Genomic DNA, 56094 nt, shown 5'->3' with positions numbered 1-56094 from the left:
GGGGTCGGTTAAGTAAGGCGAGATGCGCCGGGGGAAACGTCCCCACCGCAGGCCGGAGCCTTTCGCCTGAGGCAATGTAACAGGACATTGCGGGATGTGTGGGGCGCTTAAGGTTTGCCTCCGATTTTCGTCAGGCGCGGTTGATGAGCAGTCCCATACCCATCGCCAGATAATTCCTCGTATACGCAGATGAACAAGCAGCTGCACCGGCGGAGCCAGAGGCGGATCCACGTGCAGATCCACCGGCAGCGCGACCCCGTCGTGCGCTGGAGTCCCAGCGCCACCCTGGTGCCCACCCGCGCCTGCTTCAACACCTGTGACTACTGCAGTTTCCGCCGCGCTCCCGGCACCGCGCCACTGCTCACCACCAGCGAAGCCCGTGAGCAGCTCGCCCGCCGGCCCCAGGCCAGCGAAGTGCTGTTGCTCTCCGGTGAAACGGCACCCGGTTCCCCGCAGCGGGCCGCCTGGTTCGCGCGGCTGCTGGAGCTGAGCCAGGTGGCGCTCGCCATGGGACGCCTGCCCCACACCAATGCGGGCCCGCTGTCGCTGCGGGAAATGGCCGCCCTGGGACGGCTGAACCCCTCGCTTGGACTGATGCTCGAAGGGCTGGGCCCCGCCTACGACCGCCTGCACCGGGCCGCCCCCAGCAAGCGGCTTGAGCGGCGCCTCGGCCAGCTCGTGCAGGCCGGCCGCCTGGGCATCCCCTTCACCACCGGCTTGTTGCTGGGCGTGGGCGAAACCCCGGCGGATCGCCGCCGTGCGTTGGAGCTGCTGGCAACGTTGCAGCGCCGCTGGGGCCATCTCCAGGAGGTGATTCTTCAGCCCTGGCGCCCCGATGGTGCGCAGGCCCGGCCGCTGGATGCGGCGGAGCAGGCCGCCATGCTCGACACGATCCGGCTGGCGCGGCAGCTGCTGCCGCCCGAGGTCAACCTGCAATTGCCCGCCAACCTCTGGCCGCTCGATGGCCTGGCGGAAGCGATCGCCGCCGGCATCAACGACCTTGGCGGCATCGATGTTCACGATGTGATCAATCCCGCCTACCCCCAACCGAGCCCGGCCCAGCTGTCTTCCCGGCTGGCGGCCGCCGGCTGGCAGCTGCGCCCGCGGCTGTGCGTGCAGCCCGCCTGGATCGCCTGGTTGCCGCCCGCCCTGCGCCGCCGGGCCACTGACCTTGAAGTGAGATTGTTAGCGTCCGAATTCGCCTGAACGGGCTGGACGTGCTGCACGCCACCACCATCGAAACTGCACCGGGCCGGCCAGCTGATCAAACTGCTGGCCCCGAGGGCGAGCGGGTGCTGCTGATCCGTCTGCCCTGCAATCCGATCTTTCCGATCGGCCCGGTGTATCTGGCCGATCATCTGCACAAGCGCTTCCCGCAGCTGCCCCAGCGCCTGCTCGATCTGGCGGCCCTGCCGGTGCTGGATGTGGAGCGCGTGCTGCTGGCCACCATCGACGCCTTCCGACCCACGTTGCTGGTGTTCTCCTGGCGCGATATTCAGATCTATGCGCCCGTGGATGGCCGGGGCGGCAACCCCCTGCAGAACTCCTTCGAGGTGTTCTATGCGCGCGATCCGCTCAAACGCCTGCGCGGCGCCATCGGGGGGCTGCGTCTGATGGGGGCATTCTATGGAGAGCTGTGGCGCAATCTGCGCCTGGTTCGCAAGGGCCTGGCCCGCTCCCGTCGTTATCACTCCAGCGCCCGCGTCGTGCTCGGTGGTGGTGCAGTGAGCGTGTTCTACGAGCAGCTGGGCCGCCGCCTGCCCAAGGGCACAGTGGTGTCGGTGGGCGAAGGGGAGCCACTGCTTGAAAAGATGATTCAAGGAGCCTCCCTGCAGGGTGAACGCTGTTTTGTGGTGGGCGAAGAGCCACGGCCGGGCCTGATTCACGAGCAGCCCGCCGGCCTGATCAAAACAGCCTGCGATTACACCTATATCGCCTCGATCTGGCCCCAGCTGGATTGGTATCTGGATGCGGGTGATTTCTACGTGGGGGTGCAGACCAAGCGAGGCTGCCCGCACAATTGCTGCTACTGTGTGTACACGGTGGTGGAAGGCAAGCAGGTGCGGGTAAACCCGGTGGCCGAGGTGGTGGCAGAGATGCGCCAGCTCTACGACCGGGGCGTGCGTGGCTTCTGGTTCACCGATGCCCAGTTCATTCCTGCGCGCCGCTATATCGAGGATGCCAAGGAGTTGCTGCGGGCGATCCAGGCAGAGGGGCTCAGCGATATTCACTGGGCGGCCTACATCCGCGCTGACAACCTGGATGCCGAATTGGCCGAGTTAATGGTGGCCACGGGCATGAGTTACTTCGAGATCGGTATCACTTCCGGTAGTCAGGAGCTGGTGCGCAAGATGCGCATGGGCTACAACCTCCGCACCGTATTGGAGAATTGCCGCCTCTTGGTGCGTGCCGGCTTCCACGAAACGGTGTCCGTCAATTACTCCTTCAACGTGATTGATGAACGGCCTGAAACCATCCGCCAGACCGTGGCCTATCACCGGGAGCTGGAGCGCATCTTCGGCGTACGGCAGGTGGAGCCGGCGATTTTCTTCATTGGCCTGCAGCCCCACACGCACCTGGAGCAATACGCCTTCGACCAGAACATCCTGCAGCCCGGTTACAACCCGATGAGCATGATGCCCTGGACGGCCAGAAAGCTGCTCTGGAATCCCGAGCCCCTCGGCAGCACCTTCGGCCGCCTCTGCCTGGAGGCCTTCGAGACGAATCCCGGCGATTTCGGCCGCACGGTGATGGATCTGCTGGAGCGCGATTACGGCACGGCCCCGCTGGAGGAGTCGCTGCATGCGCCGGTGGAAGGGCGCCGGGCCTTTGCCACCGCCGTGCTCTGAGAGTTCACGGGCAGTCGATCGTGTTTCGCTGCGGGGCCGACCATACCGGCCGGCAGAGGAGCAGCACAAGGGCCAGCCCCAGCCAGCCGATCACGCCACCGATCGGATTGGGCACCTCTCCCCCGGGTCCCACCAGCCAGGCCGGCGCGTCCGGCGCCAGTTGCAGCAGCCCGGTCTGCAGCACGAACCAGCCGCCTACCAGGCCGCCATGTAGGCCGATCGCTCCCCAGAGCACGCCGCTGTCGCTGCGCCGTTGCAGGGCCAGGGCCAGTCCCAGCAGAATCAGCCCGCCCAGCAGGCCGATGGCCCCCGGGTTGCCGGCCCGGTACCAGGGATGTACCAAGGCGAACAGCGACGCCTGCAGCAGCAGGGCCCGGCGGCGGCTCAGCTGCAGGCCCAGCTCACCCCACAGCCAGCCGCGGAAGAGCAGCTCCTCGGCAAAGCCCACCCCCAGCAGCAGGGCCAGGGCGTTGAGCAGTTCGCTTGCCTTCAGATCCAGCTGCCACGCCGCCTGTCCGGTGGCCAGCAGCACGGCGGCCACCAGTGCCAAGAGCAGGGCGGCCTTGGCTAGGCCGCCCAGGAACGTCCGTATTGCCACCAACGGCGTCGCCACCACCCCGAGCCGCCGCCAGGGATGGGTGGCGCCCCAGCTGCGGCGCAGGCGCCAGGGCAGGCTGAACAGCAGCAACAGAAGAGCCACCACCAGCCCGGCCAGGTCGAGCTGATCGGGCCGCAGGCCCGGTGCCAGCCATTGCAGCGGCCGCGCCGTCAGCCAGCCCAGGCCATACAGAACCGGGACATAGAGCAGGGTGCCGAGGCCATGGGGCCGGCGGCTCTGCTGTTCCGATGTGGGCAGCGGGGCGGGAGCCAGGGGCTCCACTCACGCCTCCGGTTCGATCGTGCTGCTGAGGCCCTTGCCCTTGAGGGTTTCGCTGTAGAACTCCGCCGGCTCCAGATCGCAGACGATCACCAGCCCCATGCCGGTGTTGTGGGCCTCCAGCATCACGGCGATGGCGTCCTGCTCGCTCAGGGAGGGCACCACCTGCCGCAGGGTGGACACCACATACTCCATCGAGTTGACCGGGTCATTGTGCAGAAGGACCCGGTAGCGCGGCGAGGGCTTGCGCACCCGCTGCACCTCCTTGTCGATCACTGCCGCACCGCCGGGTGAACGGCCGGGGGTTTCAACCGCTTGGGGAAGAGTCATCGCCAATCGAGGAACAACGGCAAGGGGAAGGAGGTGCCGAGCGGCGGGCACCCGTGGAAAGAGAACCTGAATTTAGGCAACCCCAGCGGACGCAGGCACCAGGGAGGCGCGTGCGATGCGGGCCATCGCCTCCTCCACGTTGATCCGGCTGTTGAAGGCGGAGAGGCGGAAGTAGCCCTCGCCGGCGGCGCCGAAACCGCTGCCCGGGGTGCCAACCACGTTGGCCTCCTCCAGCAGACGGTCGAAGAAGGCCCACGAATCGAGGCCGGCGGGGGTCTTGAGCCACACGTAGGGGGCCTGCTCGCCGCCGTACACCTGCAGACCGGCCGCCGCCAGCTCGCGGCGGATGATCGCCGCGTTCTCCATGTAAAAAGACACCAGTGCCTTCACTTCGGCTTGCCCTGCTGCGGAATACACCGCCTCGGCGCCCCGCTGCACGATGTAGCTGACGCCGTTGAACTTGGTGCTCTGCCGCCGGTTCCACAGCCCCCACAGCTCCACCGCTTCTCCTGCGGCGGTGGTGCCCATCAAGCCGCGGGGCACCACCGTGAGCGCGCAGCGGGTGCCGGTGAAGCCGGCGTTCTTGGAGAAGGAGCGGAACTCGATCGCGCAGTCGCGGGCGCCCTCGATCTCGTAGATGGAGTGGGGCAGGTCAGGGTCCTGGATGAAGGCCTCGTAGGCGGCATCGAACAGGATCAGGGCGCCGGTGGCGCGGGCATGGTCGACCCACTGCTGCAGCTGGGCCCTCGTGGCCACAGCGCCGGTGGGATTGTTGGGGAAGCAGAGGTAGATCAGGTCCACCGGCTGCTCGGGCAGCGGGGCGATGAAGCCGTTGTCGGCCGTGATCGGCAGGTAAGTGAGGCCGCCGTACCGGCCACTGGCATCGGCCTCCCCGGTGCGGCCCGCCATCACATTGCTGTCCACATACACCGGGTAGACGGGGTCGGTGACGGCGATGCGGTTGTCGGGGCCGAGGATGTCGAGAATGTTGCTGCTGTCGCATTTGGAGCCATCGGAGATGAAGATCTCCTCGGCGTCGATCGCGCAGCCGCGGGCCTGGAAATCGTGGCGGGCGATCGCTTCACGCAGCCACAGGTAGCCCTGCTCCGGGCCGTAGCCATGGAAGCCTTCCGCCGTGCCCATGGCGTCGATGGCGGCCTTCATCGCTCCGCGGCAGGCCGCGGGCAGCGGTTCGGTCACATCGCCGATGCCGAGCCGGATCAAGGGGGCGTCGGGGTGGGCCGCTGCGAAGGCCTTCACGCGCCTGGCGATCTCCGGAAAGAGATACCCGGCCTTGAGTTTGAGGTAGTTGCCGTTGACCTGAACCACTGCTGCCGCCGCCGATGTCGCTGGCAGGCATCCTGCTACGGCGCCGCACGCTTCGCCGGCCTGCCCTGTGCCGCACGCTGCGCCTGCCTTGTGGCCCCCCGGCCGGCTTGGTGGATCGGGTCTCCTTGACGGCTGCCTACGATCCTTCTGCGGCCTGTCTGATCGTTCAGCCATGACCATGGCGACTTCGAGCGGCTCCGCCGGTGCCGGGCCATCCCCAGCGATCGCCGCTGCCCCGCCGCTGCCCCAGGGGCGCGTCGCTTTCGATCAGCTGGTGGACAGCACCATTGCCCGCCCCGCCCGTTACCTGGGCAACGAACGGGGCGTGCTGCCCCGCAACTGGGAGGAGGCGAAGGCGCGCTGGTGCCTCACCTATCCCGATCTCTACGAGGTGGGCGCCAGCAACCTGGGCCACATCATCCTTTATTCGATTCTCAACGCGATCCCCGGCCAGCTCTGCGATCGCGCCTACCTGCCCGCCCCCGACCTGGCCGAGCGCCTGCGCCAGCAGGGCCAACCCCTGTTCGCGGTGGAAAGCCGCCGCGCCCTGGCAGCCTTCGACATCCTCGGCTTCAGCCTCAGCTACGAGCTGGGCGCCACCAACATCCTCGAGATGCTGGATCTGGCGGGATTGCCGCTGCGGGCCGCCGAGCGGGGCGACCTGCCGCTCGACGATCCCGCAGCCCCTCCGCTGATCTTCGCCGGCGGCCCCACCGCCACCAGCAACCCCGAACCGTTCGCCGCCTTCTTCGATTTCTTTGCCCTCGGCGACGGCGAGGAACTGCTGGCGGAGATTGGTCTGGTGGTGGCCGAGGCCAAGGCCGCCGGGCTGAGCCGCTCAGCGCTGCTGGCTGATCTGGCCCATGTGCCGGGCGTCTACGTGCCGGCGCTCTATGCCCCGGGCCCCGATGGCGTCACCCTTCAGCGCCTGCGGCCAGAACTGCCGGCGCGCGTGTTGCGGCGGGTGGCCACCCCCATGCCCCACTACGCCATGGGCCTGGTCCCCCACATCGAAACCGTCCATGACCGGCTCACGATCGAGATCCGCCGCGGCTGCACCCGGGGCTGCCGTTTCTGCCAGCCCGGCATGCTCACCCGCCCGGCCCGCGATGTGGAGCCAGAGGCGGTGATCGAGGCGGTGGAGGAGGGCATGGCCCGCACCGGCTACAGCGATTTCTCCCTGCTGTCGCTCAGCTGCTCCGATTACCTCGCCCTGCCGGCGGTGGGGGTGGAGCTGCGCAACCGCCTCTCCGAGCACAACGTGAGCCTCACGCTGCCCAGCCAGCGGGTGGATCGCTTCGACCAGAACATCGCCCACATCCTGGGCGGCACCCGCAAGGCGGGCCTCACCTTCGCCCCGGAAGCCGGCACCCAGCGCCTGCGCGACATCGTCAACAAGGGGCTGACCGACGCGGAACTGCTGCGCGGCATCCGCACCGCCATGGAGAACGGCTACCGCAAGGTGAAGCTCTATTTCATGATCGGCCTGCCCGGTGAAACCGACGCCGATGTGGTCGGCATCGCCGACACCTGCCGCGCGTTGCAGCAGCAATGCCGCGACCTGGGGCGGCTGGAGCTGAACCTCACCATCAGCAACTTCACGCCCAAGCCCCACACGCCGTTCCAGTGGCACAGCGTGTCCACGGCGGAGTTCCGGCGACGCCAGGAGTTGCTGCGCCGGGAGCTGCGCACGCTCAAGGGCATCAAGAGCAATGTCACCGATCCGCGCCTGTCGGCGATGGAAGATTTCATCGGCCGGGGCGACCGGCGCCTGGCGCCGGTGCTGGAGGCGGCCTGGCGGGCCGGAGCGGGCATGGATGCCTGGTTCGAAACGATCGACCGCACCCATGCCGCCTGGACCGGTGCCATTGAGGCCGAGGGGCTCGGCGGCCGCTACCGGGCGCTGGAGATGGGCGACTGGGCCGCCACCGGGGCCTTGAGCAACGCCGATCTGGAGGCCTTCTGCGCCCAGCCGCTGCCGTGGGATCACCTGGATTCCGGCGTCGACAAGCGCTGGCTGGCCGAAGACCTGCAACGGGCCCTTGCCGCGGTGGTGGTGCCGGACTGCTCCTTTGAGGGCTGCAGCAGCTGCGGTGTCTGCGGGCCGGAGTTCGGCCACAACGTGGTGGTGACGCCCCCGCCGATTCCCCCGGCGCAGCCGCCACGCAGCCCAGCCAGTGAACGGACCCAGCGGTTGCGCTTCAGCTTCAGCAAGCGGGGTTCGCTGGCGCTGCTCAGCCATCTCGATCTGGCCCGCCTGCTGGAGCGGGCCCTGCGCCGCAGCCAGCTGCCGGTGAGTTTCAGCGGCGGCTTTCACCCCCTGCCCCGGCTGCAGTTCGCCCTGGCGTTGCCACTGGGGGTGGAAGCGGAGGGCGAATGGCTGGATCTGGAGTTCGCCCAGGCCTGCCCGCCGGAGGAGGTGCGCGCGCGGCTGCAGGCCCAGCTTCCCCACGGCTTCTCTCTGCACTCGGTGCAGGAGGTGCCCCTGGCGGGCCCGGCCCTCTCCCAGCAGTTGGCAGAAGCCCACTGGAGCCTGCAGCTGATCCCGGAGGCCGCTGCCGCCACAGGGCCCGTGAACGCTCCTTCCCACGCCGATTGGCACCGGGCGATCGAGCAGCTGCTGCAGGCCACCTCGCTTCCCTGGCATGACAGCGACAAGAAGGGTCGCCCCCGCGAGCGGGACTGCCGCCCCTGCCTGATCGCGCTGGAGCTGGTGGCACCGCCGCTGTGCGCCGACGGACCCTTGCCAGCCGCCGCCACAGGCGCCGCCCAAGGCGCCACCTCAATGACGCTCCGCCTGCAGGCCCGCATCGATGCCCAGGGCCGCAGCATCCGCCCCGATCAGGTGCGCCAGTGGCTGGTGGAGGGGCTCGGCCAGCCGCTGCGTCTGGGCCACTGCCGGCGAGAGCGCCTGATTCTGGCGCCACCGGCCTGAAGTCTCACGCTTGTGGAGGTATCCAAAGGTCCGCTCCAGCGGACCAAGGTGGAAAGTCCGGTGCTGCCATCCAGCCCCAGGGGCCCTGTTGGGTCGCGTGCTAATTTCACCTCAGACGGCAGATCCGTCTGTGGTTTTCGATCCACAGCCGCATCGTCTACGGCCCCCGCTCCTGCGGCGTGCTCGCCGTGGTCACACCCAGCAGCAACCGGTCCGTTCCCGTTCCGGCAGCTCGGGCGTCAACGGAGGGTGAACCTCCAGAGCTTGCTCCTCAAAGGCTTTTTCTTCCGTCTCATTCTGCTGATGCAGCAGACGGTCGGCTTCTCAGCACGATCGGCTCATCGCTTCATTGCTTCAGGGGGCAATCCCCATCCCATGGCAGGGCTTCTCCGAGCCACCCTCTATCCTCCATGCCCCAGCAGATCGTCATTGCGGAGCAACTGCGCATCGCCGCAGTGCTCAACGACGAACGCGTCGATCAACTGATTGTTGCCCAGGGTCGCTACCAGATCGGCGACGTCTACGTTGGGCGCGTCGAGAATGTGCTTCCCGGCATTGATGCTGCGTTCGTCAACATCGGAGAGAGCGAGAAAAACGGCTTCATTCATGTCACCGACCTCGGCCCGCTGAGGCTCAGAAAGGGTGCAGCAGGGATCACTGAATTGCTGGAACCGCGCCAGAAGGTGCTCGTTCAGGTGATGAAGGAGCCCACCGGCACCAAAGGCCCGCGTCTCACCGGAAATCTCACTCTGCCGGGCCGCTACCTGGTGCTACAGCCCCACGGGCAGGGGGTCAATATCTCCCGGCGCATCAGTGCCGAGAGCGAGCGCAACCGTCTGCGGGCCCTGGGCGTGCTGATCAAGCCGCCCGGCGCTGGCCTGCTGGTGCGCACTGAAGCCGAAGGGATCAGCGAAGAGCTGCTGATCGACGATCTCGAAGCTCTTCTGCGTCAATGGGAGGGCATTCAGGACGCCGCGGAAACCGCCACTCCACCGGTGCTGCTCAACCGCGACGAAGACTTCGTCCATCGCGTGCTCCGCGACCTCTACAGCCCCGAAGTGCAGCGCGTGGTGGTCGACACCCACGCGGCCGTCGGGCGCGTGAACGCCTTCCTTGGTGCGGATCAGGCCAACCTGCTCGTTGAGCACCATGTCGAAAGCACCGACATCCTTGAGCACCACAAGATCAATGCTGCGATCCGCGATGCACTCAAACCGCGCGTTGATCTTCCCTCCGGCGGGTCGGTGATCATTGAGCCCACCGAAGCGCTCACCGTCATCGACGTGAACTCCGGCTCCTTCACGCGCTCCGCCAATGCCCGTGAAACCGTGCTCTGGACCAATTGCGAAGCGGCGGCGGAAATTGCGCGTCAACTGAAGCTGCGCAACATCGGCGGTGTGGTGATCATCGACTTCATCGACATGGAGTCGCGCCGTGATCAGTTGATGCTGCTGGAGCATTTCACGTCGGCCGTCCGCGACGACGCTGCCCGTCCCCAGATCGCCCAGCTCACCGAGCTCGGCCTGGTGGAACTCACCCGCAAGCGCCAGGGCCAGAACATCTATGAACTGTTCGGCCGCGCCTGCCCCAGCTGCGGCGGCCTCGGCCATGTGGCCGTTCTCCCCGGCAAAGACACCCTCCAGCCGCTCGCCACGGTCAACGGCCTGGTGCGCTCCGCCGCCTCCGCCCGCGCCGAGGCACCCAGCCCCTCCGCCCCCGAGCCCAGTGGTCGGCGTCGTGGTGGCCGCGGCGGCCGCGGCAGCCGCGGCGGCAACGAGCTGATCGAAGTCACCCCCGTGCTCGTCTCGCTCGACGACGAGCCCGCCGCCCCCCGGGTGGTGGAAGCGCCGCTGAGCGCTTCCGAAGGCGTCAGCCGCCGCCATGACCCCGAACTGGTGGCCGTCCCCATGGACGACGATCAGGAATTCGTCTACGGCTGGATGGGCCTCAATCCCACTCTCTTGCTGGAATCACCCCCTGCCGGTGACAACGTGGTCGTTCGGGTCGTGCGCCCCGGCGAATCGGAAGATGCGGTGCTCGACGCCGCTCGCCAGCAACTTTCCGGCTCTGGCTCCAGGCGCCGCCGCCGCGGCGGCCGTGGCAGTGGCGAAGGCGGCGGTGCCGTCCGCACATCCGCGGATTTCCCCAGCGATGCCCCCGCACCCGTCGCAGTTGCCACGGCAGACACCGGTACGGACCGCTGGAGTTCCTCCCGCGATCCTGGCGATGCCGTGATGGTGGAAATCACCCCGCTGCCGATCGAGCACGACCGCTCTCCTGCGGTGCGCAGCACGGTGATTGAAACCACGGTGCTGCAGGTGCCAGTCATCCGTTCCGTTGGGCGTGCCGCTGCTGCCGTGAGCATCACCGACCCCCCTCCTACCGCTGCGGTTGTTCAAACCGAGCCGGAACCCACACCTGAATCCACCGCCGCCGACCCTGCCGACGATCCCGCCGGTGAGCCCCGCCGTCGCCGTCGCCGTTCTTCGGCAGCGGTCTGAGCCCAGCGCCGGCCGATCCCTATGCCCAGCACGATCCCGGCGTCTGCGCCGGGGTTGATGAGGTGGGGCGGGGCAGCCTGTTCGGCCCGGTGTTCGCGGCTGCCGTGATGTTGCCAGCGTTTGCGCTGCCAGCCCTGGCCGCGGCCGGGCTCACCGACAGCAAGGCACTGCGGCCGCTGCAGCGGCGCCGGCTCCTGCCACTGATCGGGGATGCGGCGGCGCAGAGGGCCCTCGGCCAGGCCTCTGCTGAGGAGATTGATCGCCATGGCATCCGCTGCGCCACCGAACTGGCCATGCTGCGCGCCCTGCAGCGGCTTGCAGTACCGCCACGGCTTGTGATTGTCGATGGGGTGCTGCCGCTGCGGCTCTGGAGCGGGCCCCAGATCACCCTGGTACGTGGGGATCGCCATTGCTTGTCGATCGCCGCCGCCAGCGTGGTGGCCAAGCAGGCCCGCGATGGCCTGATCCAACGGCTGGCCTGCCGCTTCCCTGGCTATGGCCTCGAGCGGCATGCCGGCTATGGCACGGCGTTGCATCGCCAGGCCCTGCGCAAGCTCGGGCCTACGCCGCTGCACCGGGCCTGCTTCCTGAGCAAGGTGCTGGCAGGCACCGACTGGTCGCTGCTCCGCTGAGCGCGGGTTCAGCGGTCTTCGCACCACTGACTGAAATCACTCAGCAGGTTCTGACCCACCCGCTTGCGCATGCTCAGCAGGATGCCGCTGAGCAGGGAGCGGCCTGTGGCCTCCAGCACCCGGGGCGGGATCAGCCCCAGCACGGCGGGGCGACTCACGCGCACGCCCAGCAGGGCTTCCCCTTCCAGGCCGCCATCGTTCACCGCCAGCCACGATTGCAGTGTGAACTCGAAGTCGTCCACCGCTTCGAGCCCGTCGAGGCGGCATTCGACGGCCTGCAGCGCCAGCCGCCCCGGCTCCCGCTGGGCCTGTAGTTGCACCACCGGCTGCACCTGCAACTGAAACACCTTGAATCCGCTCACTTCGTACTGGTAGTGGCCAGGACTGAGCGGCGTGAGCTGGCGCGGTTCGAGCAAGGCTCGGATCACCCGCTGTTCGTCATCGAGGTAATCGGCCAGGTGCTCGGCCCGCCCGTGAACCGGCAAGGTGAGCTGCTGGCTGGCGCTGAAGGCCAGAGACATCGCCTGGGGAGGCCGGCGGAGGATGATCCTATCCACCGGTCTGCGCTCCCTTTTCCCCATGCGTCTCGCCTTCCTCGGACCCACCGGCACCTACGGAGAGCAGGCGGCGCGTCAGTTCGCCACCCTGGAAGGCCTCCAGGATCCCGACTTCGTCCCGCAGGGCAGCATTCGTGCGGTGGTGAAGGCCCTGGCCGACGGTGACTGCAGCGCCGCCGTGGTCCCGGTGGAGAATTCGGTGGAAGGCGGTGTCACAGCCTGCCTAGATGTGCTCTGGGAGCATTCCGATCTGCAGATCCGCCGTGCGTTGGTGCTGCCGATTCGCCACGCCCTGCTGGGCAGCGGACCGATCGCCCGGGTGAGCGAGGTGCTCTCCCATCCCCAGGCCCTGGCCCAGTGCGGCCAATGGCTGGCGGAACACCTGAGCGATGCCCTGCAGCTGCCCACCAGCTCCACGGCCGAAGCCGCTCGGCTGGTGGCAGGCAGTCGCTTCCGCGCGGCGATCGCTTCGCGCCAGGCGGCTGCGGAGCACGGGCTGGAGGTGTTGGCCTACCCGATCAACGATGTGATCGGCAATTGCACCCGATTCCTGCTGCTGCAGAAGGAGGGAGCTCCCGCCGAAGGCAGCACCCACTGCAGTCTGGCCTTTTCGCTGCATGCCAACAGCCCGGGGGCGCTGCTGGAGGCGCTCAGCTGCTTCGCGCATCGCCAATTGAACATGAGCCGGATCGAGTCGCGACCTTCCAAGCGCGAAATGGGTGAATACCTGTTCTTCGTGGATCTTGAGCGGCCTGCAGTCGGAGAAGCGCTCCACCAAGCCATCGAGGAGCTCAGGGGCCTATGCCAGCACCTGGCACTGTTTGGCGCCTATCCGCTCACGAATCTGGCTGAGGAGGGGCGCTCGTCTGCTGGTTCGCCACGGCTGGCGGGCTGAGCCTGGTGTCTTTCCCGCGCCGGCAGCGGAAGACGCCGAACGCCATCAGGCCGTGGCGAAAGGCCCAGTCCATCAGCAGCAGGGTGGGGGTTTCGCGCACGCCCTGCAGCACGGCCGCTGGACCCAGGCCCAGCACGGCGCCTGGCCGACGGACGCCTTCCAGGATCGAATCGATCCAGGAGGGCAGGGTGGCGCGCGTCCAGTCGTCGGTATCGGTGTGGGCGCCGCCGGCATGGACGCTCAGCTCCAGGTTGCGCCGAAACGAAGCAATGCTCGCGAATTCCGGGTGGGCCCATTGATCCAGCAGCTGGCGCATCACCCAGCGCTCCACAGGGCTGAGCACTCCGGAGGAGGGATCGCGGCGGTTCCAGTCGGCCACCGCCAGCAGCCCACCGGGAGCCAGCACGCGCAGCAGTTCATCGGCGTAGCGCTGCTTGTCGGGCATGTGCGGCCCCGCTTCCACACTCCAGACCGCATCAAAGGCCCCATCCGGGAGGTCGAGATCAAGGGCATCCATCACGGCAAATCGGCAGCTCAGGCCCGCTGGGGTGAGCTGACGGGCCCGCTCCACCTGTGCCGGGCTGATGCTGATGCCGAGCACCTCGAAGCCGTAGTCACGGGCGAGGATCCTGGCGCTGCCGCCGATGCCGCAGCCCACATCGAGCAGCCTGGAGCCAGAGGGCAACTGATCGAGACCACTCCAGCGCACTAGCTCATGCACGAAGGCCACCTTGGCGGCACGGAAGTCGGCCCGATGCGGTGGGGTCCCGTAATGACCGAGGTGCACATGGTCCCCCCAGAGCCGCTCCAGCAGCCGGTCTTCCGTCCAGCGGTCGTACGCCTCCGCCACGGTGGCGGTGCTCTCGTAGCTGCGGTTGCGCCGCTGCCACACCACAAACGCGCCCGCCAGCGCGGCCACAGCAAGGATTGCTGCCAGCGGCAGCGCGGGGACAGGACGGCCGGCCATCAGGAAGAAGGATCCCTGGGGGATTCACCCAGATCCTTGAAGGTGTCCTTGAGGACCGTGCGGGCTGCGAGCTGGCGCCGGGTCTGGTCGAGCAGGGCGAATTCCTGCCGCAACCGCTCGCCGGTATCGGTGAGCTCCAGCAGGGTCTGCTGATGATCGGCCACGGGGCCGCCGAGATGGGAGCCGATCCAGAACGAGAGTTCCCGCGGCAGATCGGGCAGATCGCTGGGGAGGCTGCTGGGCCGGCCCACGAGCTTGCCAGTGAGATCAACCACATCCCGCAAAGCCTGGGTCACGTCGCTGGCCAGTTCGTGGAGGGTTTCCGGGGATTCGTCGGTTTCGTCTTCGATCCAGCTCACCATGCCCACCCGGAATGGGGCTTCCCGCACCACTTCAAGCACGCGGAAACGCTGCTGTCCCATGGTCACGATGTTGCTGCGATCGTCTTCCTGGGTCTGGCACTGGAGGATTTCCGCGCAGCAGCCCACAGAGGCCATTTTCTTTTCCTGCGGGTCCCAGCGGATCACCCCGAAGCGGCGATCCGTCTGCAAGACCGTTTGCAGAAGCATCCGGTACCGCGGCTCAAAGATGTGGAGCGGCAGCACCTCCTGCGGAAACAACACCACATCCGGCAGGGGGAATAGGGGGAGTTCCCTCACGGCCAGATCAGTCACGGATGGGTGGGTGGAGAAAGGGCTGGAAAAAGCTGGTGAAGGGGGGCGGCGATAGTGGGGCCCTTAAATGGAAGCTTGCCCGGGAGCTTTGCCGGAGATGCTTGCAAAGGAGTGTCTCGCGCAGAGACAGACGCCCAATCCCCAGTGCCATGGCTGGCGGGGGATACGCCAGCCATGGCACTGGCCCAAGCCTTGGAATGCGGGAGTAGCGGATTCTAGAAAAAACAAAGCCCGCCGGGGAAGCGGGCAGGCCTGAGCCGGTGCCGAGCCGCTGGCATGGGGCCAGCCGCAGCTGTTTCATGCCCATGCAGGGGGTGCGGAGCCGCTTAGAGCTTGACTTCGATATCGACGCCACTGGGCAGATCAAGCTTCATCAGCGCGTCGATTGTTTTCGAGGAGGGGCTGTAGATGTCGATGATGCGCCGATGGGTGCGGGTTTCGAAGTGCTCACGGGAGTCTTTGTCCACGTGGGGCGAGCGAAGCACGCAGTAAATCTTGCGTTTGGTGGGCAGCGGGATGGGTCCGATGGCCGTGGCGGCGGTGTGATCAGCGGTTTCGATGATTTTTTCGCAGGAAAGATCCAGCATGCGGCGGTCGAACGCCTTGAGACGGATGCGGATCTTCTGCTGGGCGATGGCGGTGGACATGGGGAAATGCGGGTGAGGCATCCGCCAGCAAGAACGCTGCCGGTGCAGAAAACGATGAATCAGGGCTGAACCCTGAATTGCCGAGGTGCGGCTGGCCAAGGGCCAAAGCGGTCGAGCCGAGGGGGGAGAAGCCTGCTGGCAGACTCTCCCCTCCAAGACCCTAGATCAGGATCATTCCACGATCTTGGACACCACGCCCGCACCGATGGTGCGGCCGCCTTCGCGGATGGCGAAGCGCATGCCCTGCTCAATGGCCACCGGGCAGATCAGCTCGGCGGACATCTTGATGCGGTCACCAGGCATCACCATCTCCACGTTGGTGCCGTCGTCGGCGGTGAAGGCCGTGATCTGGCCGGTCACGTCGGTGGTGCGGATGTAGAACTGCGGGCGATAGCCAGCGAAGAAGGGGGTGTGGCGGCCACCTTCTTCCTTCTTGAGGACATAGACCTCACCTTCGAACTTGGTGTGGGGCTTGATGGAGTTGGGCTTGACCAGCACCATGCCGCGTTCAATGTCTTCCTTCTGGATGCCGCGCAACAGCAGACCGACGTTGTCGCCAGCCATGCCTTCGTCGAGCAGCTTGCGGAACATCTCGACACCGGTGACGGTGGTTTCGCGGGTGTCCTTGATGCCGACGATCTGAACGGTTTCGCCAACTTTCACCTTGCCGCGCTCAATCCGACCGGTGGCCACGGTGCCACGACCGGTGATCGAGAACACGTCTTCGACGGCCATCAGGAAGGGCTTGTCGATTTCGCGCTCGGGCTCGGGGATGGCTTCATCCACGGCTTCCATGAGGTCGAGAATCTTGTCAACCCACTCGTTGTCGCCGCGGTTGCCTTTGCCGCCGCCTTGGATGAATTCGAGTGCCTTCAGGGCGGAGCCGGCCACGATCGGGATGTCGTCACCGGGGAAGTCGTAGCTGCTGAGCAGCTCACGCATTTCCAGCTCGACGAGCTCGAGGATTTCCTCGTCGTCGACCATGTCCTTTTTGTTCAGGAACACCACCAGAGCGGGCACGCCCACCTGCTTGGCCAGCAGGATGTGCTCCTTGGTCTGGGCCATGGGGCCATCAGTGGCGGCCACCACAAGAATGCCACCGTCCATCTGGGCGGCACCGGTGATCATGTTCTTGACGTAGTCCGCGTGACCAGGGCAGTCGACGTGGGCGTAGTGGCGGCCTTCGGTCTCGTACTCGACGTGGGCGGTGTTGATGGTGATGCCCCGTTCTTTCTCCTCAGGAGCACCGTCGATGTCGTCATAGGCCTGGGCTTTCGCTTGGCCAAGGGATGCCAGCACGTTGGTGATGGCGGCGGTGAGGGTGGTTTTGCCGTGGTCAACGTGGCCGATGGTGCCGATGTTGACGTGAGGTTTGTTCCTCTGAAACTTCTCGCGAGCCATTGAAGGAAAGAATCGGGGGTGTTGGTTGGGGGTGAGAGATCAGGAATTGCCCTGATTCTTGGAGATGATGGCCTCAGCCACATTGCGAGGAACTTCCTCGTAATGGCTGAACTCCATCGAGAAAATACCCCGACCCTGGGTCATGGATCGGAGCTGGGTGGCGTAACCGAACATCTCGGCCAGGGGCACTTTGGTTTGGACTTTGGATTGTCCGTTGTCGATGGACTGGCCTTCGACCTGCCCGCGACGTGAGGAGAGGTCGCCGATCACCGAACCGAGGTAATCCTCGGGGATTTCGACTTCCACCTTCATCATCGGCTCAAGGAGTACAGGATTGCACTTCTTGACGCCGTCCTTGAAGGCCATCGAGCCGGCGATCTTGAAGGCCATCTCCGAAGAGTCGACATCGTGGTAGGAGCCGTCCACCATGGTGACCTTCACATCGATCATCGGGAAACCGGCAATCACGCCAGACTGGCAGGTTTCCTTCATGCCGTTTTCGGCAGGACCGATGTATTCCTTCGGCACGATGCCGCCAACGATCTTGTTCACGAAGGCGAAGCCTGAGCCGGGTTCGCCGGGCTCCATTTCGATCACCACGTGGCCGTATTGGCCTTTGCCACCGGTCTGGCGGGCGAACTTGCCCTCGCCTTTGGCCTTGCCACGGATCGTTTCGCGGTAAGACACCTGTGGAGCGCCGATGTTGGCTTCCACCTTGAATTCCCGCAGCATGCGATCCACCAGGATTTCCAGGTGAAGCTCGCCCATGCCGGCGATCACGGTCTGGCCGGTTTCAGGGTCAGTGGAGACGCGGAAGGTGGGATCTTCCTCAGAGAGGGATTGCAGCGCCTTGGAGAGCTTCTCCATATCGCCCTTGGTTTTCGGCTCCACCGCCACCGAGATCACCGGTTCAGGGATGAACAGGGATTCAAGAATGATCGGAGCACTCTCCACGCAGAGGGTGTCGCCGGTGGTGGTGTCCTTGAGGCCGAGCACGGCGCCGAGATCGCCTGCACGCAGTTCGTCCACCTCCTCCCGGTCGTCGGCTTTGAGCAGGATCAGGCGGGAGATCCGCTCCTTCTTGTCTTTGGTGCTGTTCATCACGTAGCTGCCCTTCTGCAGCACCCCGGAGTACATCCTCACGAAGGTGAGTTTGCCGTAGGGGTCAGCCATCACCTTGAAGGCCAGCGCGCTGAACGGGGCGTTGTCGTCGCAGGGACGGTTGGATTCGGTGCCATCGGGCAGCAGGCCGGTGATGGGGGGAACATCCACCGGGGCTGGCAGATAGTCGACCACAGCATCGAGCACCAGCTGAACGCCTTTGTTCTTGAAGGCGGATCCGCAGAGCATGGGGACCAGGCCATGCTTCACCACGCCAACGCGAATCCCTTTGACCAGCTGCGCGTCGGTGAGTTCGCCGTTCTCCAGGTAGCTGTCCAGGAGAGCCTCATCTGTTTCGGCCACCGATTCCATGAGTTTGCCGCGCCAAAGGGCGGCTTCTTCCTTCATGTCATCGGGGATGTCTCCCTCAAGGATGTCGGTGCCGAGATCGTTCGTGTAGAGGATCGCCTTCTGGCGCACCAGATCGATGATGCCCTTGAGGTCACCCTCAGCACCGATCGGCAGTTGGATGGGTGCCGCGTTGGCCTTGAGGCGATCCTTGATCTGGTCGTAGACCTTCAGGAAGTCGGCACCCGTGCGGTCCATCTTGTTGACGAACACGATGCGGGGCACGTTGTAGCGGTCGGCTTGCCGCCACACGGTTTCCGACTGGGGCTGAACGCCACCCACGGCGCAGAACACAGCCACCACACCATCAAGCACACGCATCGACCGCTCCACTTCAATCGTGAAGTCGACGTGACCAGGGGTATCAATGATGTTGATTCGGTTTTCTTTCCAGCTGGTGGAAATGGCCGCCGCAGTGATGGTGATGCCGCGTTCCCGCTCTTGCTCCATCCAGTCGGTGACGGCGGCGCCATCGTGCACCTCGCCCATCTTGTGGACGACACCTGAGTAGAAGAGGATCCGCTCGGTGGTGGTGGTTTTGCCCGCGTCAATGTGGGCGGCAATCCCGATATTTCTGACGCGTTCCAGGGGGTAGGCGCGGGCCACGAGCTGAGGTCTCCGAAGGGTGATCGAAAAAATGCGGGGTAAGTGTAAAGGTTGGCCCTGGTGTGCCGGGATCCCGCGATCCAGGCAGGGCAGCTGGCTCAGTAGCGGTAGTGGGCGAAGGCTTTGTTGGCTTCTGCCATCTTGTGAGTTTCCTCGCGCTTGCGCACCGCGCTGCCGGCTTCGTTGGCCGCATCCATGAGTTCACCCGCCAGCTTTTGGGCCATGCTGCGGCCGTTGCGGGCGCGCGAGAAGTTGACCAGCCAGCGGAGGGCCATGGCGGTGCCCCGCTCCTGCCGCACTTCCATCGGCACCTGGTAGGTGGCGCCACCAACGCGGCGGGCGCGCACTTCGACCAGAGGCGTGGCGTTGCGCACGGCGGTTTCAAACACTTCCAGGGCATCGGCGCCGGTGCGCTCGCTGATCAGCCCGAAGGCATCAGAGAGGATCCGCTGGGCGGTGGACTTTTTGCCGTGCTTCATCAGCCGGGCCACAACCATGGTTGCCAGCCTGCTGTTGAACTGGGGATCGGGGAGAACCGGGCGCTTCTCGGCAGCGTTGCGGCGTGACATAAACCTGAGGAGAGGGAAGCGGGAAAGGGAAAATGAAGAGGCAGGACTCAGGCCTTGGGAGCCTTGGCGCCGTACTTGGAGCGGCTCTGACGGCGATCCTTTACACCGGAGGTGTCGAGGGTGCCGCGGATGATGTGGTAGCGAACCCCTGGCAGATCCTTGACTCGGCCGCCGCGGATCAGCACCACGGAGTGCTCCTGCAGGTTGTGGCCGATGCCGGGGATGTAGGCGGTGACCTCAAAGCCGGAGGTGAGCCGCACGCGGGCCACCTTGCGAAGCGCCGAGTTGGGCTTCTTCGGCGTGGAGGTGTACACGCGGGTGCACACGCCACGGCGCTCGGGGCAGGCCCGCAGCGCTGGGGATTTGGTCTTGCGGGTGAGGCGTTGCCGCTCGGAGCGGATCAGCTGCTGGATCGTGGGCATTGAGGGCCGGAGAGATAGGTCGGACGTCCGACCGTTTTCCACAATCCGCCACCTTACTTTGTCGTGGCACCCCGACGGCCGGGGCGGCTGAAGGCTGCACCGCAGGGGCAGCACGCCACCCCTTCGCCCGGGCGGATCAGAAACCCGCCACCGCTGAGATCTCCGCGGTAATCAAGGCTGAGGCCGGCCAACTGACTGATCTGGTCGGCCGGCGCATGCAGGGTGAGGCCATCGGCGCGCGCCACGGGTGTGCCAGCCAGGTGCCCCGGGCGCAGGCGGATCACCCACTGCTCGCAGGTGCCCTCCACCAGATCGAGGTGCATCAGCCCTGGAGTGCCGGCCACCGCGGCCTGGCGACCCAGTTCGGCGGCGGCCGCCGCCGTCAGCTGCACGGTGAGGCCTCGGGGCATGGGAACGACGAACAACGTCTGCGGGGTGGCCTTCACTCTGACAGCGACCGATGCGGACGAACGCTGCCCGGCCAGGGGCAGCGTTCGCGCGGCAGCCAGCCGTCACGCAGCATCCCAGCCCCCACGCAGCAGCCTCAGGGGGAGCTGGCTGTGGTGGCCTCGCGGGCGTCAGACGCGCGGGAGGGGTCGCGCGGCACCAGGCCCAGGCCGTTGTGGATGCGGGCGGCCACCCCTCGGCCCTGCACCGACAGCGTGCCGGAAAGCACCAGGCCGGTGGAGCTGCCGCCATCGAGGTTGAGCGCATCGCGCAGCCCCAGCTGCTGCAGAAGCAGGGCCGTTTCCCGCAGGGTGGGCCCCGCATGCTCAATCCCCTGGAGGGTGAGGAGCCAGATCTGGGCGCCATCGCTGGCGATCACCGTGCGGGGTGCCCCCTGCTGCAGGAAAGCGGCGCTGAAGCCTTCGGCGCTGCCATTGAGCACGGTTCGCCCGTTCAGCAACAGCAACGGACCACCGCCGAGCACCGAGCGGCTCTGGCCGAGGGGATGGGTGGGCTGGCTGTTCAGGCTCAGCCTGCTGCCTATCTCCCACGGCGGCACAACCCCGCCCCGCCCCACCAGCAGCACGTCCTCGGGGCCAATAGGGATGCCTTGTTCCAGCTGGGCACTGTTGAACTGCTGCCGCACCATGTTGCTGTTGAGCAGCAGGGCCGATTCCCCACCGCTGATCGCCCGATAGCTCCGTCCCCATTCAGCGGTGTAGCGCGCCAGGCCTCGCTGCACGTAGCCACTGTTGAGCGCCGTCACCGGTAGGCGCCGGCCCCTGTCATCGCTCACCCATTCGGAGAGGCTCAGCCAGCCGAACTGCGGCACGGCGCCGTCCTGCCAGCCCACAGCCCCTCGGTTGAGGATGGGCCCGGACAGCCAGCGTCCGTCGTCTTTGAGGGCTCCCAGGGGTAGGCGCCGCACCCGGTTGAAGAAGCCGCCGTTGATGGCCACCAGGGCCTGCTCCTGCCCCGCCAGCTGTGGAAGGGAGGTCAGGCCCTCCATCCCCTCGGTGCGGGTGAGCAGGCGCAGCTCCACCGGACTGCGGCGCGGATCGAGCCGCACGCTGTTCAACAGCATGCGCCGGTTGCCCAGGGCGCGCACCTGCCGCTCCACGGTGATGCCCTTGTTGAGCAGGGCCTGCAGCTGGGCGGTGCTTGGCACGGTGGCGCGCACCGGCCCCTGGGCAGCACCGGCCAGATCGAGCACCACGCGAGCCGGCCCGCCCAGGGTGAGCACGGCGCCGGGCCCGCTGGCCGGCAAGGCGATCGTCAACCCGTTGCCGCCGGAGCGGGCCTGCAGGCCGAGGGATTGCAGCTGGGCCAGCTGGGCCGGGGTGCTGTGCAGCGCGATCTGCAGCGCACCACTGTCTCGCCGTACGAATGCTGGACCGCTGAGATCGAGCACCACGCGCCGCACGCCCGAGCTGGCGACCGCCCCCGGCGAAGACACCCGGATCTGCTCCAGCGAGGCCGCCGGCAGCTCCAGCCTCAGGGTCCCTCGATCCTGAAGCTGCCAGCTCACGCCGGCATCCAGCAACATTCGGCTCACATCCACAGCCACCTCGTCGTCGAGGCTGCGTTGAGCCCCGACCGGCACCAGCAGCGTGCGGCCGAACCATTCGAGTTCCAGGCCTCCCTGCGGGGACGAGCGGCTGGTGAAGCCCAGCTGGCCCTCCAGCACTTCAAGGGGCAGCCACAGCTCCAGGTCACCCCGGCCGGTGGAGCCCCGTTGCTCCCAGCGAGCCGTCTGTTGGCGGCCATTGATCTCCAGCCGCCCGCCGGCGTTCGCACCTGCGGCCAATCCGACGAAGCGCCGCGGCAGGCGCTGAGGTTCAAGAGCTGGGGGGGGCGGAACGGGCGGCGGCCAGCGGTTCTGTGCCCCGGCGCCTGGAGCGACGAACAGTGATCCGGCGCACAGGGCGCCGCCGAACAGCGCTCCACCCAGCAGCAGCAGCGCCCGCCACCGACCACCGCTCAGCTGGGTGGCGCCAGGGCCGGTAACGGCTCCTCGCCTGGCCCGAGGGGGAGGATGCGGCAATGGCGAAGGCCTCGGCATCAGGCCAGCTTCCGTTGGTGGTGAACGCTAACCCCGTGGCCCTGTCTCTAGAGTTCCCCTTCCTCAAGGAGCGGTCAATCCCGCAGTTCGGGTTTGCCGCCGGTCACCGCAGGTTTCTCCTGGGTTATGCCTCACTTCTCCCGTCCCGTCTGGCCCCATTGCGACAGTCCGGCGCCTGAGGCCGTGGCGGGCGAGCGCGATGCCTGCGGCGTTGGCTTCCTGGCCCAGCTCAGCGGCGAACCGAGCCACGGATTGCTCGCCCAGGCCCTCCATGGTCTGCACTGCATGGAGCACCGTGGAGGCTGCGGTGGCGACGGCGATTCCGGCGATGGCGCCGGCATCCTCTGTGGCATCCCCTGGCCCTACCTGGAAGCGGTCTGGCCCGCCGCCCGCGGCGAACAGGGCCGGCCCCGTGGTCTGGCGATGCTGTTCCTGCCTGCGGACCCGGAACGCCGGGCCGTTGCCCGCGCCTTCTGTGAGCAGGCGGCCGCCGGCCTGGGCCTGCGCAGCATCGGCTGGCGTGAGGTGCCGGTGGCGCCCGAGGTGCTGGGCCCATTGGCCCGCCAGACCGCACCCACGATTGAGCAATGGCTCGTGGAAGGCGAGGTGGCGGGCGATGCGCTCGAAGCCTTGCTGTTCCGCTGCCGCCGCCGCGTCGGGGATCTGGTGCGGGAAGCCTGGGGCCCTGGCCCCAGCGACCTCTACTTCGCGTCGTTCAGCAGCCGCACCGTCGTCTACAAAGGCATGGTGCGCTCCGAGGTGCTGCCGGCCTTCTACGCCGACCTGCGCGATCCACGCTTCGCGGTGAGCTTCGCCGTCTATCACCGCCGCTTCAGCACCAACACACTGCCCCGCTGGCCGCTGGCGCAGCCGATGCGCCTGCTGGGTCACAACGGCGAGATCAACACCCTGTTGGGCAACATCAACTGGGCTCATGCCGCCCAGTCGCACCTGGATGCGATCTGGGGCGACGCCGCCAACGATCTCAAGCCGGTGGTCAACGCCGCCTTCAGCGATTCCGCCAACCTCGACGCCATGCTCGAGCTCATGGTGCGCAGCGGCCGGCCGATCACCGACAGCCTGCTCACCCTGGTGCCCGAGGCGTTCCGGCAGCAACCGGAACTGGAGTCACGGCCGGCGATCCAGGCCTTTTACGACTATTCCGCCTGCGTGCAGGAACCCTGGGACGGCCCGGCCCTGCTGGTGTTCAGCGATGGCCGCAGCGTGGGTGCCACGCTCGATCGCAACGGTCTGCGCCCCGCCCGCTACTGCATCACCAGCGACGGGCTGGTGGCGATGGGATCGGAAACCGGCGTGCTGGAGATCGACGAAAGCCGCATCATCGAAAAGGGCCGCCTCGGCCCCGGCCAGATGCTCGCCGTTGATCTCGAACAGGGGCGCTTGCTGCGCAACTGGCAAGTGAAGGAAGAAGTGGCGGCGCGCCATCCCTACGGCGCCTGGCTGCTGGAGCACCGCCGCTCCCTCGACAGCCGCCCCTGGCTCACCGAGACCAGCCTGGGGGCCCTCGACCTGCTGCAGCACCAGACGGCCTTCGGCTTCACCGCCGAAGACTTCGACCTGGTGATCGAAGACATGGCCGGCCAGGGCAAGGAGCCCACCTACTGCATGGGCGATGACATCCCCCTGGCGGTGCTGTCCTCCAAGCCCCACTTGCTTTTCGACTACTTCAAGCAACGTTTCGCCCAGGTCACCAACCCGCCGATTGATCCCCTGCGGGAAGAGCTGGTGATGAGCCTGGAGATGCACCTCGGCCGCCGGGGCTCACCCCTGCGCCCCGAGCCCGGCTCTGCCTCGGTGCTGCACCTGCAGTCGCCGCTGCTCAACGACGCGGAGCTCAAGGCGCTGCCGGAGCAGGGCCTGGCCACCGTCACCCTCTCTACCCTGTTGCCAGTGGAAGCGGGGCCGGCCGGCCTCGGCGACGCGGTGCAGAGGCTCTGCCAGGAGGCGGAGCAGGCGGTGCGCAACCAGGCCGAAATCCTGGTGCTCTCCGACCGCTGCGGGGCTGGCATTTCCCCCACCACCACCTACATGCCGCCGCTGCTGGCCGTGGGCGCGGTGCACCACCACCTGCTGGGCCTGGGCCTGCGGCTGCATTGCTCCCTGGTGGTGGACACCGCCCAGTGCTGGAGCACCCATCACCTGGCTTGCCTGATCGGCTTCGGTGCCAGTGCGGTGTGCCCCTGGCTCACCTGGGAAACCACGCGCCACTGGCTGCAGCTGCCCAAGACCATCTCCCTGATCGAACGGGGCCGGTTGCCGGCCATTGATGCCGCTGCGGCCCAGGCGAATGTGCGCCAGGCCCTGGAGGCCGGCCTTCGCAAGATCCTCTCCAAGATCGGCATCTCGATGCTGGCCAGCTATCACGGTGCCCAGATCTTCGAAGCGATCGGCATCGGCGCCGACCTGATCGATCTGGCATTCCGTGGCACCACCAGCCGGGTGGCGGGCCTCACCCTGGCGGACCTCGCCAGTGAAACCCTCACCTTCCACGCCAAGGCTTTCCCCGAACTTCACCGCACCAAGCTGGAGTTCATGGGCTTCGTTCAATACCGAACGGGCGGCGAATTCCACCTCAACAGCCCGGAGATGGCCAAGGCCCTCCATGCCGCCGTGGCGGCGGGCCCGGGCTACGACCACTTCTCCACGTATCGCACCCTGCTGGAGAACCGTCCGGTCACCGCCCTGCGCGACCTGCTCGAGCTCACCCCCGCACCCCAGCCGTTGCCTCTCGATCAGGTGGAGAGTGCCGAAAGCATCTGCTCCCGCTTCTGCACCGGTGGCATGAGCCTCGGGGCCCTCTCGCGTGAAGCCCACGAGGTGCTGGCGGTGGCGATGAACCGCATCGGTGGCAAGAGCAACAGCGGCGAAGGAGGCGAGGATCCAGCCCGCTACCACCCGCTCCACGACGTCGACGCCGGCGGTCATTCCCCCACCCTTCCCACCATCGGTGGCCTGCGCAACGGCGACACTGCCTGCTCCGCGATCAAGCAGATCGCCTCCGGCCGCTTTGGTGTCACGCCGGAGTATCTGCGCAGCGGTACCCAGCTGGAGATCAAGGTGGCCCAGGGAGCCAAGCCCGGAGAGGGCGGCCAGCTGCCCGGCCCGAAGGTGGATGCCTACATCGCCTGGCTGCGAAACAGCAAACCCGGCGTCGCGCTGATCTCACCGCCGCCGCACCACGACATCTATTCCATTGAGGATCTGGCCCAGCTGATCCACGATCTGCACCAGGTTCATCCGGCCGCGAAGGTGTCGGTGAAGCTCGTGTCTGAAATCGGCATCGGCACGATCGCCGCTGGTGTGGCCAAGGCCAATGCCGATGTGATCCAGATCTCCGGCCACGACGGGGGCACCGGTGCCTCCCCGCTCAGCTCGATCAAGCACGCCGGCAGCCCCTGGGAGCTGGGCCTGTCGGAGGTGCACCGCAGCCTGCTGGCCAACGGCCTGCGCGACCGGGTGCTGCTGCGCGCCGACGGCGGCCTCAAGACCGGCTGGGACGTGGTGATGGCCGCCCTGCTCGGCGCCGAGGAATTCGGCTTCGGCTCGGTGGCCATGATTGCCGAGGGCTGCATCATGGCCCGCGTCTGTCACACCAACAATTGTCCCGTGGGCGTGGCCAGCCAGAAGGAGGCGTTGCGCAAGCGTTTCACCGGCATCCCCGAACACGTGGTGAATTTCTTCGCCTACGTGGCCGAGGAAGTGCGCCAGTTGCTCAGTGTGCTGGGCGTGGCGCGGCTGGACGATCTGATCGGCCGCAACGACCTGCTCCAGCCCCGCACGGTGGAGTTGGTCAAGACCAGCTCGGTGGATCTCTCCTGCCTGCTGGACACGGTTCCCCACGCCGGCGACCGTTCCTGGTTGCGGCACGATGTGGCCGCCCACGGCAATGGCCCCATCCTCGAAGACAGCCTGTTGCAGGACGCCGAGGTGCTGGCGGCGATCGAAGGCCATGGCCAGATCCAGCGCCAGCTGCGGATCGTCACCACCGACCGCAGTGTGGGGGCGAGGGTCGCGGGCGAAATCGCCGCCCTTCACGGCAACAAGGGCTTCAACGGTTTGCTCGATCTCCGCTTTGAGGGCGGGGCTGGCCAGAGCTTTGGTGCCTTCCTGTTGCGCGGCATGCTGCTCACCCTGGTGGGCGATGCCAACGATTACGTCGGCAAGGGCATCAACGGCGGGCGGCTCGTGGTGGTGCCCCCGGCCGGTGGGGCCGATCCCGGCGCCCAGGTGATCCTGGGCAACACCTGCCTCTACGGCGCCACCGGCGGCGAGTTGTTTGCGCTGGGCCGGGCGGGTGAACGCTTCGCCGTGCGCAACAGCGGCGCCGTTGCCGTGGTGGAAGGCAGTGGCGATCACGCCTGCGAATACATGACCGGTGGCGTGGTGGTGATTCTCGGCAGCACCGGCCGCAACGTGGCCGCCGGGATGACCGGTGGCGTGGCCTTCCTGCTCGACGAACACGAGGGTCTTGCTGCCCGGCTCAACCCGGAGATCGTCTCGATGGTTCCGTTGGACACCCCCGAGCAGGAGCAGTTGCTCAAGCCACTGCTGGAAAGCCATCTCGAGCTCACCGGCAGCCGCCGGGCCGCCGAGGTGCTTGCCAACTGGCCCCAGTGGCGACCCCGCTTCAAGGTGCTCGTTCCCCCGAGCGAGCTGGCCACCGTCGGCCTGGCCGAAGGCCGGGTCACCGTGCCCGTCTAGGGCTGGCTCTGCGCTGGCACCAGGGGCTGCGCTGCGCCGCGGGGGTGCTCCCGCATCAGCCGCCTCACCTCCCCGGCGTGGTAGCTGCTGCGCGTGAGCGGTGAGCTCACCACCTGCAGGAATCCCAGCTCCCCTTCGCCTCGCTGGCGGAAGGCGGCAAAGGTGGTTGGCTCCACGAAGCGCTGAACGGCGAGGTGCTTGGGCCCTGGAGAGAGGTACTGGCCGATCGTCACGATGTCGACGTGGTGCTGGCGCAGGTCGGCGAGCACGGCGAGCACTTCGGCGTCGGTTTCGCCCAGGCCCACCATCAGGCCTGATTTGGTGTAGGTGGCCGGCCATTGCTCATGAACCCGCGCCAGCAGTTCCAGCGAGCGGCTGTACACCCCTTGCGGTCGCACCTGCCGGTAAAGCCGCGGCACCGTTTCGATGTTGTGGTTCAACACCTCGGGACCACCGGCCATCACGGCGGCAAGGGCCTCCCAGTTGCCGCAGAGGTCGGGGATCAGCAGCTCGATGGTGGTGCCGGGGGAGCGCAGCCGCACGGCGGCGATGCAGGCCACAAACTGGCTGGCGCCCCCGTCAGCGAGGTCGTCACGGTTCACCGAGGTGATCACCACATGCTGCAGCCCCAGCCGGGCCACAGCCTCGCCCAGCCGTTCCGGTTCGGTGGGATCCAGCGCCCGCACGCTCCGGTCGAAATCGATGTCGCAGTAAGGGCAGGCGCGGGTGCAGCCCGGCCCCATGATCAAGAAGGTGGCCGTGCCGCCGGCGAAGCACTCGCCGATGTTGGGGCAACTGGCTTCCTGGCAGACCGTGTTCAGCTTCAGGTCGACCAGCAGGTCGGCAACTGCGCCGATGCGCTCCCGTTGCGGGGCTTTGACGCGCAGCCAGTCGGGTTTGAGCTGCGGCACGGACCCTCGCCTGGACGGCCCATGAATTTAGGAGCCCCGGAGTGGCGATCGCTTATCCTCTACCCATCGGGATGTAGCGCAGCTTGGTAGCGCACTTCGTTCGGGACGAAGGGGCCGCAGGTTCGAATCCTGTCATCCCGACTTTCAAGGGCAACGTGCCTGCTTAACCCAGGTCGTCAGCATTGCCCCACGGCGGTTTCACACTGCCTAAGGCCCGGCCGACTCGTCTTCAGGCCAGATCGGCACCCGGATAACCGCGTGGTGTCACCATGCGGCCGTCCTGAATCCGCGTGGTGCTGTTGCCGATCAGCACCAATGTGAGCATGTCCACCTCGGCCACCGGCAGGTCCGCCAGCCGGTGCAAGCTCACCTGCTCGTCGGGCCGCCCCAGCTGCCGGGCCAGGGCCACCGGCGTGTCACCGCTGCGCTGCTCAAGCAGCAGGGCGCAGGCCCGGGCCAGTTGCCAGTCGCGTCCGCGCGAACGCGGGTTGTAGAGGGCCACCACGAAATCCCCGGCGGCGGCCCCGCGCAGACGGGTTTCGATCGTCTCCCACGGCGTGAGCCGGTCGCTGAGGCTGATGGTGCAGAAATCGTGCATCAAGGGGGCTCCGGCGCGGGCGGCCGCCAGCTGCAGGGCGGAGATGCCCGGATGCACCGTGAAGCCGGGGCGGGCCTCGGCCGGCAGGGCCAGCCACAGCTCCAGGGCCAGCCCGGCCATGCCGTAGATGCCGCTGTCGCCTGAGGACACCAGCGCCACCGTCAGGCCTTGTGCCGCCAGCTCCAGCGCCTGGCGGCACCGTTCCCGTTCCAGGGTGAGCTGGCCGTCGCAGCGCAGCTGATCGGGCCGGCGCAGTGGCTCCAGCAGGTCGAGGTAGAGCCCGTAGCCCACCCAGACGGTGCTGATGGCCAGTGCCGCGCGGGCATCCGGCGTGAGCAGGGCCAGTTCGCCGGGGCCGCTGCCGATCAGATGCAGCTGGCCCTGGTGCGGCGCCCATTGCTCGGCGGCGGCCGCGACCGCCGCCGTGGCGGCCCCGCTTTCGCCGCTGCGGCAGCGTTCGATTCGCTTGGCCTGGCGCAAGCAGCCGCCGGGTCCGGCAGCCAGCAGCGCCGCCGCCTCCGCCACGCTGGCCGTACCCATCTCCCGCTCCACCGCCGCCGATGGGGTCGGCACCGGCACCACGGCGAGCTGGGCGGCGCTGAACAGCCGCAGCGGCCACTGGTGCTCAGCGGCCAACGCCAGAAGCGCCGGCTCATCCCCTTTGCGGTCGGCGCTGCTCAGGCCGGCGACGGCTTCCGGCGCCAACCCTGCCGCCTGCAGCGCGCCCAGCACCGCCCGTTCCAGCAGGGTGACGCTGGTGCCGCGCTCGCAGCCCACCCCCACCCAGAGGCTGGGGGGGTGCCAGCGGCAGCCCGTGCCTGGCTGATCGCTGATCACCAGCAAGGGAGCCGCGCCATCGGACGCGCTGCTGAGCTGCTGGGCCGCCTCAAGCTCGCGCCAGAGCGGCGAGCCGCTGGTTTGTTGCACCACTGGCTGCTGCCCCCGGGCCGCTGCCTGCATCAGGCCATCCCAGTCGCCACTGCCACGCCGCCATCCCCAGGCAGTGCCGAAGCAGTCGAGGGCGAGACGGCCGCTGCCGCTGCTGGCGCCGGTCAGCACGGCCTGGCCGCCCAGCAGGGCCGCCACCTGCTGGCTCAGGCGCTCCGCCCCGGCTCCATGGCCACCCAGCAGAGGGATGGCGAAGCGTCCGGCCGGATCCACCACCACCACTGCCGGGTCCTGGCCTTTCCCCTGCAGCAGTGGCGCGATCAGCCGGGTGATGGCGCCGCAGGCACCCACGGCCACGAAGGCCCGGCTGCTGGCCCAGTGCCGCGTGAGAAAGGCCCCGCCGGTTTCCTCGGGGCTGGCGATGTCCTGGGCCAGCCCGGCCTGATGCAGCTGCTGGAGCAGGGGCTGGCCGGCAGGGCTGAGGCTGAGTCCCCGGCAGGGCAAGGCGTCAGGCATGGCGTCGTTCATGCGCCGAACCTGGCACGCCCGATCGACGCCGATTCGCCCGCCTCGATGGGCGAGCCAGCCGAACGCCCTTCGTCGCTATCGCCGCCGGCCTTGGCGGCCGTGCCAGGGGCGATCCCATTGCCTCTTGCTGGCTGGACCTCAGGTCCGCTTGCTGGTGCGATCTTGGGGCCGGTTTCGGTTCCGGTTTCGGGCTTGCGTTCAGATTCGCGTGTGGGCTCGCGCTCATGTAGCGGGCCGGAGTCTTCGACAGTCGGTTTGCCGCCAGCAGGATTGTCGGCACCCGGTTTGCCGCCAGTCAGGTCGCCAGCGGAGGAATCGTTGCCGGACAGAGGGCCAGTGGCAGTCGGTGGGGCGACGCTGGCAGGAGCAGGCTCCAGGGCATCCGCAACCTCATCCGTGGAGTTGGTGTTGGTGGTGTTGTTGGTGTTGGTGCCCGCGCCCGGATCAGACGGCAGCGCCAGTTCTTCCTCTTCCTGGCTGTCGAGCAGCGCACCCTCCTGCTGCCCGACGGGGCGCGCGGCCGCTCCGCCCATCAGGGCCCGCTTCAGTTCAGCGTCACTGAGGGGGGCGGAGGGCCAGCGCGATGGCGCACCGGGCGTGATCGTGACGGCCGTCACTGAGCTGTTGAAAGGTGGATTGAGCGCGTTGCCCCGTCCATCGAGCAGCTCCAGTTGGACAGCGCTTTCCCCGCTTCCAAGGCCCTTCAGCCAGATCGGGGTCTGACGATCCACCAGGAAACTGTCGCCATTGAGGGTGATCCGCAGCCGCCAGCTGTCGTCGCCGTCGCGCAGGTGCTGCAGGGGGGCATCGAACAGCAGCCAGTCGATCAGCACCGGCTCTGCCTGGATCAGATCAAAAGGAATGGCCGGGATCAGCTGGGCGCTGGCGGGTTGTGGCACACCCAGGGGGTTGGCAGCGGCCCGGTGCAGCTGGATCTGGGTGCTGGCACCGGGCACTTTCACCGCTTCGCCCCAGGGGAAGGCGGCGTAGACGCTGATGCGGTGGCTGCCCGGTGTGAGCGGCTCCATCGGTATCTCGATGGTGCGGGGGGCGGCAGCGGCCTCACCGCTCAGGTCGGCAGACGCCGCGCCGATCCGGATCGGCGCTTCCTGGTCGCGCTGCACCACCAGATGGGGACCGAGAGCGCCCGGGGCGGTCCCCGCCAGCGGCCACTCAGCCACACTTACCTGCAGGGTCCAAGGACCGGCGGGAAGAATGGCATCCGCTGCCGGCGCAACGATCTTCACCTGTGGGCGCTGGGCGCTGAGCACATCCTTGAGTTGCTGGGTCGCTCGGGGCGGAGCGACTTCGCGCACGGTGCCACTGGCAAGGGGAGCCGGTGCTGTTGCAGGCGCGGGTGAGCCGGCGTTTCTCCAGCCCCAACCTCCGCTGAGCAGCACGGTGAGGCAGAGCAGGCCGGCACTGATGGCTCGGCCCCATGGCCGGGAGCCTCCCCGGTGCGGCAGCTCCTGAGCTGCCAGCCTCGCCATGACCATCATTTCGTTGCTCCTGCCCTGACGACGACGGCCTGAGCATTCTGCTGGCCGATTGGTGAGCCCAGAATCCATGCCGCCGCGAAGATTTGCATTAACGATCCAACATCCTGATTTGCTGGATAACAAATGTGGGCTTATCCCCTGCATCCTGATGTCAAGAATCGGGCGGGAGAGTCCTGTCCCAGACAGGAGAGCCAGGGGATTGAACCTTTGTTACTTCCTCGGCAAACGCCCAGAAGCTCGCCCTTATACTCTCGCCAGCGGTCCCCTTATCGGGGCCCTTGCGCCAGTTGTGGCAACGGGTTTTGGCTTTCGCCACGCCCCTGTCCTCTGGAGTCAACGGCATGGCGGATTCCGATCCGCGGTGCTGTTCGGCCCGCCGGCTAGGTGCCTGCACCCGGCCGGAGCGGTGGACCTCCACCTCCACCTCGACCCCGTCCCTCGAGGAACGTCTCGATGACCATCAGCCCACCAGAGCGTGGGAAAACGGCGAAGGCCATGGTTGACCGGAACCCCGTTCCCGTCGACTTCGATGTTCTCGGCAAGCCCGGGCACTTCGATCGCACCCTCGCCAAAGGTCCCAAAACCACCACCTGGGTTTGGAACCTCCACGCCAACGCTCACGATTTCGATAGCCACACGAGCGATCTTGAAGAGGTCTCCCGGAAGATCTTCAGCGCTCACTTCGGCCATCTGGCCGTCATCTTCATCTGGTTGAGCGGCGCCTTCTATCACGGTGCCCGCTTTTCCAACTACACCGGCTGGCTGGCCGACCCCCTGCACGTCAAACCGAGTGCTCAGGTGGTCTGGCCCATTTTCGGCCAGGAAATTCTCAACGCCGATGTGGGCGCCGGCTTCCACGGCATCCAGATCACCTCAGGTCTTTTCCACGTGTGGAGAGCCTGGGGTTTCACCAGTGAGTTCCAGTTGCTCTGCACGGCAATCGGCGCCCTGGTGATGGCCGGTCTGATGCTCAACGCCGGTGTCTTCCACTACCACAAGGCAGCTCCAAAGCTGGAGTGGTTCCAGAATGTTGAGTCGATGCTCAACCACCATCTGGCCGGTCTGCTCGGGCTGGGGTCCCTGTCCTGGACAGGCCACCTCCTGCACGTGTCCCTGCCGACCTCGGCCCTGATGGATGCCATCGACGCCGGCCAGCCGCTGGTGCTCAACGGCAAGACCATCGCCTCGGTGACGGACATTCCCCTTCCCCACGAATTCCTCAACCAGGACCTGATTGCTCAGCTGTTCCCCGGTTTCGGAGCGGGCCTCTCCGCCTTCTTCACGGGCAACTGGGCCGCCTACAGCGATTTCCTCACCTTTAAAGGTGGGTTGAATCCGGTCACGGGCAGCCTCTGGATGACGGACATCGCCCATCACCACCTGGCGATCGCTGTCCTGTTCATCGTTGCCGGCCACCAGTACCGCACCAACTGGGGCATTGGCCACAGCATCAAGGAGATCCTTGAGGGCCAGAAGGGCGATCCCCTCCTGTTCCCTGCACCCAAGGGTCACGACGGCCTTTTCGAGTTCATGACCACCTCCTGGCATGCCCAGCTGGCGGTCAACCTCGCACTGTTGGGTTCGCTCACGATTGTCGTGGCGCACCACATGTATTCGATGCCCCCCTATCCCTACATCGGCATCGACTACGCCACCCAGCTCTCGCTGTTCACCCACCACATGTGGATCGGCGGCTTCATCATCGTTGGCGCCGGTGCCCACGCGGCCATTGCCTTGATCCGCGACTACGACCCCGCTCAGCACATCGACAACGTGCTTGACCGGGTTCTCAAAGCTCGTGATGCTTTGATCAGCCACCTCAACTGGGTGTGCATCTGGCTTGGCTTCCACAGCTTCGGCCTCTATATCCACAACGACACCATGCGTGCCCTGGGGCGTCCCCAGGACATGTTCAGTGACACCGCCATTCAGCTGAAGCCCATCTTCGCTCAATGGATTCAGGGTCTGCACGCCGCTGCAGCCGGCACCACTGCGCCCAACGCGCTGGCCGGTGTGAGCGAAGTGTTCAATGGCGCCGTTGTTGCTGTGGGCGGCAAGGTGGCCGCCGGCCCGATCCCCCTGGGAACGGCCGACTTCATGGTCCACCACATCCACGCCTTCACGATCCACGTCACCGTGCTGATCCTGCTGAAGGGTGTGCTCTACAGCCGCAGCTCCAGGCTCATCCCTGACAAGGCGAACCTGGGCTTCCGCTTCCCCTGCGACGGCCCCGGCCGTGGCGGTACCTGCCAGGTGTCGGCTTGGGACCACGTGTTCCTCGGCCTCTTCTGGATGTACAACTCCATCTCGATCGTGATCTTCCACTTCAGCTGGAAGATGCAGAGCGATGTGTGGGGCACGGTGAATGCTGACGGCAGCGTCCAGCACATCACCAATGGCAACTTCGCTCAGAGCGCCATCACCATCAATGGTTGGTTGCGCGATTTCCTCTGGGCGCAGGCCGCTCAGGTCATCAACAGCTACGGCACCTCTTCGAGTGCTTATGGCCTGATGTTCCTGGGTGCTCACTTCGTCTGGGCTTTCAGCCTGATGTTCCTGTTCAGCGGCCGCGGCTACTGGCAAGAGCTGATTGAGTCCATCGTCTGGGCTCACAACAAGCTGAAAGTGGCTCCGGCCATCCAGCCACGTGCTCTGAGTATCACTCAGGGTCGTGCCGTGGGCGTTGCTCACTACCTTCTGGGCGGTATCGCTACCACCTGGGCCTTCTTCCTGTCCCGACTCATCGCGGTCGGCTGACCTCACACCTGACCTTTCCCAATGGCAACGAAATTTCCTTCGTTCAGCCAGGGTCTGGCACAGGACCCGACGACCCGCCGTATCTGGTACGGCATCGCCACGGCTCACGACTTCGAGAGCCATGACGGGATGACCGAGGAGAAGCTTTACCAGAAGCTCTTCTCCACCCACTTCGGTCATCTGGCCATCATTGGCCTCTGGGTTTCCGGCAACCTGTTCCATATCGCCTGGCAGGGCAACTTCGAGCAGTGGGTCGCCGATCCGCTGCATGTCCGTCCCATCGCTCACGCGATCTGGGATCCTCACTTCGGCCAAGGGGCCATCACCGCCTTCACCCAGGCGGGAGCCACCTCTCCGGTGAACATCGCTTATTCCGGCCTGTACCACTGGTGGTACACGATCGGAATGAAGACCAACGCCGAGCTTTATCAGGGTTCCATCTTCATGATGATCCTGTCGGCCTGGGCTCTGTTCGCTGGCTGGCTGCACCTTCAGCCCAAGTTCCGGCCTTCTCTTGCCTGGTTCAAGAACGCTGAATCCCGTCTGAACCACCACCTGGCTGTTCTGTTCGGCTTCAGTTCCATCGCCTGGACCGGTCACCTGGTTCACGTGGCGATTCCTGAAGCCCGCGGTCAGCACGTCGGCTGGGACAACTTCCTCAACGTGCTGCCCCACCCCGCCGGTCTGGCTCCGTTCTTCACCGGCAACTGGGGTGTGTATGCCGAGAACCCCGACACCGTCAACCAGGTGTTCGGCACCGCTGAGGGATCCGGTACCGCGATCCTCACCTTCCTGGGCGGCTTCCAACCCCAGACCGAGGCGCTCTGGCTCACGGACATTGCCCATCACCATCTGGCGATCGGCTGCATCTTCGTGATCGCCGGTCACATGTACCGGACCAACTTCGGGATCGGTCACTCGATCCGCGAAATCCTTGACGCTCACAACCCCCCCAAGGGCACCCCCGGTGACCTCGGCGCTGGGCACAAGGGCCTCTACGACACCATCAACAACTCGCTCCACTTCCAGCTCGGCCTTGCCTTGGCCTCGCTTGGTGTGGTCACGAGCCTGGTGGCGCAGCACATGTATGCCATGCCGTCCTATGCGTTCATCGCCAAGGACTACACGACGCAGGCTGCTCTCTATACCCACCACCAGTACATCGCCATCTTCTTGATGGTCGGTGCCTTCGCTCACGGTGCGATCTTCTTCATTCGTGATTACGACCCCGAAGCCAACAAGAACAACGTTCTGGCCCGGATGCTTGATCACAAGGAAGCGCTGATCAGCCACCTCAGCTGGGTCTCCCTCTTCCTTGGTTTCCACACCCTCGGCCTCTACGTCCACAACGACGTTGTCGTTGCGTTCGGCACCCCCGAGAAGCAGATCCTGGTGGAGCCCGTGTTCGCTCAGTTTGTGCAGGCCGCCTCTGGCAAGGCCATGTACGGAATGGACGTGCTGCTCTCGAACCCCAGCAGTGCCGCCAGCCTGGCTTCGGCCAACATCCCTGGTGATCACTTCTGGCTCGATGCGATCAACGGCAACACCGATGTGTTCCTGCCCATCGGCCCTGGCGACTTCCTTGTGCACCACGCCATTGCGCTTGGACTGCACACCACCACCTTGATCCTGGTCAAAGGTGCTCTGGACGCCCGGGGTTCCAAGCTGATGCCCGATAAAAAGGACTTCGGCTACTCCTTCCCGTGCGACGGCCCCGGCCGTGGGGGCACCTGCGACATCTCTGCTTGGGACGCCTTCTACCTGTCGGTGTTCTGGGCTCTGAACACCGTGGGTTGGGTCACCTTCTACTGGCACTGGAAGCACCTGGCGATCTGGCAGGGCAACGTGGCTCAGTTCAACGAATCCAGCACCTATCTGATGGGCTGGTTCCGCGACTACCTCTGGCTCAACAGCTCCCAGCTGATCAACGGGTACAACCCGTTCGGAACGAACAACCTGGCCGTCTGGTCCTGGATGTTCCTCTTCGGTCACCTGGTGTGGGCCACGGGCTTCATGTTCCTGATCTCCTGGCGTGGTTACTGGCAGGAACTGATCGAAACCATCGTCTGGGCGCACCAGCGCACCCCGCTCGCCAACCTGGTGGGCTGGCGTGACAAGCCCGTCGCTCTCTCGATCGTTCAGGCACGTGTGGTCGGTCTGGCGCACTTCTCCGTGGGCTACGTCCTCACATACGCAGCCTTCTTGATAGCGTCCACCTCCGGCAAATTCGGCTGACCCATTCGGCCAGCTTGATCTTCGAGGGACGATCCTCCATCAACCCCCGGCTCACCCCGGGGGTTTTTTCATGTCCCTCTCTTCCACCCTTGCGGGCAGCCTGGAGCGACCCACCGCACAGCTGTTGCCTTGCCAGCGACGACGACGCACTGTTCAGATCAGCAGTGAACAGACGAGCCTTTTCCCTGCTCAGCTGCGTCGCTGCGGCGCTTCTTCTTCTCAGCCCTGCCTGGAATCAGCTGCCGCCGCAGACGCACGTTTTCGCTGGGGCCACCACTTTCTTCCCTCCAGCAGTTTCACCTCGAGGTACATCACGGGCACCACGAAGAGGGTGAGCAACGTGGAGACCAACAAACCGGAAAACACCACGGTGCCGATGCTGATGCGGCTCGCTGAGCCCGCACCGGTGGCGAACACCAACGGCAGAAAACCCGCCAGGGAAGACACCGCGGTGAGCAGGATTGGCCGGAGGCGGCTGATGGCGGATTCCTCGATCGCTTCCCTCAAACCGATTCCCTGCTGGAGCCGCTGGTTGGCGAATTCCACGATCAAGATGCCGTTTTTCGCCGCCAGGCTCACCAGCACCAGCAAGCCCACCTGGGCATACACATCGAGGAACAATCCCCGGGTGGCCAGGCCCACCAACGCCCCCAGCATGGCCAGCGGCACGGTCACCAGGATGATCAACGGATCGAGAAAGCTCTCGTACAGACCGGCCAGCACCAGGTAAACCACCACCACCCCAAACACGAACAGCTGCAGCGTTTTTCCGCCCGCCTGCCGCTCCTCGCGTGCCAGCCCCACCCACTCCAGATCGGTGAAGGGAGTGCCCTGCTCCTGTTGGATGGCTTCGAGGCGGGCGATCGCCTGCCCGGTGCTCAGCCCGGAGCGCGGCACTGCCTGGATTGTGATCGACCGTGACAACCGGCTGCGGTTGATGGTGGTGGGGCCGGTGGATTGCTCAATGCGCACCACCTCGCGCAGAGGGATCAGGTCACCGCCGCTGCTGCGCACCTGCAAGGCGAGCACATCGTCTGCCGTGTTGCGGCTGCTGCCGTCGAGCTGCACCACCACACGGCGCACACGATCACTTTCGAAGCTGTCATTCACGTAGCGGCTGCCGAAGCTGGAGCCGAGTGTGTTGACCACGGTGTTGAGATCGATCCCCAGCGAGGCCATGCGCAGCCGGTCGGGGAGCAGCCGCAGCAGTGGGGCGTCGGCGCTGAAGCGCGTGCTGACCCGCTCGAAGTCGCCGCTGGCATTGGCGGCAGCGATGAAGCGGCGGGTTTCCTGCTCGAACGCCGCCAGGTCAAGACGGCCGGCACTGACGTCGAGCATTTCCAGCTCCAGGCCACCTTCGCCACCGAAGCCGCGCACGGTTGGCGGCACGCTCACCTGGACCACCGCCTCGGTGATGTCTGCCCGCAGCAGCCGCCCCAGCCGTTCGGCCACCGCCACGTTGCTGTTTTCGCGGCCGGTGCCCCGTTCGCTCATGTCCTTTAGCCGGATGAAGAAGATGCCGCGGTTGGGGGCGCTGTCGCCGAAGGAGCGCCCGGCGTAGAAGTTGGCGATCCGCACCATCGGCTCCTGCACCACCCGTTCCCGCACCTGTTCCAGCACGGCTTCCGTGGCCTGGATGGAGGCACCACCCGGCAACACCACTACGCCCCGGATCTGGCCTTCGTCTTCCTGGGGGATGAATCCCGTGGGCAGTTGCCCCAGGCCCCACAACGTCAGCACAATGCCGCCTGCCAGCCCCAGCAGCACCAGGCGCCTGAGGCGGAAGCTGCGCTCGAGGGCGCGGCCGTAGTGAAGACCCAAGCGTTCCAGCCAAACCTGCGGCTGGTTAAGCAGCCGCTTCAGCCGGGCTGGTTCTCTCCAGCCGTGGGCAAGCAGCCAGGCTGACGCCACCGGCGTGAAGGTGAGCGCATTGATGGTGGAGAACAGGATCGTGGCGCTGATTGTGATCGCGATCGGTTGGTAGAGCCGGCCGACGCTGCCGGCCATCGCCAGCACTGGCAAGAACACCGCCACCAGCACCAGCGAGGTGGCGATCACCGCACCGCCCAGCTCCTGCATCGCGTTGCGGGCGGCCATCGCCGGTGATTCCCCCTGCTCGAGGCGGCGGCCGATGTCTTCGCTCACCACGATCGCGTCATCCACCACCAGCCCTGTGGCCAGCACCATGCCGAACAGGCTGAGTGTGTTGATCGAGCTGCCTGTGACCCACAGGAGGCTGAGACTGCCGATCAGGGCCACAGGCACGGCCATGGCCGTGACCACCGTTAGCCGGCTGTTGCCGAGGGCCAGAAGCAGCACCACCAGCACCAACACCACGGCGTCCCGCAGGCTGGCGCGGGTGCGTTCGATGCTTTCCCGCACGGGGTCGGCCACATCGACGATTCTCTGCACCTCCACACCGGGTGGGAATTGATTCGCCAATCGATCAAGGCTGGCATTCACCGCGTCGCTCACCTCCAGGGCATTGCTGCCATCGCGCTGGAAGATCTGCACCGCCACCACCGGATCCCCGTTCAGGTTCATGCCGGTGCTCTCAAAACTCTCGAGGTCGAGGGCCACCCGGCCAACGTCCTTGAGCAGCACGACGCCGCCATCGGCCGTGCGGCTCACCACCAGCTGCTCCAGTTCGCGCACGCTGCGCAACCGCCCTTCCATCTCCAGCGGCAAGGTGATCTGCTGGCCGGGGGGGCTGGGGGCGTCGCCCACCTGGCCGAGGGCAGCCAGCACGTTCTGCTCAGCCAGAGCGCGTTCCACATCAAGGATGGTGAGCTGGCGCTTTTCCAGCTCCACAGGATCCAGCCACAGCCGAAAGGCGAGATCCCCGCCCCCGAACGCGGTGACGTTGCCCACGCCTGGCACCCTCTGGAGGGAATCGCGCAGCTGCTGATCCACCCAGCCCCTCAGAAACGATGGCGCGTAGACGCCTTCCTTGGCACTGAAGCCCAGCACCATGAGCAGGTCGTCGGAGCTGCGGCGCACTTGCACCCCCAGCCGTGACACCTGCGGCGGCAGCTGACGGTTCGCCAGCGTGGCCTCGTTCTGAGCATTGATCTGGTTGAGCTCGGGATTGCCGCCCTCGAAGGTGAGCGTGATCGTGCTGCCGTTCGCCGAGCTGCTGGAACGGATGCTCTCGAGGCGCTCCAAGCCGTTGAGCTGGCGCTCCAGTGGGGTGGTGACCCCCTGTTCCACGGCGAGGGCGCCCCCACCGGGATAGCTGGCGCGCACGCTCACCCGGATGGGCGCAATCGGGGGCAGGTTCTCCACCTGAAGGGCTGGCAGGGCGATCGCTCCAGCCATCAGGACCAGCAGGGTCACCACCAAGGTGAGCACCGGCCGGCGCAGAAACGGATCAGACACCGACATGGACCCGATCCCGCAACTCAAGCCTGTCGATCAACAATCCTTACAGAAACGCCCCCGGTTCGTAGCCGGTGCGGCAGTTCTCCAGCGGCTGGTGCCTCTGTTCCAGCCCCAGAGCGGCTGCCGGCCTGAGGCCAGCCTATTTCCGGCCATGAAAAAGCCCCGCCTGGGCGGGGCTTTAACGGGATCGCTGAGGAGCCAGCGGATCAGTTCACACTCCAGACACCACCGGCGAGGTTGGTGAGCGGAGCCACCAGAGCGGTGCCAGCCAGGAACCAGGCGAAGGCGGCGCCGCCGCATCCACCCAGCCAGAAGCCGCTGGCGAACTCAGCCCAGCCGGCCTTGGTGAAAAGGTCTGCAGGGGGGTTGTCGATCGTGGCGTCGGGAGGCTGCACGTTGGGGCCGTTGCCGGCGGTGCCGTAGATCGACAGGCACACCGTGAGGATCGAAACCAGACCAATCGTGGCGAGCAGGCCGGCGGTGCTGGCGTACTCGGTGAGACGCAGCGGACCGGTGAGTGCGAAGGGGCCGTAAAGGAAGAAGCCGTGGGCCATGCCCACTTCCAGACCGCGACGGTTGGGGGATAACGCCGGACGGTAGGCGGGCAGCGCGTTCAGGAACGCCTTGGTGAAGTAGCTGCTGTTGATCGGGGTGGCCAGGTTGCCGACCGTGGGGTCAGCGACGGGGTGGACGGTCATGAGATGAAGCGAGCGAAGGGGAGGCGAACGGGCGGAGCGATGAACCGGCGGGCGTTGACCCGTGCACCGGGTTCAGTCGCGGGCTTCGATCACGTTGAACAGCAGGGCCATGGCAACGGCAGGACCGAGGATTCCCACCAGAGGCACGAACACCGACGGCAGCCAGGCAGCTACGAATTCTCCAGTCATGGCGTGGGCCGATACAGCAACCGCCGGTACTGTAAGGATCGCTTTCGGCCAGGCTCAGAACCCTGCACAGGGCGACATAAAAGTTCAATCCGATCGGGAAAACCCTGCGCTCAGGCCGGGCCGATCGCGGCTGTCAGCTCAGCGCCACGGGGCCCCTTGAGGGTCTGCCGCACCCGGTAGATGGGCCGCCCCTGGCTTTCGTGGTAAGTGCGCATCTGCAGCTCCGCCAGTAGCCCGAAGCAGAACAACTGGATGCCGGCCACGATGGCCAGCACCGCCACCAGCAGCAGGGGGCGGTTGCCGATATCGGCATCGAGGAAAATCTTCTCTCCCAGCAGATAGAGGCTGATCAGCAGGCCCACCGCCAGGGAGGCCAGCCCACCGAAGCCGAACACGTGCATGGGACGGGTGAGGAACCGCTTCATGAACCAGACCGTGAGCAGATCCATCAGCACCCGGAAGGTGCGATCGATGCCGTACTTGCTGGTGCCGAAGCGCCGTGGGTGGTGGTTCACCTTCACTTCGGCGATACGGGCGCCCTCGATGAAGGCCAGTGCCGGAAGGAAGCGATGCAGCTCGCCGTAGAGATTCATGTCGGCCACCACCTCGCGGCGGTAGGCCTTGAGGGAGCAGCCGTAGTCATGCAGGCGCACCCCGGTCACCCGGGCGATCAGCCGATTGGCGATCAAGGATGGCAGCAGCCGTTGCAAGGCGGCGTCCTTGCGCAGGTGCCGCCAGCCGCTCACCAGGTCGTAGCCGTCCTCCAGCCGCTCCAGCAGCAGCGGGATGTCGGCGGGGTCGTTCTGCAGATCCCCGTCGAGGGTCACGATCATGGTGCCGGTGCTGGAATCGAAACCCGCCGCCATCGCAGCGGTCTGGCCGTAGTTCCGCCGCAGCAGCACAGCCACCAGTTCCGGCACCCGCCCGGCCAGTTCGGTCAGCACCTCTGCCGTGCGGTCGGTGGAGCCGTCGTCGACGAGCACCAATTCGAAGGGCCGCCCCAGGGGCCGCACGGCGCTCAATACCTGCTCCACGAGCGGCGGCAGGCTTTCTTCCTCGTTGTACAGCGGGATCACCACCGAGAGCTCCAGCCGTAGGGGCGTGCTCATGGGGCTGGCGGACAGAGGTGAGCCTGCAACTTACGGGAGTGGGCTGCCGTCATGGCAGCGAATCACCCTGCCGGCGCCCCGCAGTTCGCGGCGGTAGTGGCTGGCCACCGGGTGCCTGTCCCAGGGGGCCAGCTGATCGATGCCGAGCCCGTTGCGGCCGTGGTCGCGTCCGGAGCTGTGCAGATAGCGCCCGGAGCCCAGGTGGAGAGCCACGTGGGTGCAGCGCTGGGGACGGCCGAAGAAGATCAGGTCCCCCGGTTGCAGCAGCGTCAGGGTGGAGGGCCTCACCGCCACCGGCTGGCAGAACCGTTCCTGTTGGTAGGCGTCACGGGGAATCCAGATTCCTGCCTGGGCAAAAGCGCTCTGGATCAATCCGGAGCAGTCGTAATGGGGGCCGGTGGTGCCACCCCAGAGGTAGTGGTTGGGCTGGGCGGCGGCGCTGGTCGCAAACGCCAGCACGCTTGGCAGCCGGGCCTGAATGGCTCCCGCCGTCAGCAGCCGCGGCAACGGGCGCGCCGCCGCCACCGCCCTACCGATCAGTTCGCCCGCTTCGAGCCAGCAGCTGTATCCGTCTTCGAGCAGCCGCACGCGCAGCCGGCTCCCCGGCGGCGTTGCCGCTTGGAGCACCTCCAGGCAACGCCCGGCCATGGCCTGGGTGGCGAGCCCGGCGCCGCTCGGCCGGCTGTACCCGTCCAGCGGGGCCAGCAGGCGCCAGCGGCTGCCGTTCACCAGCAGTTCCATCGCTGCGGGAGTGCCTAATCTCTCCATTGCTGTGGCCGACATCGATGGCGTTCTACCGCCCGGATGGGGCGATGGGCACGATCCTGCAGGAGCGGCTCCGTGAGCTCGAAGGGCAGGGCAGGCCAGGCCTTGCCGATCAGCTCGCGGTCACCTGGTTGCGGTACGACACCTCCTTGATCGGCCGGGCGGATGGGCTCGATCCGGCGGCGTTCTGGACGCTCCCGCCGGCGGGAGCGAGTTGGGCGGGTGGCCGTTCCATGTATCCCGCCAGCGTGGTGAAACTGTTTTATCTGGCGGCGGCGGAAGCCTGGCTGCAGCGCCAGTTGCTGGAAGAGTCGCCGGAGCTGCGGCGCTCTCTCGCCGACATGATCCGTGCGTCGAGCAATGACGCCACCGGGTATGTGCTGGATCTGCTGACGGGCACCACCAGCGGACCGGATCTGCCTCCGGCCGCTCTCGCGGCCTGGATGGCGCAACGCCAGCTGGTGAACCGCTGGTTTGCCCGCTTGGGCTGGCCTGAGATGGAGGCCTGCAACCTCTGTCAGAAGACCTGGGGTGATGGCCCGTATGGGCGGGAGCGGCAGTTTTACGGCCCTGACCACGCCAACCGCAACCGGCTGAGCACCGATGCCACCGCCCGCCTGCTCCATGCCGCCATGGCGGGCGCGTTCGTCTCGCCACCGGCGAGTGCACGCATGCGCGACCTGCTGCGGCGTCCGCTCGATCCGGCCTTGCGGGCGGCAGATCCGGAGAATCAGGTGGATGGCTTCCTCGGCGAAGGGCTGCCGGTCGGCGCCCGGCTCTGGAGCAAGGCGGGCTGGATGAGCCAGGCCCGCCACGACGCTGCCTACATGGAGGTGAAGGGCCATCGGCCCTTCCTGCTGGTGGTGTTCAGTGAGGGGCGCGAGCGGGCGCAGGATGCACGCCTGTTGCCCCAGCTGGCTGCAGGCCTGCTGCAAGCCTGCGCGCTGGATTCAGCGGCGCTGCCTGTCGATGAACGGGCCGCCAGCGAACAGCAACGCCCGGGCGGGCTCCCGCTTCAGTGAGTCAGTTCAGTGAACCAAGTTCAGTGAGCCAGGAGCAGCGCGACGGCGGCGGCAGAAACAGGGAACGGAGAGGGAGGGATTCGAACCCTCGACAGAAGTTGCCTCCTGTAACTCCTTAGCAGGGAGCCGCTTTCAACCACTCAGCCACCTCTCCAGGGGCTGGATCAGCTTATCAGCGCTCGTGACAGGCGTCCTCGGAACGGAGCCGCGGCAGCCGATGCTTGAAGCCGCAGAGGATCTCCCAGGGGATCGTGCCGCAGGTGGCGGCCCAGTGCTCGGGGCCGATCCGGTTGTCCCCGTCGCTGCCCAGCAGTGTCACCACCGAGCCCACGCGCAGCGCGGGTTCGTCGGTGGCATCGATCAGCAGCTGGTCCATGGTGATCGCGCCCACCTGGGGCAGCCGGCGGCCCGCGAACAGCACCTCCATGCGATTGGAGAGGGAGCGCGGCACGCCGTCGGCATAACCGATCGCCACCACCGCCAAGCGGCTGGGCCGGGGTGCGTGCCACTGATGGCCATAGCTCACCCCCACCCCGGCCGGGACATCGCGCAGCAGCGTGACCCGGGCACGGACACCCATGGCAGGCTCCAGCGGCACCTGACCCGCCAGATGGGGAGCCGGCGCATGGCCGTAGAGGGCCAGGCCGACCCGCACCAGGTCGTAGTGAAGGGAAGGCCCATGCAGACTGCCGGCGGAGTTGGCCAGGTGACGCTGGCCGGTGGCCAGCCCGCGGTCGGCGGCCTGGCGGAGCACGCACTCGAACCGCTCCTGCTGCTGGCGGGTCAGATCGGAGCTGCCAGTGTCAGCAGCATCGGCATCGGCGAGATGGGAATAGACCCCAGCCACCTCCAGGTGGTCGAGGGCATGTAGCGATGCGAGCAGCTGGGCCCCCGCACGCCAGTCGACTCCCAGCCGGGCCATGCCGGTGTCGAGTTTGAGATGCACCGCCATGCGGCGACCGGTGCCTGCCGCCAGGCGGTGGCTCAAGCTGGCCTCCTCCAGCGCGCTGATCGTGGGCATCAGCTGCCAGTGCAGGCAGCTGTGCAACTCTTCGGCGCCCACCAGATTGCCCATCACCAGGATCGGTGCTTCGATCCCTCGCTGCCGCAGGTCCACGCCTTCCTGCAGGGTGGCCACCCCGAGCGAGCCGGCACCACCGGCCAGCGCCGCCTGCGCCACAGGCAGGGCGCCATGCCCGTAGCCATCGGCTTTCACCACGGCCATCAACGTGCAGCCGGGGCGGAGAAAGCGCTGCAACCGGCTGGCGTTGCGCCGGATCGCCGCCGCATCCACCTCCACCCAGGCCCGCTGCGTGGGATGCAGACCGCAGGCGAGAGGGGCGTCGGTGGCGGAGGGGAAGGAAGGAGCTGCGGTAGAGGGGATCATCCCGGCGTGGGCGTGGGCGTGGGCGTGGGCGTGGGCGTGGCAGGGAGCCGCGTAGGGCGAACGTAGGCCGGATCTGAGGCAGGACCGGCAACTCCCATTAGCATGCCGCCACGCAGGAGGTGTGGCATGCCTCCCCTTGGCAGAGCGCCGTGAGCCAGGTTCTCGTACTGAACGCCTCCTACGAGCCGTTGAACATCACCACGTGGCGGCGCGCCACGGTGATGGTCCTGAAGGGCAAGGCGGAAGGACTTGAGCACGACAGCACCCGCATCCTGCGGGAGGATCTGTTGCTGCCGTCTGTGATTCGGCTGCGCCAGTTCGTGCGGGTGCCTTTCAAGGAGCTGCCCTTGACCCGCCGCAATGTGTTTCAGCGTGATGGCCATTCCTGTCAGTACTGCGGCTATCAGGGCGATCAGCTGTCGATCGATCATGTGATCCCCCGTAGCCGGGGCGGTGGCGATAGCTGGGAAAACGTGACCACAGCCTGTCTGCGTTGCAATGTCCGCAAGGGAAACCGCACCCCTCGCGAGGCCTCCATGCCGCTCGCACGGGTGCCGCGGCGGCCCGTGAGCACCCTCTACTTTGAGGCCACCCGCCAGATCCGCTCCGGCCGCCGCGAGTGGGCCAAGTATGTGATCGGGGCATGAAGCAGGCGTCAGCCCTCGGGCGGCCTGCTGACGGATGTTCAGCTGATGGGCGCTCAGCTGATTGGCCCATCCCGAATCACCCCTTTACGCCCCGGCTTCGGCCGCCAGCTGCTCCAGTTGCTGGCGTTGATCGGCGGCGATGCAAGCGGCGATCACCTCATCGAGCTGGCCTTGCAGCACCGCCTCGAGCGTGAAGTTGCGGCCCAGCCGGTGATCGGTCAGCCGGTTGTCTTTCACGTTGTAGGTGCGGATCTTCTCGCTGCGGTCGCCGCTGCCAACCTGGGCGCGCCGCTGCGAACTCTCGGCTGCGGCCGCAGCCGCCAGTTCCCGCTCCAGCAGCTTCGCCCGCAGGATCGCCAGGGCCCGCTCCTTGTTCTGAAGCTGGGAGCGCTCCTGGGTGCAGAACACGCGGATGCCGGTGGGTTTGTGCAGCAAATCGACGGCGGTCTCCACCTTGTTGACGTTCTGTCCGCCGGCGCCGCCCGAGCGCGCCGTGCTGATCTCCAGGTCGCCAGGGTCGAGCTGCACTTCCACCGGATCCGCCTCGGGCATGACGGCCACGGTGGCGGTGGAGGTGTGCACCCGCCCCTGCGACTCGGTGGCGGGAACCCGCTGCACCCGATGCACGCCGGCTTCGTATTTCAGCTGGCTGTAGACCCCATCGCCACGAATCGAGAGGATCACCTCCTTGTAGCCACCAAGATCGGCTTCAGACGCACTGACGGGCCGCACGTCCCAGCCGATCGCCTGGGCGTGGCGTGCGTACATGCGGGCCAGGTCTCCGGCCCAGAGAGAGGCTTCGTCGCCGCCGGCACCGGCGCGGATCTCCAGCATCACGCTGCGCTCATCGCGGGGATCGCTCGGCAGTAAGGCGAGGGTGAGGCGTTCTTCGATGGCGCCGATCCGGGCAGTCAGGCTCGCCAGCTCTTCCTGGGCCATCAACTCCAGTTCAGTGTCGCCGCGGCTCTCTTTCAGCAGTTGGCGGGTCTGGGTCCATTCCTGCCGCAGCTCTTCCCAGCGCGCATAATCGACCACCAGCGGTTCGAGCCGCGCCCGCTCGCGGGCCAGGTGCTGCAGCTGGGAGGGATCGGCGGCCACCGCCGGATCGGCGAGCTGCCGCTCCAGCGTGCTGAAGGTCAGACGGACGGCTTCCAGACGTTCGGCGAGGAAGGCAGGGTCCATGGCAGCGGTGACGCGCTCAGCAAAAAGCCGGATGCCCTGAAGCATCCGGCCGTGGGGATGAAATCAGCAGGGTGCCAGGCAGTAACGCCAAGCCACCAGTGGCTTAGGCGTCCGCGGCAGCGGTTTCGCCTGTCTCCTCGGCCGCCGGTGCCGAGGCTGTCTTGGTGCTGTCGGTGCTGGCCATGCCGTATTTGCGCATGAAGCGATCGACGCGACCTTCGGTGTCGAGAATCTTCTGAGTGCCTGTGTAGAAGGGGTGGTTGCCGCTCCACACGTCGACGTTGAGCTCGGGGTGGGTGGAGCCGGTGGTCATCACCACCTCTCCGTTGCAGATCACCTTGGCATCGGGATACCAGGTGGGATGGATGTCGCTCTTGGGCATGACGTGGATCAGCGCTTGGAGAACTGGGGAGCCTTGCGGGCTTTCTTGAGGCCGTACTTGCGACGCTCCTTGGCCCGGGGATCGCGGCTCAGGTGCCCTTCGGTTTTGAGGGGTTTGCGGTTATCAGGGGAGAGATCACACAGCGCGCGGGCAGCACCCTGCTTGATCGCATCGGCCTGGCCGGTGAGACCGCCGCCTTTGACGTTGACCAACAGGTCGTAGTCAGTCGATAGCCCGAGTGTGTCGAGAGGCGCTCTGACCGCAGCCAGGTAGCTGGGGTTGTAGTTGAGATAGTTGTCGCCGGGGCGGCCGTTGATCGTGATGGTGCCGGTGCCGGGGACCACGCGCACACGGGCCACAGCTGTCTTGCGGCGGCCCGTGCCCCAGTAGACGACGCGATTGGTGGAGGTGCTCATCGGGTGGAGGCGGAAGGATCGAGGGCCAGGGGCTTGGGCTGCTGAGCGGTATGCGGATGCTCGGCACCCTTGTAGACCTTCAGCTTGCGGAACATCTGCCGGCCGAGGGCGTTGTGGGGGAGCATGCCCTTGATCGCCTTCTCGACGATGCGCTCGGGCAGGCGGGCCTGCAGGGCGGCAAAGGTTTCGGTTTTCATCCCACCAGGGCGGCCGGAATGGCGCCGGTAGATCTTCTGCTCAGCCTTGTTGCCGCTAACACGCACCTTGTCGGCGTTGACGATCACGACGAAATCGCCGGTATCAAGATGAGGGGTGAAGGACGGGCTGTTCTTGCCACGCAGCACGCTGGCCACCTCGCTGGCCAGACGGCCGAGCGTTTGATTCTCTGCATCGACCAGATACCACTGGCGATCGAGGGAATCAGGAGAGGGGACGGAAGTCTTGTTCATTGCACCGGCAGGCCGGACGGAGGGATTGCGCCATCCCGCTGAATGGGGGTTGGACAGGAAGGAGGTGGCCCTGTTCGCTCCACATGGAGGGAACGTTGAGCCCATCGCTGATCCGGAGCCTAGACCGTCGCCTTCTCCAGCCCCCGGGGAAAACCCTTGGAGGTGGCCATCAAAGGCCAGCTGGGCTCGGTTCAGGTGTTGGGCGAAAGAGGCGAAAACTCCGGCGGATCCTGGCTTCTCAACCTGAATCGCGGTTGGCAATCATACCACGCGCCCTTTGGGAAAACCGGCTCTGGGTACCCTACCCGCAGCAGGCAGAGCCCCTGAGGTGGGGCCGCTTCTTTCACTTCAGCGCGAGCGCCGGTGCGCCAGCGGCGCTCAAACTGTTCGAGGCTGAACCGGTTTTCGCCGAGGGCCACAAGCTGGCCCAGCACCAGGCGCACCATGCCGTAGAGGAAGCCACTGGCCTGGATTTCCACCGTCACAACGTCACCGTCGCGGTCAAGGCTCACCTCCTGAATGGTGGTGCGGGCATGGCGGCGACTGCTGCCCGCCCGCTGGAAGGCGGCGAAGTCATGGGTGCCCAGCATCCCTACCAGCGCAGCGAGCATGCGGTTCTCATCAAGCCGTTGGCTGTAGCGATGCCAGCTGAACGGCGCCAGAAAGAGATTGGGGGAGCGCCCGTTGTAGACGGTGTAGCGGTAGCGCCGGTAGGTGGCTGAAAAGCACGCATGCCAGTTCAGTGGCCGTTCTGAGGCGGCCAGCACCCGAATGCTGGGGGGCAGGCGGCCGTTCAGTGCTGCGGGCCAACGGTCAGCGGGAATCGGCCCCGTGGCGTCGAAATGCACCACCTGACCTGAGGCATGGACGCCAGCGTCGGTGCGGCCTGCTGCGAATGTGAGTGGCGACGGCGTGGGCTCCAGAGCGCCGATGGCCTGCTCGAGGGTGGCCTGAACGCTCGACTGGTGGGGCTGTCGTTGCCAGCCGTGGTAGTGCGAGCCCTCGTACTGGAGACAGAGGGCGATGCGGTGCGGGTATGTCAGACCAGCTCGATGATGGCCATTTCAGCGTTGTCGCCCCGACGGGGCACCGTGCGGATGATGCGGGTGTAGCCGCCCTGGCGGTCGCCGTAGCGTTCCTGGGCCTTGTCGAAAAGCGAGTGAACGAGCTGCTTGTCGAAGATGTAGCCCATGGCCCGACGGCGGGCGGCCAGGGTGCCCGCCTTCGCCAGGGTGATCATGCGCTCGGTCTCGTCACGCAGGGCCTTTGCGCGGGCCTTCGTGGTGGTGACGCGTCCTTCACGGATCAACTGGGTGGTGAGTCCGCGCAGCAGCGCTTTGCGTTGGTCAGCGGGGCGACCAAGCAGGGGGACTCGGCATTGGTGTCGCATGGTTCCGGGGTGGTGAACGTCGAAGGGGAGGGATCGGATGAAGCGGAGCTCTAGGCCGTCGTGCGGCTCTGGGGCAGGGAGATGCCGATGCGCTCAAGGGCTTCAATCACCTCATCGGCAGACTTGGAACCGAAGTTCTTGATTTCGAGGAGATCTTCGTAGCTGAAGCCCATGAGATCGGAAACCGAGTTCACCTGGGCCCGCTTCAGGCAGTTGTAAGCCCTCACGGAAAGGTTGAGCTCTTCCAGGGGGATCTGACTTTCGGCGGAGGGCTCGGGCTCCACGCCGGGCTCCTCGTCGATGGTGAGACTCGCCAGCGGCTGGAACAGGGCAATCAGCTGATTGGCGGCCTGGGCCATGGCGTCGTCGGGGGTGATCGCGCCGCTGGTGTGAATCTCGAGCCGCAGCCGCTCCCGCGCCGAGCCGCCTTCGCCCACAGCGGTTTCATCGACGGTGTAGTTCACACGTCGCACGGGCATGAACACGGCATCGATCTGGAGGAGGTCGATGGCGCTGGTGTCTTCGTTGTGACGGTCGACCGGGCGATAGCCGACGCCACGCTCCACGTGCACTTCAAGTTCGAGGCTGTGGCCTTCGGCGACGGTGGCGATCGGCCGCTCGAGGTCGATGATCTGAACCTGCGAGGAGAACTGCAGGTCACCGGCGGTGACGGTGGCAGGGCCGGTGGCGACGAGCCGACCGATCTCAAGATCGCGGCTACGGCTGCTGACCACCACTTCCTTGCAGTTCAGGAGGATGTCTAGAACGTCTTCGCGAACGCCCGGCACCGTGGCGTATTCATGGTTCACGCCGGCGATGCGCACTGCCGTGATCGCACTGCCTTCCATCCCTCCCATGAGCACCCGACGCAGAGCGTTGCCCAGGGTGATGGCCTGGCCGCGATCGAGGGGCCCGATCACAAAGACGCCCGTTTGGGAGCGGTCTTCGCCGATCTGATGCTCGACGCGATCGATCTGATACTGATGCACGGCCTGAAGGTGGTGAAGAGGAACGCCCGAGGGCTTGGAACTGGAGCGACTCAGACCCGGCGGCGCTTGGAGCGCCGGCAGCCGTTGTGGGGAAGCGGGGTGACATCACGGATCAGGGTGATCTCGAGGCCAGCCACCTGCAGCGCCCGGATGGCGGTTTCACGGCCGGAGCCGGGACCACGCACCAGCACTTCGATTTGCCGCATTCCCTGATCGAGGGCACGACGGCCGGCTGCTTCGGCGGCCGTTTGGGCGGCAAAGGGGGTACCTTTGCGGGCACCCTTGAAGCCGCTGGCCCCTGCTGACGACCAGGAGATCACCTCGCCAGCGGTGTCGGTGATCGACACGATGGTGTTGTTGAAGGTGCTCTGGATGTGTGCCACGCCGTTGGGCACATTGCGCTTGGTTTTCTTTGCGCCGGTTTTTTTGGCTGGCTTCGCCATGGACAGGGGCCTGGGGTAGGGGACTGGTAAGAGCTGACGCCGGGTAGGCGCTGGGCGAGAGGATTACTTCTTCTTGCCGGCCACGGTTTTGCGCGCTCCGCGGCGGGTGCGGGCGTTGGTGCGGGTGCGCTGCCCACGGACTGGCAGGCCCATGCGATGGCGGCGGCCACGTACGCAGCCGATGTCTTGGAGACGCTTCAGCGCCATGCCTTCCTGACGGCGCAGGTCGCCTTCGAGCGTGAAGGATTCAGCTGCGGCGCGCAGTTTCTGCACGTCTGCGTCTTCAAGGTCTTTCACCCGGATGTCCGGGCTGACACCGGCCTTGGCCAGGATCTTCTGGGCACGGGTCAAGCCGATGCCATAGACGTAAGTGAGAGAAATCTCAACCCTCTTGTCACGAGGGATATCGACACCGGCAATCCGAGCCACGAAGAAACGATTCAGTTGGGCAGAGGGGAGCCCAGCCACGAAGGGCTGGGCGTTGCGCCCCTGAGGGCGCAGATGAATGAGAGGGGAAAGCGACAGGTCAGCCCTGGCGCTGTTTGTGCTTGGGATTGGTGCAGATCACCATGACCCGGCCATGGCGGCGGATCACCCGGCACTTGTCGCACATTTTCTTGACCGAGGCACGCACCTTCATGAGCAGCGGTGCTCCAAATTTCCAAACAGACAACGTACCACAGCGATCAACCCACCACAGCCGAGATGCGCTCGGCGATCGCCTCGACGGTGCCGCTGGCCGCCACGGAGGTGAGCAGCCCCTGGGCGCTGTAAAACGCGATGAGGGGCTCTGTCTGGTCGCGGTAGACAATGAGGCGGTTGCGGATCACCACTTCGTTGTCGTCGGCACGGCCACGCGACAACAGGCGCTGCACGAGCGTTTCGTCATCGAGCGCCAGCAGCACCACCAGCTCGATCGGTTGGCCGATCTCCTCGAGCAGTTGCTGGAGCGCCTTGGCCTGGGCCAGGTTGCGGGGGAAGCCATCGAGCAGCCAGCCTCCGCTGCAGCACGCCAGACGGGCACGGACGATCGCCAGAACCAGGCTGTCGCTGACCAGTTCGCCACGGGCCATCACGGCTTCGGCTTCATCGCCTAGCGCACTGCCGGCGGCCACTTCGGCGCGCAGGAGCTCCCCGGTGGAAAGGTGCAGGAGGTTGCGGCTGGCAGCAAGACGCTCGGCCTGGGTGCCTTTGCCGGCTCCTGGAGGCCCGAGAAAAAGGATGCGCTGGTTCATGGAAGGAGGCGGATGAGCGGAAATCTGGGAATGGGAGACGGTGCGGGGGTGGTCTGAGCCGCGCAGGCCCGGGGATGGCGCGTCACTGGCGCACCATGCCTTCGTAACGCTGGGAGATCACGTAGGTCTGGACCTGCTTGGCGGTGTCGATCGCCACGCCCACCAGGATGAGCAGAGAGGTGGCCCCCAGACCCTGGAAGGTACGCACCTGCGTGGCGCCTTCAACTGCCGAGGGGATGATCGCCACGGCACCGAGGAACAGGCCACCGAGAATCGTGAGACGGTTCTGCACGCCACTGAGATAGATGGCGGTGGCTGAGCCAGGACGGACACCCGGCACAGCCACACCGCTGCGCTTGAGGTTGGTGGCGATGTCAACCGGATTGATCGTGAGGGTGGCGTAGAAGAGGGAAAACCCGATGATCAGCGCAAAGAACAACAAGGCGTAAAGCCAGGGGGTGCTGCTGTTGGGGCTCAGGTAGCCGGCCACTTGGATCAGCCAGGGGGCGCGGGTGAGGTTGGCGATGGTGAGGGGCAGGAACACCACCGCCGAAGCAAAGATGATCGGCATCACGCCGCCGGCGTTGAGCTTCAAGGGCAGATAGCTCTGACGCGCCGAAAGGGGTGTGTTTTGCCCCACCTGGCGTTTGGCGCTGACGATCGGGATGCGACGGCTGCCTTCCTGCACGAAAATGATGCCCACGATCGTGACCAGGAAGATCAGCACCAGCACCACGATGCCCCCCACAGTGGCGCGGTCGCCGCTTTGGGCCAACTCCACAGTCGAGCCGAGGGCACGCGGCAGAGTGGCCACAATGTTCACGAAGATCACCAACGAGGCTCCCTGGCCGATCCCTCGCTCAGTGATCACCTCGCTGATCCACATCACCACCATCGACCCCGCCACCAGGGCCAGGGCCGTCTGGATGACGAACACAGGAGCGGACACCCCCGGGATGGCGTATTGCCGCAGGATCAGGGCAAAGACTGTGCTCTGCAGGATCCCCCAACCCAGCGCCACATAGCGGGTGATCTGAGCGATCTTGCGCCGGCCGGCTTCCCCTTCGTTTTTCTGGAGATCCTCCAGCTGGGGGACTGCCGCCGTCAGCAGCTGAAGAATGATCGAGGCGTTGATGAAGGGCAGGATGCCAAGTGCGAACACGCCAAGGGTGGAGATGCCCCCGCCCGTGAAGATGTCGAGGAAGCCGATCAGCTGCCCGCCCTGCTGGATGAACTGCTGGAAGGCCACCCGATCGATGCCGGGAACGGGGATGTAGATCCCCAGGCGCACCAACAACAGCAAGCCAAGCGTGGTGAGCACCCGGTCACGGAGACCCTTGGACTGGATCAGCTGGGTGAGGATTTCGCCGGCGCTGGGGTTGCGCCCCCGGCTAAGGAGCATGGTGTGTTCTCAGGCGGTGGTGATGCTGTGATGGCGTGCTGCGGTGGTGCGCTGTGGAGCGACACGAAAGCCGCCTGCCGTTCCGCTGGACGGTGGCAGACGGCCTTGAGACTAGGCAACCCCACCAGCGACGCTGGTGGGGAGCGGTGAGGTCAGCTGAGTTCGCAGGTGCCACCGGCGGCTTCGATCTTTTCACGGGCGGAGGCCGTGAAGGCCGCAGCTTGAACGGTGAGCTTCACGCTGAGATCGCCGTCGCCAAGGATCTTCAGGGGATGCTTGGGACTGGTGACCAGCCCTTCTTTCACCAAAGAATCGATGTTGACGGTGCTGCCAGCCGTGAGGCCCGCCAGCTTGGCGACGTTCAGCACGGTGAACGATTTGGGGTTCACCAGTGGGAAGTGCTTGAGCTTGGGGATGCGGCGATAGAGCGGCATCTGGCCGCCTTCGAAACCGGGGCGGGTGGGGCTGCCGGAGCGGGACTTCTGGCCGCGCATGCCGAAGCCGCAGCTGGCACCTTGACCGGCGGCGATGCCGCGGCCTTTACGGAGCTTGCGGCGCCGGGAGCCGGGCTGGGGCTTGAGTGTTTGGAGAGTGTGGGTCATGGGGGCTCAGGAGTAGATCTGCTCGAGGGAGATGCCCCGTTCCTTGGCGGTTTCCTTGTGGGTGCGGAGCGCCTGCAGGGCCTCGATGGCGGCGCGGGCATTGTTGAGGGGCGTCTTGCTGCCCAGGCGCTTCGCCAGCACGTTCTTGATGCCCGCGAGCTCCAGAACAGTGCGGATGGAGCCGCCAGCGATCACGCCGGTGCCCGGAGCCGCCGGGCGCATCAGCACGCTGGCAGCACCATCAACGCCACGGCTCTCGGTGGGGATTGAGCTGGTGCGGGTGAGCGGCACCTTGACGAGGTGCTTCTTGCCATCGGCAACGCCCTTGCGGACCGCACCGATCACATCGCCGGCCTTGCCGACGCCCACACCCACCTGGCCACGTTCGTTGCCGACCACGATGATGGCGCGGAAGCTCATCTTTTTGCCGCCTTTAACAGTTTTGGAGACCCGGCGGATCTGGACCACACGCTCCTGCCATTCGGAGTCGCGCTCCTGACCGCCGCGCCGCCCTTCACCGCGACGGCCGCCGCCGCCGCCGCGGCGATCGCCGCCGCCTTTGCCGCCACCGCCACCGCGCCGCTGTTCGGGCTGGCCTTCAGCCGCCGCTGGCACGTCGCTGGACTGGATCGTTTCGTTGATTTCGGTCATGGTTGGATCCGGTTCAGAACTGAAGGCCCGCTTCACGGGCGGCGTCGGCAAGGGCCTTGACACGGCCGTGATACAGGTTGCCGCCGCGATCGAACACCACCTGCTGGATGCCCTTGGCGAGGGCACGTTGGGCCACCAGTTGACCCACGGCCACGGAGGCGTCGCAGGTGGAGCTGGCGGTCAGGCTGGTGCGCAGATCTTTTTCGAGCGTCGAAGCTGTGCAGAGCGTGCTCTGAGCGTCGTCGTCGATGATCTGGGCGTAGATGTGGTTGTTGGAGCGGAACACCGCAAGCCGTGGACGGGCGGCGGATCCGGTGAGATGACGACGCAGACGGCGGTGACGCTTCTGGGTCTGTGCTTTGCGGGAGACGGTGGACATGGCAGTGGAGGGGTGGGACGCTCAGGCAGGCCTCATTTCTTACCGGTTTTGCCGGCCTTGCGCAGAATGCGCTCGCCCTCGTATTTGATGCCTTTGCCCTTGTAGGGCTCAGGAGGACGGATGGCGCGGACCTTGGCCGCTTCGTTGCCGACCAGTTCCTTGTCGAAACCGGAGACCAGCACCTGGGTGTTGCTCTCCACGGTGAAGACGATGCCTTCGGGGGGCACCACTTCGACCGGGTGGCTGTAACCGGCACTCACCACGAGCTTTCTACCTTGAACCTGGGCCCGATAGCCCACGCCCACGATTTCGAGCTTGCGGGTGAAGCCTTTACTCACCCCTTCGACCATGTTGGCCACCAGCGTACGGCAGAGTCCGTGACGCTCCCGCGAGCGGCGGGTGGCTGTGGAAGGGGCCACTACCAGGGTGTTGTCTTCCTGGTGGATCTGAACACCTTCGGGAAGGGTGCGGTTCAGTTCGCCCTTGGGTCCCTTGACATGAACCGAGAGGCCATCGAGGCTCACAGTCACCTTGTCGGGGATGGGGATCGGTGCTTTACCAATACGAGACATGAATCAACTCCCTTTTCAGTAGATGTAGCAGAGGACTTCACCGCCGACACCCTGCTTGCGGGCGTCACGGTCGCTCATCACACCCCGAGAGGTGGAAATGATCGCGACGCCAAGGCCACCCAGCACCTTGGGGAGTTGACGGGTGTTCTTGTAGATCCGCAGACCCGGCTTGCTGACGCGTTTGACGGAGCGGATGGTGGGCTGACGATGCTTGCCGCTGTATTTCAGCTCAAGAACGAGATGCCTTTGCACCCCTTCACCTTCTTCGCTGATCTGGGCAATGAACCCTTCCTGCTGCAGCACCTTGGCGATGCTGTGGGACAGGCGGGAGGCAGGCACCTTGGTGGTCTGGTGCTTTTTCTCACTCGCATTACGAATGCGGGTGAGCATGTCTGAAATTGGGTCGTGGTTGGCCATGTTGGGGGTCCGAAGAGGGCTCAGTTGCTGCGGAACGGCA

51 protein-coding genes and 2 tRNA genes (1 of these 53 cut by a window edge) are annotated in these 56094 nt (G+C 66.2%); 12 read left to right on the top strand and 41 right to left on the bottom strand.

Annotated features, from left to right (window positions below; all coding sequences use genetic code 11):
* Positions 1–189 precede the first annotated feature (189 nt).
* Positions 190–1206, top strand: coding sequence for a 7,8-didemethyl-8-hydroxy-5-deazariboflavin synthase subunit CofG (cofG, locus tag KBY97_RS09680; protein ID WP_255146625.1), 1017 nt, complete (start codon positions 190–192; stop codon positions 1204–1206).
* 86 nt (positions 1207–1292) lie between these two features.
* Positions 1293–2849: a photosystem II high light acclimation radical SAM protein gene (locus KBY97_RS09675; protein ID WP_255146645.1), complete on the top strand. Its 1557-nt coding sequence runs from the start codon at positions 1293–1295 to the stop codon at positions 2847–2849.
* 4 nt (positions 2850–2853) lie between these two features.
* Here the strand turns inward: KBY97_RS09675 and KBY97_RS09670 are convergent, their stop codons facing one another.
* From KBY97_RS09670 to KBY97_RS09660, 3 genes are all read right to left on the bottom strand, one after another.
* Entirely contained in the window at positions 2854–3729 is an 876-nt protein-coding gene (locus KBY97_RS09670) for a CPBP family intramembrane glutamic endopeptidase (RefSeq protein WP_315857156.1), read from the bottom strand.
* Positions 3730–4056 (bottom strand): ATP-dependent Clp protease adapter ClpS, encoded by a 327-nt coding sequence (clpS, locus tag KBY97_RS09665; protein ID WP_255146624.1) that lies wholly within the window; start codon positions 4054–4056, stop codon positions 3730–3732. It abuts the gene before it with no gap.
* Positions 4057–4128: 72 nt separating this feature from the next.
* The gene (locus KBY97_RS09660; RefSeq protein ID WP_255146623.1) at positions 4129–5385 is read right to left on the bottom strand and encodes an LL-diaminopimelate aminotransferase; all 1257 of its coding nucleotides are present in this window, start codon (positions 5383–5385) and stop codon (positions 4129–4131) included.
* Positions 5386–5557: 172 nt separating this feature from the next.
* On the opposite strand from KBY97_RS09660, the gene KBY97_RS09655 reads away from it, so the two are divergent.
* The 3 genes from KBY97_RS09655 (at position 5558) to KBY97_RS09645 (ending at position 11453) form a co-directional block, all read left to right on the top strand.
* A complete protein-coding gene (locus KBY97_RS09655; RefSeq protein WP_255146622.1) occupies positions 5558–8320 on the top strand; it encodes a TIGR03960 family B12-binding radical SAM protein in 2763 nt (920 codons plus the stop codon).
* Positions 8321–8730: 410 nt separating this feature from the next.
* Positions 8731–10821, top strand: coding sequence for an Rne/Rng family ribonuclease (locus KBY97_RS09650; RefSeq protein WP_255146621.1), 2091 nt, complete (start codon positions 8731–8733; stop codon positions 10819–10821).
* Positions 10818–11453: a ribonuclease HII gene (locus KBY97_RS09645; protein ID WP_255146642.1), complete on the top strand. Its 636-nt coding sequence runs from the start codon at positions 10818–10820 to the stop codon at positions 11451–11453. Before KBY97_RS09650 ends, KBY97_RS09645 begins: the two co-directional genes overlap by 4 nt.
* Positions 11454–11461: 8 nt before the next feature.
* Here KBY97_RS09645 and KBY97_RS09640 read toward each other — a convergent pair whose 3' ends face one another.
* Positions 11462–11974 (bottom strand): DUF1997 domain-containing protein, encoded by a 513-nt coding sequence (locus KBY97_RS09640; RefSeq protein ID WP_255146620.1) that lies wholly within the window; start codon positions 11972–11974, stop codon positions 11462–11464.
* A gap of 58 nt (positions 11975–12032) precedes the next feature.
* Here KBY97_RS09640 and pheA point away from each other — a divergent pair, with 58 nt between their 5' ends.
* Positions 12033–12905: a prephenate dehydratase gene (gene pheA / locus KBY97_RS09635; RefSeq protein ID WP_255146619.1), complete on the top strand. Its 873-nt coding sequence runs from the start codon at positions 12033–12035 to the stop codon at positions 12903–12905.
* Here the strand turns inward: pheA and KBY97_RS09630 are convergent.
* The 9 genes from KBY97_RS09630 to KBY97_RS09590 all read right to left on the bottom strand — a co-directional run bounded on the left by KBY97_RS09630 (position 12847) and on the right by KBY97_RS09590 (position 22191).
* The gene (locus KBY97_RS09630; RefSeq protein WP_255146618.1) at positions 12847–13872 is read right to left on the bottom strand and encodes a methyltransferase domain-containing protein; all 1026 of its coding nucleotides are present in this window, start codon (positions 13870–13872) and stop codon (positions 12847–12849) included. The two genes, pheA and KBY97_RS09630, sit on opposite strands and share 59 nt — an antisense overlap.
* Positions 13872–14546 (bottom strand): LON peptidase substrate-binding domain-containing protein, encoded by a 675-nt coding sequence (locus tag KBY97_RS09625; RefSeq protein ID WP_255146617.1) that lies wholly within the window; start codon positions 14544–14546, stop codon positions 13872–13874. Before KBY97_RS09625 ends, KBY97_RS09630 begins: the two co-directional genes overlap by 1 nt.
* A 326-nt stretch (positions 14547–14872) precedes the next feature.
* A complete protein-coding gene (rpsJ, locus tag KBY97_RS09620; protein ID WP_094514372.1) occupies positions 14873–15193 on the bottom strand; it encodes a 30S ribosomal protein S10 in 321 nt (106 codons plus the stop codon).
* A gap of 171 nt (positions 15194–15364) precedes the next feature.
* A complete protein-coding gene (tuf, locus tag KBY97_RS09615) occupies positions 15365–16594 on the bottom strand; it encodes an elongation factor Tu (protein WP_255146616.1) in 1230 nt (409 codons plus the stop codon).
* Between the two features lie 39 nt (positions 16595–16633).
* Complete coding sequence (gene fusA / locus KBY97_RS09610; RefSeq protein ID WP_255146615.1) at positions 16634–18709, bottom strand: elongation factor G; 2076 nt, start codon at positions 18707–18709, stop codon at positions 16634–16636.
* A 98-nt stretch (positions 18710–18807) separates the two neighbouring features.
* Complete coding sequence (gene rpsG / locus KBY97_RS09605) at positions 18808–19278, bottom strand: 30S ribosomal protein S7 (RefSeq protein ID WP_094514363.1); 471 nt, start codon at positions 19276–19278, stop codon at positions 18808–18810.
* A 47-nt stretch (positions 19279–19325) separates the two neighbouring features.
* The gene (gene rpsL / locus KBY97_RS09600; protein ID WP_094514358.1) at positions 19326–19700 is read right to left on the bottom strand and encodes a 30S ribosomal protein S12; all 375 of its coding nucleotides are present in this window, start codon (positions 19698–19700) and stop codon (positions 19326–19328) included.
* Positions 19701–19753: 53 nt separating this feature from the next.
* Positions 19754–20110, bottom strand: coding sequence for an AIR synthase (locus KBY97_RS09595; protein WP_255146641.1), 357 nt, complete (start codon positions 20108–20110; stop codon positions 19754–19756).
* 134 nt (positions 20111–20244) lie between these two features.
* On the bottom strand, positions 20245–22191 hold the full coding sequence (locus tag KBY97_RS09590; protein ID WP_255146613.1) for a phosphodiester glycosidase family protein: 1947 nt from the start codon (positions 22189–22191) through the stop codon (positions 20245–20247).
* Positions 22192–22335: 144 nt separating this feature from the next.
* On the opposite strand from KBY97_RS09590, the gene gltB reads away from it, so the two are divergent.
* Entirely contained in the window at positions 22336–26931 is a 4596-nt protein-coding gene (gene gltB / locus KBY97_RS09585) for a glutamate synthase large subunit (RefSeq protein ID WP_255146612.1), read from the top strand.
* Here gltB and lipA read toward each other — a convergent pair.
* The gene (gene lipA, locus KBY97_RS09580; RefSeq protein WP_255146610.1) at positions 26928–27842 is read right to left on the bottom strand and encodes a lipoyl synthase; all 915 of its coding nucleotides are present in this window, start codon (positions 27840–27842) and stop codon (positions 26928–26930) included. The two genes, gltB and lipA, sit on opposite strands and share 4 nt — an antisense overlap.
* Before the next feature lie 67 nt (positions 27843–27909).
* On the opposite strand from lipA, the gene KBY97_RS09575 reads away from it, so the two are divergent.
* Positions 27910–27983, top strand: a tRNA-Pro gene (locus KBY97_RS09575).
* Positions 27984–28071: 88 nt separating this feature from the next.
* On the opposite strand, the gene cobJ is transcribed toward KBY97_RS09575, so the two are convergent.
* Positions 28072–29844 (bottom strand): precorrin-3B C(17)-methyltransferase, encoded by a 1773-nt coding sequence (gene cobJ, locus KBY97_RS09570; RefSeq protein WP_255146609.1) that lies wholly within the window; start codon positions 29842–29844, stop codon positions 28072–28074.
* 8 nt (positions 29845–29852) lie between these two features.
* Complete coding sequence (locus tag KBY97_RS09565; RefSeq protein ID WP_255146608.1) at positions 29853–31172, bottom strand: hypothetical protein; 1320 nt, start codon at positions 31170–31172, stop codon at positions 29853–29855.
* A gap of 636 nt (positions 31173–31808) precedes the next feature.
* Between KBY97_RS09565 and psaA the strand changes: the two genes are divergently transcribed.
* Together psaA and psaB are read left to right on the top strand one after the other, a co-directional pair.
* Complete coding sequence (gene psaA, locus KBY97_RS09560) at positions 31809–34112, top strand: photosystem I core protein PsaA (RefSeq protein WP_255146606.1); 2304 nt, start codon at positions 31809–31811, stop codon at positions 34110–34112.
* Positions 34113–34133: 21 nt separating this feature from the next.
* The gene (gene psaB, locus KBY97_RS09555; RefSeq protein WP_255146604.1) at positions 34134–36347 is read left to right on the top strand and encodes a photosystem I core protein PsaB; all 2214 of its coding nucleotides are present in this window, start codon (positions 34134–34136) and stop codon (positions 36345–36347) included.
* 219 nt (positions 36348–36566) lie between these two features.
* Here psaB and KBY97_RS09550 read toward each other — a convergent pair whose 3' ends face one another.
* The 5 genes from KBY97_RS09550 to KBY97_RS09530 form a co-directional block, all read right to left on the bottom strand.
* Positions 36567–39731 carry an efflux RND transporter permease subunit gene (locus tag KBY97_RS09550; RefSeq protein WP_255146603.1) on the bottom strand — a complete coding sequence of 1055 codons (3165 nt, stop codon included), beginning with the start codon at positions 39729–39731 and terminating at the stop codon, positions 36567–36569.
* A gap of 203 nt (positions 39732–39934) precedes the next feature.
* Positions 39935–40426 (bottom strand): photosystem I reaction center subunit XI, encoded by a 492-nt coding sequence (locus KBY97_RS09545; RefSeq protein ID WP_255146602.1) that lies wholly within the window; start codon positions 40424–40426, stop codon positions 39935–39937.
* Positions 40427–40498: 72 nt separating this feature from the next.
* Complete coding sequence (locus KBY97_RS09540; RefSeq protein WP_094514330.1) at positions 40499–40615, bottom strand: photosystem I reaction center subunit VIII; 117 nt, start codon at positions 40613–40615, stop codon at positions 40499–40501.
* A 110-nt stretch (positions 40616–40725) separates the two neighbouring features.
* The gene (locus KBY97_RS09535; RefSeq protein WP_255146600.1) at positions 40726–41724 is read right to left on the bottom strand and encodes a glycosyltransferase family 2 protein; all 999 of its coding nucleotides are present in this window, start codon (positions 41722–41724) and stop codon (positions 40726–40728) included.
* 30 nt (positions 41725–41754) lie between these two features.
* Complete coding sequence (locus tag KBY97_RS09530; RefSeq protein WP_255146640.1) at positions 41755–42492, bottom strand: C40 family peptidase; 738 nt, start codon at positions 42490–42492, stop codon at positions 41755–41757.
* Positions 42493–42509: 17 nt separating this feature from the next.
* Between KBY97_RS09530 and KBY97_RS09525 the strand changes: the two genes are divergently transcribed.
* Positions 42510–43511: a serine hydrolase gene (locus KBY97_RS09525; protein WP_255146599.1), complete on the top strand. Its 1002-nt coding sequence runs from the start codon at positions 42510–42512 to the stop codon at positions 43509–43511.
* 65 nt (positions 43512–43576) lie between these two features.
* Here the strand turns inward: KBY97_RS09525 and KBY97_RS09520 are convergent.
* Positions 43577–43665 (bottom strand) — tRNA-Ser (locus KBY97_RS09520).
* Positions 43666–43683: 18 nt separating this feature from the next.
* Positions 43684–44898 carry an alanine racemase gene (alr, locus tag KBY97_RS09515; RefSeq protein WP_255146598.1) on the bottom strand — a complete coding sequence of 405 codons (1215 nt, stop codon included), beginning with the start codon at positions 44896–44898 and terminating at the stop codon, positions 43684–43686.
* Positions 44899–45047: 149 nt separating this feature from the next.
* Between alr and KBY97_RS09510 the strand changes: the two genes are divergently transcribed.
* The gene (locus KBY97_RS09510; protein WP_255146596.1) at positions 45048–45545 is read left to right on the top strand and encodes an HNH endonuclease; all 498 of its coding nucleotides are present in this window, start codon (positions 45048–45050) and stop codon (positions 45543–45545) included.
* An 84-nt stretch (positions 45546–45629) separates the two neighbouring features.
* On the opposite strand, the gene prfA is transcribed toward KBY97_RS09510, so the two are convergent.
* From prfA to rplE, 18 genes are all read right to left on the bottom strand, one after another.
* Entirely contained in the window at positions 45630–46727 is a 1098-nt protein-coding gene (gene prfA / locus KBY97_RS09505; RefSeq protein WP_255146594.1) for a peptide chain release factor 1, read from the bottom strand.
* A gap of 103 nt (positions 46728–46830) precedes the next feature.
* Positions 46831–47109, bottom strand: a complete 279-nt coding sequence (rpmE, locus tag KBY97_RS09500) for a 50S ribosomal protein L31 (protein WP_255146592.1) — start codon at positions 47107–47109, stop codon at positions 46831–46833.
* Positions 47110–47117: 8 nt separating this feature from the next.
* Positions 47118–47525: a 30S ribosomal protein S9 gene (gene rpsI, locus KBY97_RS09495; protein WP_255146591.1), complete on the bottom strand. Its 408-nt coding sequence runs from the start codon at positions 47523–47525 to the stop codon at positions 47118–47120.
* Entirely contained in the window at positions 47522–47974 is a 453-nt protein-coding gene (rplM, locus tag KBY97_RS09490) for a 50S ribosomal protein L13 (protein WP_255146590.1), read from the bottom strand. The genes rpsI and rplM overlap by 4 nt, the downstream gene beginning before the upstream one ends.
* A gap of 191 nt (positions 47975–48165) precedes the next feature.
* Positions 48166–49017 carry a tRNA pseudouridine(38-40) synthase TruA gene (gene truA / locus KBY97_RS09485; protein WP_255146638.1) on the bottom strand — a complete coding sequence of 284 codons (852 nt, stop codon included), beginning with the start codon at positions 49015–49017 and terminating at the stop codon, positions 48166–48168.
* Entirely contained in the window at positions 49014–49364 is a 351-nt protein-coding gene (gene rplQ, locus KBY97_RS09480) for a 50S ribosomal protein L17 (protein WP_255146589.1), read from the bottom strand. Before rplQ ends, truA begins: the two co-directional genes overlap by 4 nt.
* Before the next feature lie 50 nt (positions 49365–49414).
* Complete coding sequence (locus KBY97_RS09475; RefSeq protein ID WP_255146587.1) at positions 49415–50353, bottom strand: DNA-directed RNA polymerase subunit alpha; 939 nt, start codon at positions 50351–50353, stop codon at positions 49415–49417.
* Positions 50354–50403: 50 nt separating this feature from the next.
* The gene (gene rpsK / locus KBY97_RS09470; RefSeq protein ID WP_255110681.1) at positions 50404–50796 is read right to left on the bottom strand and encodes a 30S ribosomal protein S11; all 393 of its coding nucleotides are present in this window, start codon (positions 50794–50796) and stop codon (positions 50404–50406) included.
* Between the two features lie 63 nt (positions 50797–50859).
* A complete protein-coding gene (rpsM, locus tag KBY97_RS09465; RefSeq protein ID WP_255146586.1) occupies positions 50860–51225 on the bottom strand; it encodes a 30S ribosomal protein S13 in 366 nt (121 codons plus the stop codon).
* Between the two features lie 97 nt (positions 51226–51322).
* Entirely contained in the window at positions 51323–51436 is a 114-nt protein-coding gene (gene rpmJ / locus KBY97_RS09460) for a 50S ribosomal protein L36 (protein WP_006173336.1), read from the bottom strand.
* 46 nt (positions 51437–51482) lie between these two features.
* Positions 51483–52031: an adenylate kinase gene (locus tag KBY97_RS09455; protein WP_255146585.1), complete on the bottom strand. Its 549-nt coding sequence runs from the start codon at positions 52029–52031 to the stop codon at positions 51483–51485.
* Positions 52032–52113: 82 nt separating this feature from the next.
* The gene (gene secY, locus KBY97_RS09450; protein ID WP_255146583.1) at positions 52114–53433 is read right to left on the bottom strand and encodes a preprotein translocase subunit SecY; all 1320 of its coding nucleotides are present in this window, start codon (positions 53431–53433) and stop codon (positions 52114–52116) included.
* 152 nt (positions 53434–53585) lie between these two features.
* A complete protein-coding gene (gene rplO, locus KBY97_RS09445) occupies positions 53586–54035 on the bottom strand; it encodes a 50S ribosomal protein L15 (protein WP_255146582.1) in 450 nt (149 codons plus the stop codon).
* A gap of 6 nt (positions 54036–54041) precedes the next feature.
* Positions 54042–54686: a 30S ribosomal protein S5 gene (rpsE, locus tag KBY97_RS09440; RefSeq protein ID WP_255146581.1), complete on the bottom strand. Its 645-nt coding sequence runs from the start codon at positions 54684–54686 to the stop codon at positions 54042–54044.
* Between the two features lie 13 nt (positions 54687–54699).
* Positions 54700–55065 carry a 50S ribosomal protein L18 gene (rplR, locus tag KBY97_RS09435; RefSeq protein ID WP_255146580.1) on the bottom strand — a complete coding sequence of 122 codons (366 nt, stop codon included), beginning with the start codon at positions 55063–55065 and terminating at the stop codon, positions 54700–54702.
* A gap of 32 nt (positions 55066–55097) precedes the next feature.
* Positions 55098–55637 (bottom strand): 50S ribosomal protein L6, encoded by a 540-nt coding sequence (rplF, locus tag KBY97_RS09430; protein ID WP_255146579.1) that lies wholly within the window; start codon positions 55635–55637, stop codon positions 55098–55100.
* Between the two features lie 15 nt (positions 55638–55652).
* A complete protein-coding gene (gene rpsH / locus KBY97_RS09425; protein WP_255146578.1) occupies positions 55653–56054 on the bottom strand; it encodes a 30S ribosomal protein S8 in 402 nt (133 codons plus the stop codon).
* A gap of 20 nt (positions 56055–56074) precedes the next feature.
* A protein-coding gene (rplE, locus tag KBY97_RS09420; RefSeq protein WP_255146577.1) for a 50S ribosomal protein L5 crosses the window boundary here: on the bottom strand, positions 56075–56094 show its 3' portion. Its footprint extends 520 nt past the window's final position; the window shows 20 of its 540 coding nt (coding positions 521–540); the start codon falls outside the window, past its right edge; its stop codon occupies positions 56075–56077.

The organism is Synechococcus sp. ATX 2A4, from assembly GCF_024346375.1.
Lineage (GTDB): Bacteria > Cyanobacteriota > Cyanobacteriia > PCC-6307 > Cyanobiaceae > MW101C3.
The sequence above is the reverse complement of the archived record's forward strand: the minus strand, read 5'-3'. Positions and strand labels throughout refer to the sequence as shown.

Coding starts and splice junctions, on each gene's coding strand:
- cofG (WP_255146625.1), top strand. CDS start 190: ATGAACAAGCAGCTGCACCGGCGGAGCCAGAGGCGGATCCACGTGCAG.
- clpS (WP_255146624.1), bottom strand. CDS start 4,056: ATGACTCTTCCCCAAGCGGTTGAAACCCCCGGCCGTTCACCCGGCGGT.
- KBY97_RS09655 (WP_255146622.1), top strand. CDS start 5,558: ATGACCATGGCGACTTCGAGCGGCTCCGCCGGTGCCGGGCCATCCCCA.
- KBY97_RS09650 (WP_255146621.1), top strand. CDS start 8,731: ATGCCCCAGCAGATCGTCATTGCGGAGCAACTGCGCATCGCCGCAGTG.
- KBY97_RS09640 (WP_255146620.1), bottom strand. CDS start 11,974: ATGTCTCTGGCCTTCAGCGCCAGCCAGCAGCTCACCTTGCCGGTTCAC.
- pheA (WP_255146619.1), top strand. CDS start 12,033: ATGCGTCTCGCCTTCCTCGGACCCACCGGCACCTACGGAGAGCAGGCG.
- KBY97_RS09630 (WP_255146618.1), bottom strand. CDS start 13,872: ATGGCCGGCCGTCCTGTCCCCGCGCTGCCGCTGGCAGCAATCCTTGCT.
- rpsJ (WP_094514372.1), bottom strand. CDS start 15,193: ATGTCCACCGCCATCGCCCAGCAGAAGATCCGCATCCGTCTCAAGGCG.
- tuf (WP_255146616.1), bottom strand. CDS start 16,594: ATGGCTCGCGAGAAGTTTCAGAGGAACAAACCTCACGTCAACATCGGC.
- rpsG (WP_094514363.1), bottom strand. CDS start 19,278: ATGTCACGCCGCAACGCTGCCGAGAAGCGCCCGGTTCTCCCCGATCCC.
- rpsL (WP_094514358.1), bottom strand. CDS start 19,700: ATGCCCACGATCCAGCAGCTGATCCGCTCCGAGCGGCAACGCCTCACC.
- KBY97_RS09595 (WP_255146641.1), bottom strand. CDS start 20,110: ATGCCCCGAGGCCTCACCGTGCAGCTGACGGCGGCGGCCGCCGCCGAA.
- gltB (WP_255146612.1), top strand. CDS start 22,336: ATGCCTCACTTCTCCCGTCCCGTCTGGCCCCATTGCGACAGTCCGGCG.
- cobJ (WP_255146609.1), bottom strand. CDS start 29,844: ATGCCTGACGCCTTGCCCTGCCGGGGACTCAGCCTCAGCCCTGCCGGC.
- psaA (WP_255146606.1), top strand. CDS start 31,809: ATGACCATCAGCCCACCAGAGCGTGGGAAAACGGCGAAGGCCATGGTT.
- psaB (WP_255146604.1), top strand. CDS start 34,134: ATGGCAACGAAATTTCCTTCGTTCAGCCAGGGTCTGGCACAGGACCCG.
- KBY97_RS09550 (WP_255146603.1), bottom strand. CDS start 39,731: ATGTCGGTGTCTGATCCGTTTCTGCGCCGGCCGGTGCTCACCTTGGTG.
- KBY97_RS09545 (WP_255146602.1), bottom strand. CDS start 40,426: ATGACCGTCCACCCCGTCGCTGACCCCACGGTCGGCAACCTGGCCACC.
- KBY97_RS09540 (WP_094514330.1), bottom strand. CDS start 40,615: ATGACTGGAGAATTCGTAGCTGCCTGGCTGCCGTCGGTGTTCGTGCCT.
- KBY97_RS09535 (WP_255146600.1), bottom strand. CDS start 41,724: ATGAGCACGCCCCTACGGCTGGAGCTCTCGGTGGTGATCCCGCTGTAC.
- KBY97_RS09530 (WP_255146640.1), bottom strand. CDS start 42,492: ATGGAGAGATTAGGCACTCCCGCAGCGATGGAACTGCTGGTGAACGGC.
- KBY97_RS09525 (WP_255146599.1), top strand. CDS start 42,510: ATGGCGTTCTACCGCCCGGATGGGGCGATGGGCACGATCCTGCAGGAG.
- alr (WP_255146598.1), bottom strand. CDS start 44,898: ATGATCCCCTCTACCGCAGCTCCTTCCTTCCCCTCCGCCACCGACGCC.
- prfA (WP_255146594.1), bottom strand. CDS start 46,727: ATGGACCCTGCCTTCCTCGCCGAACGTCTGGAAGCCGTCCGTCTGACC.
- rpmE (WP_255146592.1), bottom strand. CDS start 47,109: ATGCCCAAGAGCGACATCCATCCCACCTGGTATCCCGATGCCAAGGTG.
- rpsI (WP_255146591.1), bottom strand. CDS start 47,525: ATGAGCACCTCCACCAATCGCGTCGTCTACTGGGGCACGGGCCGCCGC.
- rplM (WP_255146590.1), bottom strand. CDS start 47,974: ATGAACAAGACTTCCGTCCCCTCTCCTGATTCCCTCGATCGCCAGTGG.
- rplQ (WP_255146589.1), bottom strand. CDS start 49,364: ATGCGACACCAATGCCGAGTCCCCCTGCTTGGTCGCCCCGCTGACCAA.
- rpsK (WP_255110681.1), bottom strand. CDS start 50,796: ATGGCGAAGCCAGCCAAAAAAACCGGCGCAAAGAAAACCAAGCGCAAT.
- rpmJ (WP_006173336.1), bottom strand. CDS start 51,436: ATGAAGGTGCGTGCCTCGGTCAAGAAAATGTGCGACAAGTGCCGGGTG.
- KBY97_RS09455 (WP_255146585.1), bottom strand. CDS start 52,031: ATGAACCAGCGCATCCTTTTTCTCGGGCCTCCAGGAGCCGGCAAAGGC.
- secY (WP_255146583.1), bottom strand. CDS start 53,433: ATGCTCCTTAGCCGGGGGCGCAACCCCAGCGCCGGCGAAATCCTCACC.
- rplO (WP_255146582.1), bottom strand. CDS start 54,035: ATGACCCACACTCTCCAAACACTCAAGCCCCAGCCCGGCTCCCGGCGC.
- rpsE (WP_255146581.1), bottom strand. CDS start 54,686: ATGACCGAAATCAACGAAACGATCCAGTCCAGCGACGTGCCAGCGGCG.
- rplR (WP_255146580.1), bottom strand. CDS start 55,065: ATGTCCACCGTCTCCCGCAAAGCACAGACCCAGAAGCGTCACCGCCGT.
- rplF (WP_255146579.1), bottom strand. CDS start 55,637: ATGTCTCGTATTGGTAAAGCACCGATCCCCATCCCCGACAAGGTGACT.
- rpsH (WP_255146578.1), bottom strand. CDS start 56,054: ATGGCCAACCACGACCCAATTTCAGACATGCTCACCCGCATTCGTAAT.